This is a genomic window from Microcoleus sp. AT8-A3 (assembly GCF_036705675.1).
Lineage (GTDB): Bacteria > Cyanobacteriota > Cyanobacteriia > Cyanobacteriales > Microcoleaceae > Microcoleus.
The window spans coordinates 1-57671 of the sequence record NZ_JAUBVD010000043.1 but is presented as its reverse complement, the minus strand read 5'-3'; the positions used below and the strand labels follow the sequence as shown (position 1 = coordinate 57671).

55 protein-coding genes (1 of these 55 running past the window's edge) are annotated in these 57671 nt (G+C 45.2%); 34 read left to right on the top strand and 21 right to left on the bottom strand.

Annotated features, from left to right (window positions below; all coding sequences use genetic code 11):
* Nucleotides 1-499, top strand: part of the annotated coding region (locus QUB51_RS22020; protein WP_333338883.1) for a CHAT domain-containing tetratricopeptide repeat protein (this coding region is incomplete at its 5' end). Its footprint begins 1654 nt before the window's first position; 499 of its 2153 annotated nt are in view.
* Here the strand turns inward: QUB51_RS22020 and QUB51_RS22015 are convergent.
* The 3 genes from QUB51_RS22015 to QUB51_RS22005 all read right to left on the bottom strand — a co-directional run bounded on the left by QUB51_RS22015 (nucleotide 481) and on the right by QUB51_RS22005 (nucleotide 4482).
* A complete protein-coding gene (locus QUB51_RS22015; protein ID WP_333271505.1) occupies nucleotides 481-747 on the bottom strand; it encodes a hypothetical protein in 267 nt (88 codons plus the stop codon). The genes QUB51_RS22020 and QUB51_RS22015 overlap by 19 nt on opposite strands.
* 766 nt (nucleotides 748-1513) lie before the next feature.
* Complete coding sequence (locus QUB51_RS22010) at nucleotides 1514-2335, bottom strand: SDR family NAD(P)-dependent oxidoreductase (protein WP_333259334.1); 822 nt, start codon at nucleotides 2333-2335, stop codon at nucleotides 1514-1516.
* A gap of 713 nt (nucleotides 2336-3048) precedes the next feature.
* On the bottom strand, nucleotides 3049-4482 hold the full coding sequence (locus QUB51_RS22005) for a carotenoid oxygenase family protein (RefSeq protein WP_333208067.1): 1434 nt from the start codon (nucleotides 4480-4482) through the stop codon (nucleotides 3049-3051).
* A gap of 194 nt (nucleotides 4483-4676) precedes the next feature.
* Here QUB51_RS22005 and QUB51_RS22000 point away from each other — a divergent pair, with 194 nt between their 5' ends.
* From QUB51_RS22000 to QUB51_RS21970, 7 genes are all read left to right on the top strand, one after another.
* Nucleotides 4677-5693: an LD-carboxypeptidase gene (locus tag QUB51_RS22000; protein WP_333259332.1), complete on the top strand. Its 1017-nt coding sequence runs from the start codon at nucleotides 4677-4679 to the stop codon at nucleotides 5691-5693.
* A 97-nt stretch (nucleotides 5694-5790) separates the two neighbouring features.
* Entirely contained in the window at nucleotides 5791-6549 is a 759-nt protein-coding gene (locus QUB51_RS21995; protein WP_333208183.1) for a class I SAM-dependent methyltransferase, read from the top strand.
* Nucleotides 6550-6770: 221 nt separating this feature from the next.
* The gene (locus QUB51_RS21990; RefSeq protein WP_333208071.1) at nucleotides 6771-7772 is read left to right on the top strand and encodes a cytochrome c oxidase subunit II; all 1002 of its coding nucleotides are present in this window, start codon (nucleotides 6771-6773) and stop codon (nucleotides 7770-7772) included.
* A gap of 78 nt (nucleotides 7773-7850) precedes the next feature.
* The gene (ctaD, locus tag QUB51_RS21985) at nucleotides 7851-9656 is read left to right on the top strand and encodes a cytochrome c oxidase subunit I (protein WP_333208072.1); all 1806 of its coding nucleotides are present in this window, start codon (nucleotides 7851-7853) and stop codon (nucleotides 9654-9656) included.
* A 122-nt stretch (nucleotides 9657-9778) separates the two neighbouring features.
* Nucleotides 9779-10402, top strand: coding sequence for a heme-copper oxidase subunit III (locus QUB51_RS21980; RefSeq protein ID WP_333151381.1), 624 nt, complete (start codon nucleotides 9779-9781; stop codon nucleotides 10400-10402).
* Between the two features lie 290 nt (nucleotides 10403-10692).
* A complete protein-coding gene (locus QUB51_RS21975; protein ID WP_333175565.1) occupies nucleotides 10693-10974 on the top strand; it encodes an HNH endonuclease in 282 nt (93 codons plus the stop codon).
* 170 nt (nucleotides 10975-11144) lie between these two features.
* A complete protein-coding gene (locus QUB51_RS21970) occupies nucleotides 11145-12374 on the top strand; it encodes a hypothetical protein (RefSeq protein ID WP_333208074.1) in 1230 nt (409 codons plus the stop codon).
* Nucleotides 12375-12388: 14 nt separating this feature from the next.
* On the opposite strand, the gene QUB51_RS21965 is transcribed toward QUB51_RS21970, so the two are convergent.
* The 4 genes from QUB51_RS21965 to QUB51_RS21950 all read right to left on the bottom strand — a co-directional run bounded on the left by QUB51_RS21965 (nucleotide 12389) and on the right by QUB51_RS21950 (nucleotide 15512).
* Complete coding sequence (locus QUB51_RS21965) at nucleotides 12389-12688, bottom strand: (2Fe-2S) ferredoxin domain-containing protein (RefSeq protein ID WP_333208076.1); 300 nt, start codon at nucleotides 12686-12688, stop codon at nucleotides 12389-12391.
* Nucleotides 12689-12950: 262 nt separating this feature from the next.
* Complete coding sequence (locus QUB51_RS21960; RefSeq protein WP_333055524.1) at nucleotides 12951-13925, bottom strand: cysteine synthase A; 975 nt, start codon at nucleotides 13923-13925, stop codon at nucleotides 12951-12953.
* Between the two features lie 65 nt (nucleotides 13926-13990).
* The gene (locus tag QUB51_RS21955; RefSeq protein WP_333206102.1) at nucleotides 13991-14572 is read right to left on the bottom strand and encodes a Uma2 family endonuclease; all 582 of its coding nucleotides are present in this window, start codon (nucleotides 14570-14572) and stop codon (nucleotides 13991-13993) included.
* A gap of 301 nt (nucleotides 14573-14873) precedes the next feature.
* A complete protein-coding gene (locus QUB51_RS21950; RefSeq protein WP_333055522.1) occupies nucleotides 14874-15512 on the bottom strand; it encodes a peroxiredoxin in 639 nt (212 codons plus the stop codon).
* Nucleotides 15513-15672: 160 nt separating this feature from the next.
* On the opposite strand from QUB51_RS21950, the gene QUB51_RS21945 reads away from it, so the two are divergent.
* The 4 genes from QUB51_RS21945 (at nucleotide 15673) to QUB51_RS21930 (ending at nucleotide 18457) form a co-directional block, all read left to right on the top strand.
* Nucleotides 15673-15948 carry a hypothetical protein gene (locus QUB51_RS21945; RefSeq protein WP_333055589.1) on the top strand — a complete coding sequence of 92 codons (276 nt, stop codon included), beginning with the start codon at nucleotides 15673-15675 and terminating at the stop codon, nucleotides 15946-15948.
* A 95-nt stretch (nucleotides 15949-16043) separates the two neighbouring features.
* Entirely contained in the window at nucleotides 16044-16406 is a 363-nt protein-coding gene (locus QUB51_RS21940) for a cupin domain-containing protein (protein ID WP_333055521.1), read from the top strand.
* Nucleotides 16407-16955: 549 nt separating this feature from the next.
* Nucleotides 16956-17837 (top strand): ChaN family lipoprotein, encoded by an 882-nt coding sequence (locus QUB51_RS21935; RefSeq protein ID WP_333055520.1) that lies wholly within the window; start codon nucleotides 16956-16958, stop codon nucleotides 17835-17837.
* 38 nt (nucleotides 17838-17875) lie between these two features.
* Entirely contained in the window at nucleotides 17876-18457 is a 582-nt protein-coding gene (locus QUB51_RS21930) for an NAD(P)H-dependent oxidoreductase (RefSeq protein ID WP_333055519.1), read from the top strand.
* A gap of 77 nt (nucleotides 18458-18534) precedes the next feature.
* Here QUB51_RS21930 and QUB51_RS21925 read toward each other — a convergent pair whose 3' ends face one another.
* Nucleotides 18535-19158 carry a hypothetical protein gene (locus QUB51_RS21925; protein WP_333055518.1) on the bottom strand — a complete coding sequence of 208 codons (624 nt, stop codon included), beginning with the start codon at nucleotides 19156-19158 and terminating at the stop codon, nucleotides 18535-18537.
* Between the two features lie 90 nt (nucleotides 19159-19248).
* On the opposite strand from QUB51_RS21925, the gene QUB51_RS21920 reads away from it, so the two are divergent.
* Both QUB51_RS21920 and QUB51_RS21915 read left to right on the top strand, forming a co-directional pair.
* A complete protein-coding gene (locus QUB51_RS21920) occupies nucleotides 19249-19719 on the top strand; it encodes an excisionase family DNA-binding protein (RefSeq protein WP_333055517.1) in 471 nt (156 codons plus the stop codon).
* 3 nt (nucleotides 19720-19722) lie between these two features.
* The gene (locus QUB51_RS21915) at nucleotides 19723-20292 is read left to right on the top strand and encodes a PIN domain-containing protein (RefSeq protein ID WP_333055516.1); all 570 of its coding nucleotides are present in this window, start codon (nucleotides 19723-19725) and stop codon (nucleotides 20290-20292) included.
* A 515-nt stretch (nucleotides 20293-20807) separates the two neighbouring features.
* On the opposite strand, the gene QUB51_RS21910 is transcribed toward QUB51_RS21915, so the two are convergent.
* Together QUB51_RS21910 and QUB51_RS21905 are read right to left on the bottom strand one after the other, a co-directional pair.
* Nucleotides 20808-21641, bottom strand: a complete 834-nt coding sequence (locus QUB51_RS21910; protein ID WP_333259327.1) for an inositol monophosphatase family protein — start codon at nucleotides 21639-21641, stop codon at nucleotides 20808-20810.
* Between the two features lie 134 nt (nucleotides 21642-21775).
* Nucleotides 21776-23209, bottom strand: coding sequence for a BCD family MFS transporter (locus QUB51_RS21905; RefSeq protein WP_333208078.1), 1434 nt, complete (start codon nucleotides 23207-23209; stop codon nucleotides 21776-21778).
* Nucleotides 23210-23359: 150 nt separating this feature from the next.
* On the opposite strand from QUB51_RS21905, the gene QUB51_RS21900 reads away from it, so the two are divergent.
* Both QUB51_RS21900 and QUB51_RS21895 read left to right on the top strand, forming a co-directional pair.
* Nucleotides 23360-24304, top strand: coding sequence for an aldo/keto reductase (locus QUB51_RS21900; RefSeq protein WP_333208184.1), 945 nt, complete (start codon nucleotides 23360-23362; stop codon nucleotides 24302-24304).
* 162 nt (nucleotides 24305-24466) lie between these two features.
* Nucleotides 24467-24982, top strand: coding sequence for an isoprenylcysteine carboxylmethyltransferase family protein (locus QUB51_RS21895; RefSeq protein WP_333208080.1), 516 nt, complete (start codon nucleotides 24467-24469; stop codon nucleotides 24980-24982).
* A 239-nt stretch (nucleotides 24983-25221) separates the two neighbouring features.
* Here QUB51_RS21895 and QUB51_RS21890 read toward each other — a convergent pair whose 3' ends face one another.
* Nucleotides 25222-26532 carry an NB-ARC domain-containing protein gene (locus QUB51_RS21890; protein ID WP_333208082.1) on the bottom strand — a complete coding sequence of 437 codons (1311 nt, stop codon included), beginning with the start codon at nucleotides 26530-26532 and terminating at the stop codon, nucleotides 25222-25224.
* A gap of 452 nt (nucleotides 26533-26984) precedes the next feature.
* Between QUB51_RS21890 and QUB51_RS21885 the strand changes: the two genes are divergently transcribed.
* The 5 genes from QUB51_RS21885 to QUB51_RS21865 all read left to right on the top strand — a co-directional run bounded on the left by QUB51_RS21885 (nucleotide 26985) and on the right by QUB51_RS21865 (nucleotide 30269).
* The gene (locus QUB51_RS21885; RefSeq protein ID WP_333208083.1) at nucleotides 26985-27728 is read left to right on the top strand and encodes a hypothetical protein; all 744 of its coding nucleotides are present in this window, start codon (nucleotides 26985-26987) and stop codon (nucleotides 27726-27728) included.
* A gap of 22 nt (nucleotides 27729-27750) precedes the next feature.
* Entirely contained in the window at nucleotides 27751-27951 is a 201-nt protein-coding gene (locus QUB51_RS21880) for a hypothetical protein (RefSeq protein WP_333208084.1), read from the top strand.
* Nucleotides 27952-28025: 74 nt separating this feature from the next.
* Nucleotides 28026-28796, top strand: a complete 771-nt coding sequence (locus tag QUB51_RS21875) for a DUF2272 domain-containing protein (protein ID WP_333208085.1) — start codon at nucleotides 28026-28028, stop codon at nucleotides 28794-28796.
* 21 nt (nucleotides 28797-28817) lie between these two features.
* The gene (locus QUB51_RS21870) at nucleotides 28818-29699 is read left to right on the top strand and encodes an SH3 domain-containing protein (protein WP_333208087.1); all 882 of its coding nucleotides are present in this window, start codon (nucleotides 28818-28820) and stop codon (nucleotides 29697-29699) included.
* A gap of 111 nt (nucleotides 29700-29810) precedes the next feature.
* Nucleotides 29811-30269 carry a hypothetical protein gene (locus QUB51_RS21865; RefSeq protein ID WP_333208088.1) on the top strand — a complete coding sequence of 153 codons (459 nt, stop codon included), beginning with the start codon at nucleotides 29811-29813 and terminating at the stop codon, nucleotides 30267-30269.
* 475 nt (nucleotides 30270-30744) lie between these two features.
* On the opposite strand, the gene QUB51_RS21860 is transcribed toward QUB51_RS21865, so the two are convergent.
* Nucleotides 30745-31359: a pentapeptide repeat-containing protein gene (locus QUB51_RS21860; RefSeq protein WP_333208089.1), complete on the bottom strand. Its 615-nt coding sequence runs from the start codon at nucleotides 31357-31359 to the stop codon at nucleotides 30745-30747.
* A gap of 73 nt (nucleotides 31360-31432) precedes the next feature.
* Between QUB51_RS21860 and QUB51_RS21855 the strand changes: the two genes are divergently transcribed.
* From QUB51_RS21855 to QUB51_RS21830, 6 genes are all read left to right on the top strand, one after another.
* On the top strand, nucleotides 31433-32866 hold the full coding sequence (locus QUB51_RS21855; RefSeq protein WP_333055501.1) for a hypothetical protein: 1434 nt from the start codon (nucleotides 31433-31435) through the stop codon (nucleotides 32864-32866).
* 411 nt (nucleotides 32867-33277) lie between these two features.
* Nucleotides 33278-34861, top strand: a complete 1584-nt coding sequence (locus tag QUB51_RS21850; RefSeq protein ID WP_333259323.1) for a chloride channel protein — start codon at nucleotides 33278-33280, stop codon at nucleotides 34859-34861.
* A 62-nt stretch (nucleotides 34862-34923) separates the two neighbouring features.
* Entirely contained in the window at nucleotides 34924-35787 is an 864-nt protein-coding gene (locus tag QUB51_RS21845) for an Rpn family recombination-promoting nuclease/putative transposase (protein WP_333259471.1), read from the top strand.
* 57 nt (nucleotides 35788-35844) lie between these two features.
* The gene (locus QUB51_RS21840) at nucleotides 35845-36420 is read left to right on the top strand and encodes an HAD family hydrolase (protein WP_333055499.1); all 576 of its coding nucleotides are present in this window, start codon (nucleotides 35845-35847) and stop codon (nucleotides 36418-36420) included.
* 284 nt (nucleotides 36421-36704) lie between these two features.
* On the top strand, nucleotides 36705-37184 hold the full coding sequence (locus QUB51_RS21835) for a J domain-containing protein (protein ID WP_333055498.1): 480 nt from the start codon (nucleotides 36705-36707) through the stop codon (nucleotides 37182-37184).
* 90 nt (nucleotides 37185-37274) lie between these two features.
* Nucleotides 37275-37547 (top strand): DUF3143 domain-containing protein, encoded by a 273-nt coding sequence (locus QUB51_RS21830; protein WP_333039717.1) that lies wholly within the window; start codon nucleotides 37275-37277, stop codon nucleotides 37545-37547.
* A gap of 323 nt (nucleotides 37548-37870) precedes the next feature.
* On the opposite strand, the gene QUB51_RS21825 is transcribed toward QUB51_RS21830, so the two are convergent.
* The 3 genes from QUB51_RS21825 to lysA form a co-directional block, all read right to left on the bottom strand.
* Nucleotides 37871-38617 (bottom strand): isoprenyl transferase, encoded by a 747-nt coding sequence (locus QUB51_RS21825; protein WP_333055497.1) that lies wholly within the window; start codon nucleotides 38615-38617, stop codon nucleotides 37871-37873.
* 20 nt (nucleotides 38618-38637) lie between these two features.
* Nucleotides 38638-39531 (bottom strand): diadenylate cyclase CdaA, encoded by an 894-nt coding sequence (cdaA, locus tag QUB51_RS21820; protein ID WP_333055496.1) that lies wholly within the window; start codon nucleotides 39529-39531, stop codon nucleotides 38638-38640.
* Between the two features lie 230 nt (nucleotides 39532-39761).
* The gene (lysA, locus tag QUB51_RS21815; protein WP_333259468.1) at nucleotides 39762-41180 is read right to left on the bottom strand and encodes a diaminopimelate decarboxylase; all 1419 of its coding nucleotides are present in this window, start codon (nucleotides 41178-41180) and stop codon (nucleotides 39762-39764) included.
* Between the two features lie 180 nt (nucleotides 41181-41360).
* On the opposite strand from lysA, the gene rimI reads away from it, so the two are divergent.
* The 7 genes from rimI to QUB51_RS21780 all read left to right on the top strand — a co-directional run bounded on the left by rimI (nucleotide 41361) and on the right by QUB51_RS21780 (nucleotide 46926).
* Nucleotides 41361-41975 carry a ribosomal protein S18-alanine N-acetyltransferase gene (rimI, locus tag QUB51_RS21810; RefSeq protein WP_333259318.1) on the top strand — a complete coding sequence of 205 codons (615 nt, stop codon included), beginning with the start codon at nucleotides 41361-41363 and terminating at the stop codon, nucleotides 41973-41975.
* Nucleotides 41976-41977: 2 nt separating this feature from the next.
* Nucleotides 41978-42253: a hypothetical protein gene (locus tag QUB51_RS21805; protein ID WP_333259315.1), complete on the top strand. Its 276-nt coding sequence runs from the start codon at nucleotides 41978-41980 to the stop codon at nucleotides 42251-42253.
* A gap of 242 nt (nucleotides 42254-42495) precedes the next feature.
* A complete protein-coding gene (locus tag QUB51_RS21800; RefSeq protein ID WP_333055493.1) occupies nucleotides 42496-43032 on the top strand; it encodes a hypothetical protein in 537 nt (178 codons plus the stop codon).
* 402 nt (nucleotides 43033-43434) lie between these two features.
* Nucleotides 43435-43980 (top strand): hypothetical protein, encoded by a 546-nt coding sequence (locus QUB51_RS21795; protein ID WP_333055492.1) that lies wholly within the window; start codon nucleotides 43435-43437, stop codon nucleotides 43978-43980.
* A 38-nt stretch (nucleotides 43981-44018) separates the two neighbouring features.
* Nucleotides 44019-45098, top strand: a complete 1080-nt coding sequence (locus QUB51_RS21790) for a hypothetical protein (protein WP_333259311.1) — start codon at nucleotides 44019-44021, stop codon at nucleotides 45096-45098.
* Between the two features lie 43 nt (nucleotides 45099-45141).
* A protein-coding gene (locus QUB51_RS21785; protein ID WP_333212875.1) for an ISKra4 family transposase occupies nucleotides 45142-46214 on the top strand; the annotation gives its coding sequence in 2 pieces (ribosomal slippage) (nucleotides 45142-45310 and nucleotides 45310-46214; 1074 coding nt in all).
* 43 nt (nucleotides 46215-46257) lie between these two features.
* On the top strand, nucleotides 46258-46926 hold the full coding sequence (locus tag QUB51_RS21780; RefSeq protein WP_333055956.1) for a calcium-binding protein: 669 nt from the start codon (nucleotides 46258-46260) through the stop codon (nucleotides 46924-46926).
* A 126-nt stretch (nucleotides 46927-47052) separates the two neighbouring features.
* Here QUB51_RS21780 and QUB51_RS21775 read toward each other — a convergent pair whose 3' ends face one another.
* The 6 genes from QUB51_RS21775 to QUB51_RS21750 form a co-directional block, all read right to left on the bottom strand.
* Nucleotides 47053-48531, bottom strand: a complete 1479-nt coding sequence (locus tag QUB51_RS21775; protein WP_333055954.1) for a mechanosensitive ion channel family protein — start codon at nucleotides 48529-48531, stop codon at nucleotides 47053-47055.
* Nucleotides 48524-50671, bottom strand: coding sequence for an adenylate/guanylate cyclase domain-containing protein (locus tag QUB51_RS21770; protein ID WP_333259307.1), 2148 nt, complete (start codon nucleotides 50669-50671; stop codon nucleotides 48524-48526). Before QUB51_RS21770 ends, QUB51_RS21775 begins: the two co-directional genes overlap by 8 nt.
* Nucleotides 50672-50843: 172 nt before the next feature.
* Complete coding sequence (locus QUB51_RS21765; RefSeq protein WP_333055951.1) at nucleotides 50844-52763, bottom strand: globin domain-containing protein; 1920 nt, start codon at nucleotides 52761-52763, stop codon at nucleotides 50844-50846.
* A 129-nt stretch (nucleotides 52764-52892) separates the two neighbouring features.
* Nucleotides 52893-53210: a hypothetical protein gene (locus tag QUB51_RS21760; RefSeq protein WP_333055950.1), complete on the bottom strand. Its 318-nt coding sequence runs from the start codon at nucleotides 53208-53210 to the stop codon at nucleotides 52893-52895.
* 215 nt (nucleotides 53211-53425) lie between these two features.
* The gene (locus QUB51_RS21755; protein WP_333259302.1) at nucleotides 53426-55438 is read right to left on the bottom strand and encodes an EF-hand domain-containing protein; all 2013 of its coding nucleotides are present in this window, start codon (nucleotides 55436-55438) and stop codon (nucleotides 53426-53428) included.
* A 159-nt stretch (nucleotides 55439-55597) separates the two neighbouring features.
* Nucleotides 55598-57628, bottom strand: a complete 2031-nt coding sequence (locus QUB51_RS21750; protein WP_333259299.1) for a histidine phosphatase family protein — start codon at nucleotides 57626-57628, stop codon at nucleotides 55598-55600.
* Between the last annotated feature and the right edge of the window lie 43 nt (nucleotides 57629-57671).

Sequence of the window (57671 nt, the reverse complement as noted above, 5' to 3'; positions counted from 1 at the left end):
TGATTTTGATGCCAGCCGCACTACTGCTACCGACGGCAGTTTAGCTAATTATCAAATCGTTCACTTTGCCACCCACGGCCTTGCCAACAGCCAAAATCCCGAACTGTCAGGAATTGTGATGTCGATGGTAGATGACAAGGGCAATCTTGTCAATGGTTTTTTGCGCCTCACGGATATTTTCAACTTGAAACTGGCGGCAAATTTAGTAGTTTTAAGTGCTTGTCAATCGGGCATGGGACAGAATGTTAGAGGCGAAGGAATGGTGGGATTAACAAGGGGTTTTATGTATGCGGGGGCGCAGCGGGTGGCGGTGAGTTTGTGGAATGTGGATGATGAAGGAACTTCTGTGTTAATGCAAAAGTTTTATCAAAAAATGGTGCAACAAAAGTTAGCGCCGGCGGCAGCTTTGAGGGCGGCGCAGATTGAAATGATGCAGGAGGAAAAATGGAAATCTCCCTATTATTGGGCGGCTTTTACCCTTCAGGGCGAGTGGAAATGATACAGCACTTTTGCTGGTAAGTAAGTACATAGCCCTTGTAGGGACACGGCAATGCCTATTGGTGTCAACAAACACGTTAAATCGGTAGTCCGATAGTCCGACAATCCGACAATCCGACAGTCCGATAGTCCGACAATCCGACAGTCCGACAATCCGACAGTCCGACAATCCGACAGTCCGACAGTCCGACAATCCGATAGTCCGACAATCCGATAGTCCGATAGTCCGACAATCCGATAGTCCGACAATCCGATAGTCCGATAGTCCGACAATCCGACAGGGAATGAATTCCCTGTCTAATAGCTAAAGTCCTCTGAAGAGGACTAATGAGTTTAAAAATTCGGCGTTGCTGGGCGTTGCTAAATACAGGTAGGAATTCAGATTTCCCAATTGCTATAAAACCAGTATGGTCAGTTTTGTAACATCAAGCAAAAAGTTGATTCCTACCGCGAATCAGCAACGTCAAAAATTCTTCTTCCCAGTCCTCATAGCGAGGACTTTCACTATGAGACAGGGGTTTCAACCCCTGGCGGATTGGCGGACTAACGGGTGGGCGGCGTGAATCAGCAACGTCAAAAATTCTTTTTCCCAGTCCTCATAGCGAGGACTTTCGCTATGAGACAGGGGTTTCAACCCCTGGCGGATTGGCGGACTAACGGGTGGGCGGCGTGAATCAGCAACGTCAAAAATTCTTTTTCCCAGTCCTCTTTCAGAGGACTTTCGCTATGAGACAGGGATTTAAATCCCTGGCGGATTAGCGGACTATTGGGTGGGCGGCGTGAATCAGCAACGTCAAAAATTCTTTTTCCCAGTCCTCATAGCGAGGACTTTCGCTATGAGACAGGGATTTCAATCCCTGGCGGACTACCGGGTGGGCGGGCGGACTACCGGCTGGGCGGGCTGACAGCTTAAGTTGACACCAATGGGCCGAAGAGCCCGGAACGGGCAAGATGCCCATTCCACAAAGAATGAGTTTTCTTGTGTGTTGGGCATCTTGCCCGCCCAGAAAAGGGTTTATCGCCCGCTAGCTAAAGCCTCCCGCAATTTGCGGCCCCGCGATTTATTCCGAAGTTCGGGAGTCGCCATCCGCAACACAAAATCCAGCAACCAAGGCGCAATTCGGTGACACCAAACTGCTAGATGACTTTGCCATCCTACCAAGATTTCTGGCGCATCTTTGTGCAATCCCGCGACAAGTGCTAGGGCAACTTTTTCGGGAGTTGTGGGCACTACCCAGCGAAATTGTTCCAAGTCTCGCACCATGTCGGTATCTGTTAGAGATGGCAGCAAAGCTGTGACTCGAACATTGTACTGAGTTAACTCGCTACGCAAAGCTTGGGTGAATCCCAAAATGGCAAATTTGGTAGCAGAATAAGTTGCCATTGTGGGAGCGGCAATTTTGCCCATTAAGCTGGAAACATTGACGATTGTTCCCTCTTTTTGAGTCGCCATTCGCCGAGCTATCAAGCGGGTAATTGTGTAGGTTCCGAGCAAATTTAAGGCGATTTCTTCCTCGATTAACGGGAGTGGCGAACGCAAGAATGATGCTTGGTGGGCGACGCCTGCACAGTTGACTAGCAGGTGAATGGGGCCGCTATCTCGCCAAGCTTGGGCGATCGCAATATTCACCGCTACTGACTGAGTTAAATCCAAAGCTAACGGCACTACTTCTGTGCCCAAAACATCGATTTCCTCTGCCAGTTCAATTAATTGCCGGCGGTTGCGCGCCACAATCAACAAACGTTTGACTCCTTGTCTCGCTAATTCCAGGGCGATCGATCGCCCAATTCCGCGCGAAGCCCCTGTAACAAGAGCTGTTTTTCCTTGAAGTTGCATAGATTAAACCTTTTGGTAGATGCTCACCGCGGCACGGAGTTATGAGTTGTGAGTTGTGAATTATTAGTTATGAGTTGAATGTTTTGGCGGTAACAACTCATAATTCATAATTATTGAAAAGGCTATCTTGTTTCGATAGACCTCATTTACTTGTGGGGTTAACTCAAAACTAAAAACTTTTGAATCGCTAACGTGCGCGTGAGCTGAACTAAACTTTTGGTTTGCCAGAAATCAGTTAATTATCTGGTCTTTTAACCTCATGCCAGCAGACAAAGCTGAGATGGGCAAACCTAGTCGATAATCATGTCAAAGCGGGCTTTATTACCGCTTTTTCTTCAGTCTGCAGAGGCGGACTTCGCCTGTGTAGCCGCGAATTTATTCGCCAGGTATTGGTTTCCTTCAGTCTGCAGAGGCGGACTTTGCCTGTGTAGCCGCGAATTCATTCGCCGGGAATATTCGCCGGGATTAGTTATTCGCCAGGGCTTAATTACCCCTCTTTTTTTAGTCCGCAGAGGCAGACGAAATCCTGTGCAGCGGCGACTTACAATCGCCGGGGATTCGTGCGAATTGGCACAGGATAATTGAGCAATGCAGATTATCAATTCCACACCTCCTAGATATGAGAATTTCCTATCTACACACACCTTAACAACTTGACAGAGAAGCGGCAACAATTTTTAATAAATCTTCCGCAACACTTCTTTACAATTTTCTCAGACTGCCGATTTCCAAGTGCCGTGAAAGCCCAAAGGTATGACACCGGGCAGTTCTAGCTTGCAAACAGGTTCGCGATCAAGCCCTTCGCTGTCAAATATCCAGACTTCGCTGCTGTCAGAATTGCCGTCGTAAACAACTGTTACTATCCAACCTTTCTCCGAGGAAATATCTGGAACGTAGATGGGCTCTGCGGGATAGCGATTTTCGCCACAGTCGGCAATTGTGAGATTGCGGCTTTGCGTGTCGAAACGGGCGATCGCACCGAAACGTTCCGGTACAATATCAACGTCAGGGCGATACATTGCCAGATAAATATATCGTGAGTCTTGCCCTATTTCGGCAGCAGGTACGATCGGAAACTCACAAGGTTTATCCAACAATTCTTCTATTCCTGTCACTTTCGCCGTCAGAGGATTGAGATGCACTCGGCAAAGAGTACCCTCCGCATCCGTGCTAGTTTCACCAGTCGGTACTTCTTTCAGTCGCTGATTAGTTTGAAAGTCAGCGAAGCGCACAAAATCTACAGCCACGGAACCATCTTCCTTGACAAAACCGTTAGCAAAATGCCACTGAAACCAAGGTTCAGTTTCGCCGCGACTAACTAAAGAGAGAGTTTCTGAGTCAAAAATTAATATCTGAGTACCTAACTCCGGTTTCCACTGAAAGGACTCGCTATAACTGCTAATTCCCGTTAACAATGGCAAAAAATTGACTTGCACCGGCGGGATAAAAAATATCAGATATTTACCCGCCAAAACAAAATCGTGGAGCGCGTAAATTCCATCTAAAGCAACTGTTGATTGTTGCACGACTTGGCCAGTAAAATCGCTTTTATACAGATTCAACTTTGTAGTCGCACCGTTGGTAACTCCAAAGTTGAAAATATTGCCAGTAATCGGGTCGCGCTTGCAGTGAGCAGAATAAACAAATTTACTATCTAAACTGCCTAAATCGTCCGTTCCCTGAGTTTCCAGGGTTTGCAAATCGAGGCGGTGAGGCGGGCCACCTTCCCACAATGCCAAAAGGCGATCGGGCAAAGCTAAAACAGAAGTATTGGCAGCATTTTTAACAGTTTTAGTCCACCGCAACCACACAGGGCCCGGTGCTGTCATGCCATAATTACTGTAGAGAAATTTATCAGCTTTTTCTTCAGCTAGATATCCCGCTGTTTTCACGTAGCGATAAACAGCCGTAGCACCGACATCGGTAAAATGTACAGCCAAAATTGCACCGTCGCCATCAAACCAGTGTCCCGCAGCAACACCGCCACGTTCCAAACGTCCGGGCCCGTTGCGGTAGAGAGTGCCGCGCAATCCGTCGGGAATTTTACCAGTTTTAACCGATAGCTGAGTCAGCGGAAACTCCGCAGCAGGACGGGCTAAAGCTTGAGCCCAAGATTTTTTAGCTGAGATTTTAGTGTCTGTTTTCATTGGAAACTCGCAATTTTAAACTGATCTGACAGATATTTTGCTATACAATTATAGCAAAAACCATCTATAACAGTTCTCGCGTGAGCCATTCATCAATGAATTAACAATTGCTCAATCCCCCAATCTAAAATCTAAAATCTAAAATCTAAAATCTCAACCTGTACCTCACTTAATCGAACAAGGGTATAACACTTATGACTCTCCGCCGCCGTGCTCTGATCAGAACTTTTGGGCTGACTGCTATTGGTACTCAGCTTTTGCCACTCGCCCAAACTAGCCTATCTCCCAAAACTGCGATCGCTAATCCGCGCCGCCTGCAAGTCGGCGATACTGTAGCCTTAATCAATCCTGCCGCTTTCAACTACGAAAAAGAAGTGCAGCCATTTTTTAAAGTTCTGGATAACCTGGGTTTAAAAGTTAAATTGGGAGAGCATTTTTACGATCGCTACGGCTATTTAGCCGGCAAGGATGCCGATCGCGCCGCCGATGTCAACGCAGCCTTTGCCGACGACTCAGTGCGAGCTATTTTTACCGGGATGGGCGGCTGGGGCTGCGGTCGGATATTGCCACTCCTAGATTACAATATTATCCGCAACAATCCCAAAATTATTATGGGATTTAGTGATATTACGGCGCTGTTATTGGCGATTTATGCTAAAACTAATATAATTACTTTTCACGGCCCTTTAGGTGTGTCAACTTGGAGCCCCTTTACAGTAAATTACGTCAAAAAAGTTTTGTTTGAGGGCGGCTCTGTGACCATGCAAAACTCCCCAAGCGTGCAAGTTCAAACAATCGGGCGCGGCACAGCTAGGGGAAAACTAATCGGCGGCAATTTATCAGTAATCGCAGCAATGGTGGGTTCTGCATATTTACCGCAGTGGGAAAATAGTATTTTGTTTGTCGAGGAAGTTGGCGAAGAAGTTTATCGCATCGATAGAATGTTGACGCAGCTTAAATTAGCGGGCATTCTCGATAAAATATCAGGTTTTATTTTCGGACAGTGTACCAAGTGCGAAGCTGAAAAACCCCAAGAGTCCCTAACCTTACCTCAAGTCTTGTCCGACCACATTCGGCCTTTGAAGATTCCCGCGTGGTATGGTTCTATGGTGGGACACATCCGGGAGCAGTTCACTTTGCCGATCGGCAAACAAGTCGAAATCGACGCTGACTCTGGTACAATTAAATTGTTAGAATCCGCTGTCAGCTAAATCTTAAATTATTCTCGATATTCGCTCGGCTCTTCCTCCAGTTCTGCATGACCGCGCAGAGCCTGGTAATGAAAAAATTAAACATACAATTAGGACGATCGTGAAAAACCGACAATTCATTAAACCGCTAGCAGCAATTATCTTAGCAATAATGTGCCTGTTGCCGCTCAACGCCTGTGCAGCAGCAAGTAAAACCGCCAACAGCGACTCCATTTATCAGCAGCGAACCGTCCACAATCCCGACGGAATCGGCAAATTTTACATGGGTCGAGAAATTGCCCAAGTCATGGGATATCAAGGCGCTAGTTGGCTAGAAAGACCGTCTCGCGGCATGGAAGAAAAATCAGCTCGATTAGTCAACAATCTCGATTTAAAACCAACCGATATTGTAGCAGACATTGGAGCCGGAACGGGATATTTTAGCTTTCGCATCGCTCCCTTAGTTCCAGAAGGAAAGGTTTTAGCAGTTGACGTGCAGCCGGAAATGATTAATTTTCTGGAATTGAATAAACAAGAAAAAAATATCGCTAACGTTGAGCCAGTTTTGGGCAGTATCGACAATCCGAATTTGCCAGAAAACAGCGTAGATTTAGTTTTGATGGTCGATGCTTATCACGAATTTGCATATCCCAGAGAAATGATGCAAGGAATTGTGAAAGCACTCAAACCGGGAGGCCGCACAGTATCGATCGAGTATCGGGGCGAAAACCCGCTGATTCCCATTAAAGGTTTGCACAAAATGACGCAGAAGCAGGTGAAAAAAGAAATGGCCGCCGTCGGTTTAGTATGGAAAGAGACAAAAGATATGTTACCCCAGCAGCATTTGATGGTGTTTGAGAAAAAATCTCAAATTTAGCAGCCAAATAGAGCGATTCTATACCATTTTTACTGAGTTTTGTCAAGGTACAAAAGACGTATTTTTGAGGCGCGCAGGCGATCGGTCAAAAATTCTAAGCCTTAAGTAACCCTTAAGAGAGACATTTTACTAAAAATACCATTTACAATTAAAAATTGATAACCCAGAGGCGCTTCCTTCATTTTTCAAGCGAAGAAGTGTCGCTATTAAGAAGTACCAGCGTGAACATTCCAAGTTCCATCCTCACCATGCTCGCCGGCATCGGAGTGACTCTGATCAGTCTCTGGTACGGGCAGAATCACGGTTTGATGCCGCTCGCCGCCTCTGACGAAGCATCCCAGATAGACGGACTATTCAATACAATGATGACCATTTCCACTGGACTATTTATCATGGTCCAGGGAATTCTCATCGTTGCTGCAATTAAATATCGCCGCCGTCAAGGAGACAACACAGACGGGCCGCCTTGGCATGACAACTTTCCCTTAGAAATTCTTTGGACAGCCGTGCCAGCGGTGATTATTTTAGGAATCGGAGTCTACAGTTTTGAGATTTACAACTCAATGGGAGGCCTCGATCCGATGGGCAATCATGACCACGGCACCATGCAAGCGCACTCTAAAATGCGGGGAAGTGCGATCGCAGCCACACTCTCAGATACACCCCAAAACGCCCCTCAAATTCCGTCTAGAAAACTTGTTGCTTTAGGCGTAGGCGCTTCCCCAGAAAATGAAGACAAACCAGCAGATTTAGTTGTAAATGTCACTGGTTTGCAGTACGCCTGGATTTTTAGCTATCCAGAAAGCGGCGTTAGTTCCGGCGAACTGCATATGCCAGCCAACCGCGACGTACAGCTAAATATCGCAGCTCAAGACGTGCTGCACGCATTTTGGCTGCCAGAATTTCGCCTCAAACAAGATGCAATTCCTGGGCGGCCGAGCGAACTGAGATTTACACCAACTAAAACCGGCGAATACCGGGTGGTTTGTGCTGAATTGTGCGGCGCTTATCACGGAGCGATGAAAGCTGTAGCAGTCGTTCACACGCCCGAAGAATTCGACAGTTGGCTGCAAGAACAGCAAGTTGCTAGCAGTCAAAACTTAGAGCAAGCAGTTGCAGTCAATCCAGGGGAATTGTCAGACGGTGAATTTTTGGCTCCCTACGTCAGGGAAATAAAAATTAATTCCGAAACCCTAGAACAACTTCACCCAACTCATCACTAAAAATAGTCATTAGTTCCTGGCACTGGGTGTTTGACCCAGAGCTAATAACTAATGACTAATAACTAATGACTAATAACTATGACACAAGCACAGTTCCAAGAAAGTGCAAACACTGAGGCTCGCGGAACAGCGCCCGCCGATAGACATTGGCGCGACTACTTCACTTTTAATACCGACCACAAAGTCATCGGTATTCAATACCTAGTCACAACATTTATTTTCTATCTAATCGGCGGCGTGATGGCAACTTTGGTGCGAACAGAACTCGCCACCCCCGACGCCGATTTTGTCACCCCCGAACTCTATAACAGTTTATTTACTGTTCACGCGACGGTGATGATCTTCCTGTGGATCGTACCCGCCGGAGCCGGATTTGCTAACTTTTTGATCCCCTTAATGATTGGGGCCAAAGACATGGCATTTCCCCGGCTAAATGCCGTTGCCTTTTGGATGATTCCCGTAGGTGGCATTTTGCTGTTGAGCAGTTTTTTGGTAGGAGCTCCACAGGCGGGTTGGACTTCCTATCCGCCTTTGAGCTTAGTTACTGCTCAAGCGGGGGAAGAAATTTGGATTCTCAGCGTTTTGATTCTGGGAACTTCTTCGATTTTGGGGGCGGTGAATTTTGCCGTTACCATCTTTACCATGCGCGTTCCGAGCATGGGTCTCAATGATATGCCTTTGTTTTGCTGGGCGATGATTGCGACTTCAGCGCTGACTTTGATTGCTACTCCAGTCTTAGCCGCAGCTTTGATTTTGCTGTCGTTTGACTTGTTAGCAGGGACGGCATTTTTTAACCCGACAGGCAACGGCGATCCCATCGTCTACCAGCATTTATTCTGGTTTTATTCGCACCCGGCAGTTTACATTATGATTATGCCCTTTTTCGGGGTGATTTCAGAAGTTTTGCCGGTGCATTCGCGCAAGCCAATTTTTGGTTATTTGGCGATCGCCTATTCGAGTCTCGCAATCAGCTTTTTAGGGTTGATCGTGTGGGCGCACCATATGTTTACCAGCGGCACCCCCGGCTGGCTGCGGATGTTTTTTATGATCACCACTATGATCATCGCCGTACCAACTGGGATTAAAATATTTAGCTGGTTGGCAACTATTTGGGGAGGCAAACTCCGGCTTGTCAGCGCGATGCTATTTGGGATGGGTTTTATCTCAACATTTGTCCTCGGCGGCATCACCGGGATCATGGTAGCTTCCGTACCTTTTGACATTCACGTTCACGACACTTATTTTGTCGTCGCTCACCTACACTACGTGCTGTTTGGCGGCTCAGTGTTTGGAATTTACGCTGCTTTTTACCACTGGTTCCCCAAAATGACGGGGCGGATGATTAATGAATTTTGGGGTAGAGTTCACTTTGTTTTAACCTATGTGGGCTTTACTGTAACTTTCCTGCCGATGCACGCTTTGGGGATGCAAGGAATGCCCCGGCGGGTGGCAATGTACGACCCGAAATTTACCACAATTAATGTCATTTGTACTGTCGGTGCTTATATGCTGGCAGTGTCTACAATCCCGTTTATCATTAATGTGATTTGGAGCTGGATGTACGGCCCGAAAGCAGGTGACAATCCTTGGCAAGCTTTGAGTTTGGAATGGATGACGACTTCGCCACCCCCGATCGAAAATTTTGAAGGAGTGCCGGTATTGGCAACGGGCCCTTACGATTACGGCATGGAAAAAATTCAGCATACAGGGGAACGTCTCAGGCTCAAGCTGAGGGAAAATGCTACCCGCAATGCCCAGAAAACAGGTATTCCTATTGCGGAGGCTCAAGCTTCAACTTTCTTTGGCGGTACTGCCACTTTGGTCGCTCCTGAATCAGAGAGAGATGTTGATTCTCCTGCTGATGAAAGTCAAGATGGCGAATAGTTATTAGTCATCAGTCATCATTCATCAGTCATCAGTCATTGGGCATTGTTGACTGTTGACTGTTGACTGATGACTAATGCCCACGGACAACTGACAACTGACTTCTTCATTACCAATTTCTTATGCAAATTCCAGCGATCGATCCGACAAAAACAGCCCTAAATTACCACCACGAGGGCGAAGTAGAAGCACACGGCGTCGAGCATCCCGACCACAGAATGTTAGGCGTAATTGTGTTCCTGTGCGCTGAAGGCATGATATTTTTCGGTATGTTTGCCGCGTATTTGATTTATCGGGCGATGGCTCCCGTGTGGCCTCCTGAAGGTACGCCTGGACGAGAGTTATTGCTGCCGGGAATTAATACGGTGATTTTGATTGCTAGCAGTTTTGTGATTCACAATGCTGATACTGCAATTAAAAAGAATGATGCCACTGGAATGCGGAATTGGTTGCTCGTAACTATTGCTATGGGCGCAGTTTTCTTGGCAGGTCAGGTTTACGAATACACTCATTTAGAGTTTGGCTTGACGACTAATTTGTATGCCAGTTGCTTTTACGTTTTGACTGCTTTTCACGGCTTGCACGTTACGTTTGGAGTGCTGCTGATGGCGGGGGTAGTTTGGCGATCGCGCACCCAAGGTCACTATTCTAGCGAGCACCACTTCGGCATCGAAGCGACTGAAATTTACTGGCACTTTGTCGATGTGATTTGGATTGTTTTGTTTTTGCTGCTGTATATTTTGTGAGCCCAGAGGCTTTTGGGCCTCTGCCACAAGAGATTTGTATGACCCCCAATTGGGGGTTTTTTATTGTTTGGAGAGTGCGATCGCCTTTCATATCAAGTCCGGTCGAGCGACCGCGATTTTCGTAGGGGCGGGTTCGCCAACAATACCTGCCAATAATTGACAATCTCAAAAACCCGCCCCGACCGGGATATTATGGTTAATCGATCGCACATGATATCATTCACCTCCTCAAAGCCGATCGCGCTAAACTAAAAGTAGCAATTCTCCTATCCAGCAGCATTGAGAAAATTATGCAGTGCGAATTGTGCGATCGACAAATGGAAGCATTAACCGCCCATCACCTCATCCCCAAACAAAACACCAAGCGGAAAAACGAAGATCCCAGCCCGACAATCGACATTTGCTCAGCCTGTCACCGCCAGATTCACTCTCTATTTGACAACAAACACCTCGCCCAAGAGCTCAACACCCTGGAAAAGCTCAAAAATGACCCTGAACTCCAGAAATTTGTCTCTTGGATTAAGAAACAAAAAACCGACAAACGCATTCAAGTACGCGGCAAAAAAGCTTGATTGCAGGGCCAGAAATTAGGTATATACTCCTGGACGCAGTTACTGTCTGATGCCCGGTTTCTTCATTAATTTTCGTTTCCTAACCCAAAATTTTATATAGCAACCCGGTTTGTTTGCCTAAATCCTAGTATAGTTATTTACTTATTCGTAACAAGCTGCCAACAATTATCATGAACCTCACCTCCCTCGAACTCGCAAAAGACCGAGCGCGCATCTACAAAAACTACCTCCAAATGGAAATAGATGCCCAAGCTAACATCAACAAACTAGCTTTTTTAGACAGGGGCGTTGAAAAATCCCCTTACCAACAACACATTAAAAACTATCCCGATTATCTCAAACAGAAACCCGACGGCTTAAAAGTAATTAGCTCTATTCCAGGCCCCAATAATCCCCTCAAACCTACTCCGTTTCCCAGCCTGGGAGAACTACCTCAAATTAACTCTCAAGCTTTAAGTTTCCTCCACGCAGACATCAAAGAAGCCTGCGTTTGCATTGGTACTTTTGTAGATGGCAAAATTCAGGCGCAGTGGCTGGGAAAAAACGCACTTACCAAAGCTGAACAGTGGAGTGCTACTAAAATTATCGCACTCCTTAATATCGTTAGTCAAGTAAATACCAAATATCCAGACTGCGACATTGACAACTGCGTTGTTAGAGATGGCAACGGGCTAAGACACGATTTTTACTTTTACGATTTAGCAAAAGATATGATTAGCTATGCCTCAAATATAGCAAGTTCAAACTCCTTAGCTGCGATGTTCAAACGCTTCGATACTCGCATAGGATTAGAGCAATGGCTCAAGAGCGCTACTGGCAATAATGACCTAATTTTTCGCGGCGATTACGGCGAAAATCCTTATCACAACAACCCCAAAATCTTCGATCTCACCAAAAAACAAGTGCTGCTAAGTGCGGCATTAAACAGTACCAAACAAAGTAATACCGTATCTGCTTATGATTTGACCAGGCTAATTTCCATGTTAGGATGGCACTTCCACATCGAACAGCGATCGCGCATGAAAGGATCTCAGTGGAACAGTTTAGAAAGCATTGTCAGAGCAATGGGACATGATAGCGCTCGATATGTGGACGTAGCAATTAAAACTTTGGGGATGGATACCCTTATTACTTCTCCAGTAATTATCTCAAAATTGGGTTACGGACTCAGCTCGATCCGGGGAACCCTAGAAACAGTTTATGTGGCTTTAGTGCGGTTTGTTGACGAGCGACCGAAGGCGGCGGGAAATCCCGCAAAACTCAGAACTTTAGCCATGACTTTGCGGGCTGAAAAACCTGTAGGCGGTTCCAGTGTCGATCGCCTAGCCATCGAACTCGACGCCAGATTTTGCGCCGAAGTCACGGAAATTCTCCGCCGATTGTTTGCGGAAGAATTTTAAAGGCGGGCGATCGACTAATGTGAAAGTCGGTGAAACTTGCGATAAAGCATCCTCTCTACCGGCTTTCCTCCCCGCAAATGTTGCTCAGTTATTGCCGCAACTTCTTCAGGGCAAACCCCATTGTACCAAACCTCTTCTGGTAGTACCAACACCATCGGCCCGTTGCCACACTGTCCCAAACAACCGCTAGCAACAACTTCAACTTCTGAGGGCGACAATTTCTGAAAAGCTGCCAGTACCTTTGCTGAATTTTGCTTGCGACAAGTGCGGTTTTGGCAAACGAGAACTTGCCTAGAAGATTGGATAATTTTCATGTTTTTTCACTTGACAATCTGCTCAATATATGCTATTTTTTTATCATGGGAATATGTGTGGCCATATATGCCCAAATTGTAGGAAAGTCGTTAAAAACTTTGGACGGGCTAGAAGCCCATCCCACAACTCATTAAACTTGAATTGCATTCAATCGCTTTGAATTCCTCAAATTATCGTGGGGAGTAGGGGCCCTAGCGTCCCGCCCGCCCGAAAAATACAATTTAGATGCGGGACAGCTTAAGACTTCAACGCACCCTATAATTAATCTGGTGACAAACCTTTGGAAGCCAACCATTGTCGATCGAACAAACGCGACTGATAACGAGCCCCGCCATCACAGAGTACCGTCACAATCGTATGTCCAGGCCCCATTTGCTTCGCCAAAGCCACCGCCGCCCCCACATTAATCCCCACAGAACCGCCCATAAACAGCCCTTCTTTCCTCAGCAGTTGGTAAATCACCCGGACAGCTTCAGTATCGTGAATTTGGATGGCGTCGTCTACCGGGGCATTCTCCATATTTCCAGTGACGCGACTGGTGCCAATTCCCTCAGTAATCGAACTACCTTCAGTCTTAATTTCCCCAGTTTTGAAATAACTGTAAAGCCCGCTGCCCATCGGGTCTGCCAAGACAATTCTCACAGCAGGATTTTTTTCTTTCAAAAACATTCCTACCCCAGCAAAAGTGCCGCCTGTACCCGTTGCGGCTACCCAAGCATCAATTTTCCCATCAGTTTGTTCCCAAATTTCCGGGCCAGTTGTCTCGTAATGAGCTCGGCGATTGGCTAAATTGTCAAACTGATTTGCCCAGACAGCATTCTCCATTTCTGCCGCCAATCTTCCCGACAATTTGACATAATTGTTCGGGTCTTTGTAAGGAACAGCGGGAACAGTCCGAACTTCCGCGCCCAAGGTTCTTAAAGCATCGATTTTTTCTTGAGATTGGTTATCGGGAATCACAATCAAACATTTGTAACCTTTAGCGTTGCAAATGTGGGCCAAACCGATGCCAGTATTGCCCGCAGTGCCTTCAACAACGGTGCCGCCCGGTTTCAGCAAGCCTTTTTCTTCTGCATCTTTGATGATGTATAAAGCAGCCCTATCTTTAACGGAACCGCCGGGATTGAGAAACTCTGCTTTGCCGAGAATTTCGCAGCCAGTTTCATCGCTGAAGCTGTTTAAGCGAATTAGTGGTGTGTTGCCTATTGTGCCTACAAAGCCGTTTTTAATATCCATATTTTTTTGATTTTTGCATCCTATTATTAATTTTTACAAGAAGTTGATATTTATTGCTACCAGTTCTACCAAATCTTGCTCATATTAAGTACGAATCCCGGCAAAACGGGGTCGCCGCTAACTGTAGCCGGATTCTCCAAACATTCTTCGGGCAAACCGGGACGGTAAATATAAACTCTGCGATTTTTGCGGTCAATTAACCAGCCTAACTGCACTCCTGGTTCTCTCATATATTCTTGCATTTTTTCTTGCAATGGCTTGAGATTGTCAGAAGCCGACCTCAGTTCTACTACAAAATCCGGGCAAATAGGTGGGAATTTATCTTGCTGTTCTGGTGACAAAGTATTCCACCGTTCCAGTTTAATCCACGAGGCATCTGGAGACCTGTCACCCATTGAAAGCTTAAATCCCGTACTGGAGTCAAAACACATACCTGTTCCATCTTGGCGAGCCCAAATATACAACTCTCCAAAGACGCTACCGCTGCGATTTCCTGTTGTTCCACCAGTAGGGGGCATAATTAGCAATTCTCCCGATTTGTTGCGTTCAATGCGTAATTCACTATTGATTTGACAGAACTCGAAAAACTCGTCTTCTGTCATTTGCAATTTTGGCGGTATTCGCAACACAATTGTTGATGACAGCATTTTGCCTTTCCTCCAATCTAAAGTGTTTACACAAGATTGCACAATTTCTTTGTTTGTAGTTAGCACTTGAGTGCTCGAAAATCAGGATTAAGGACTCAATTCCTAACTATAAGCTGGTGTGGGATCAATTCCGGTTGTATCGGAATGATTAAACCACAGAGGGCACAGAGAACACAGAGAAAGAGAAGAGAGAGATGCATAATTCCGATGTCAACGGATTTGATATTACGTGCGAATTATAGAGGTAAGGTGCTCCGTGGGCACCTTACATAATTAGGTTCTGCGTCCAGGAATGTTAAACCTATTTATTCGGCTGAGGAGTCATCCGCAAATAAGGCTTAATCGGCGTATAACCTTTAGGAAATTTCTCTGCCAACTCTTTCGGGTCGGTAATCGAAGGTACGATGACGCAATCGTCGCCGTCTTTCCAATCAACCGGAGTCGCGACGCTGTATTTGTCGGTAAGTTGCAAGGAATCAATTACTCGCAAAATTTCATTAAAATTCCGACCAGTGCTCGCGGGATAAGTAATGCTCAAACGCAATTTCTTTTCCGGGTCAATAACAAAAACTGTGCGGATTGTTAAGTTGTTTAGCGAGTTGGGATGGATCATGTCGTAAATGTCGGAAACTTTACGATCGCCATCTGCTAAAATCGGATAATTGAGGGTGACGTTTTGAGTTTCCTCAATATCTTTAATCCAGCCCATGTGAGAATCCACATCATCGACGCTGAGGGCAATGGTTTTGACTCCCCGCTTTTCAAATTCCGACTTGAGACGGGCCACTGCACCGAGTTCTGTGGTGCACACTGGAGTATAGTCTTTCGGGTGGGAAAACAACACGACCCAGCTATCCCCAGCCCAGTCGTAGAAATTGATTTCGCCTTCAGACGAAGCTTGGGTAAAGTTGGGAACTGTATCGCCTAATCGCAGAGTCATAACTGATTTCCTCTAATTTTATTTAAGGACTGTTCCTTATCATGCCATAATTCCCCGGTTTCTCGATCGAGCTGTAAAGGATTCTAAACTTTTTGGTCGATCGATCGGCAATTCCACTACTGTAATGTATGTGTGGCTTATACCGCTAAATTTGATTGCTATGCTTTACTTTTTGCTCAAGGCAATACAGCCTGTTTTAGTCCCGCTGTGTTTTGTCTCCGCCTGGGGTTTAGTTTTTTTGATATTTTCGAGTATCGGGCGTACTGTCGCCGACTCCCTGCGCCGAGCTCAGCGGATGCACCAAATCCCTTGTGCTAACTGCGTATTTTTCACCGGCGATTACCACCTCAAGTGTCCCGTTCAGCCTACCATAGCTTTATCTGAAGATGCGATCGACTGTCCTGATTATCGAGGGCATTCGGGAATTTACGGTTGAAAAATCCGGCCGCCACTTTACATATTTCTTAACATCTCTGGCTCTTTCAATTAAACTTAAGTTGTGGTAAAGAGATTTTCAGGAGTGTCGAAAGAATGCTAATTCAAAAGCTAAATGCCTGCGACGAGTTTATTGCTGGCGACGGTACTCAACTGCGAGAATTGCTGCATCCAGACAAACAAGCTGTGGATTTGCGTTACAGTTTAGCCCACGCCACTTTGCCACCGGGACAAACTTCTGCGCTGCACTCCCTGACAACTTCTGAAGTTTACTACATTCTCAGTGGCGTTGGAGAAATGCACATCGACGAGGAAAATCAATTCGTGGAAGCCGGAGATGCAGTTTACATTCCGCCAAACGCCAAGCAGTTTATTTACAACTGTGGCACAAAGCCGCTAATATTTATTTGTATCGTCGATCCCGCGTGGCGAAAGGAAGACGAGACAATTTTCGAGTAATTTTCTAGTTTTTCTCCTGGTCTGCTCGTTACCAGGTTCTGCCCGGTAACGCATATCTAGAGGCTCTGCCTTGACTGAAAAAAACATCACAAACCAAAAATCTATTTTAACAACAACAGCACCCAGCCATATGTACCGAGTGATTTCCTCTTTTTTCAACTTCGATGTGGAGTTGCAATAATCCTCGGATTCAGTTGCATTGCTCCCCTCTCATTAGTTGAGGAAGTATCAGCTTTGTTGGTGGGTGCTGCTATTGGTTTTTAATGAGACAGATGTGAGATTAAACAGCGTTTTTACTCCTTAGATTCTATTGTGAACTTCGCTGTGCTATCTAGATGTGGTATCTGTCAGAGAAGCTTTTTGTTCGCTTCATATTATTAATTTAGCACCTTATTCTAGAAGCGCAAGTACCTGCAACTAAACTTTACATTTTTAGAAGTAACGGCGGAAAATGATGAAGTTAAATTAAGCATTGAGCTTTCTAGCTGCTCAGGTAAAATAGTAGAGTTCGGCTGTGCTTGCGGCTGCGAGAAACGGCATAATATTTGTATGAAAACAACCAAACTCATCAAACTGTGCGCCTTGTCGCTGAGTATCTTTCTGCTGTGCAGCAGTGCAGTGACAGCCCAAACGACGGCGAACCCTCAACCTGGGCAGACTTACACTAACCAAGAGATTCTGCAACAGTTGGTGAAGGCAAAAGTCGTGTATCTGGGAGAAACCCACGATAGTGCGGAAGACCACCAAGCTCAACTGAAGATTATCCGAGAAATGCAGCGGCAAAATCGGAAAATTGCGATCGCGATGGAAATGTTTCAGCGTCCCTTTCAAAGTGCGATCGACAACTACTTAGCAGGTAAACTGACTGAACAGCAATTAGTCGAGCAAACAGAGTACGATCGCAGATGGCGCTTTCCCTGGGAATCTTACGCCCCCATTTTGCGGTTTGCCAAAGAAAATCAACTACCTGTCCTCGCCTTAAATACACCATCCGAAGTAACGAGAAAAGTTGCCACTCAAGGTTTAGAAAGCCTCACAGCGGAGGAAAAAAAGCACATTCCGCCAATATCGGAAATTCGCACCGACAACGCGGAATATCGGCAACTGCTGCTAGAAGTTTACCAGCAACACCAAAAGGCAGGACAGGGAAATAGTACGGCTTTTGAAAGATTCTTGCAAGCTCAAGTTTTGTGGGATGAAACTATGGCGGAAAAAATAGCCCAATTTGTCAAAGCAAACCCCGACTATCAAGTTGTGGTGTTGGCGGGGAAAGGACACATTATTTACGGTTACGGCATTCCCAGTCGCGTCGAAAGGCGTTTGGGTGTCGGGAATGTAAAAATGCGATCGGTTTTACTCAATTCCAATGACAATCCTGTTTTGTCGGCAGATAGACCCATTGCTGACTTTGTTTGGAATCACTCGGAATAGTACAATTATACGCGGAAGCAATAATTAGGAAAAAATCCATGACAAACAGACCAAAAATTCTCGCATTTGCCGGAAGTACCCGCGAAGGATCATATAACAAACTGCTGGTAAAAGTTGCGGCGGCTGGGGCTACTGCGGCGGGTGCAGAAGTTACTTATGTAGATTTGCGCGATTTGCCGCTGCCGCTATTTGACGAAGATTTGGAAGCAAAAGAGGGAATGCCAGAAAATGCCCGTAAATTGAAGGAATTAATGGTAGCGCATGACGGCTTTTTGATAGCTTCCCCTGAGTATAACAGTTCAATTACGCCTGTGTTGAAAAATGCGATCGATTGGGTATCGCGCCCAGCACCGGGTGAACCGGGATTGGTGGCATTTACTGGCAAAGTAGCGGTAATTATGAGTGCTTCTCCAGGCGGAATGGGCGGTTTGCGGGGATTGGTTCATTTGCGATCGATCCTGGGGAATATTAACGTATTGGTACTCCCGGATCAGAAAGCAGTTCCCCAAGCTTTTGAAGCATTTAATGCTGACGGTACGATGAAAGATCCCAAACAGCAGGACGCTGTTGAGAATCTAGGTGCTAAGTTGTCTAATGTGCTGTCGAAATTAATCGCCTGAAGCAATAAATTCATTTTGCAGTAGGGACACAGCAATGTTGTGTCCCTATCTTAGTATCTGTTATTTTGCTGGCTGCATCAAGTGCGATTCATAGAATAAAAGCCTTGAAACGGCATTGTTAAAATGCCCAAAATCCGACTAATTTCATTAACAAAAAAGTCTCGCTTGTCAATGAAAATTGTGCTGTTACTCAATTTAAGAAACTTCCAATCAGTACCCGTAGTAACAGCCCCATAAATGCTTTCAATTTGCTCTCCGCTGCGCTGATTAAATAATTGGGCGGCTACCATTTCTGCAATACACTGGCCTAAACCGGATTTAATACTTTCATTCTTAGCCTCTGTGAGAGTAATTACGGGGGCGCGAATTTCATAGGAATCCTTCGATGCAGTGAGAATATAATCGCAATACCCGTTTAAGCCCGCTTCTATATCTACATTGAATTCTGAACCAGAGAAAAAACCAACTTGAAAATTAAATTGCCGCCTGACTTCCAATAATATTGGAGCAATAATTAATTCAGCGCGAGCCTTTTCTGTATTAATTGCAGTAGCTAAAGACAGGTTTTCAGTTAAAGTAGTTTGCAAATAGGAACTTGGCTGTACCTCTGGGATATCACTAAACAAATCTAAAGGTTCTTCTACGGTTAAATTAAAAGATTCTCTAACTTTCGCTAAAGTTGTAAAGTCGCTGTATGCCACAGGTTAACCTCCTTGCTCGATTTTGGCGATCGCATTCTCAAATTGCTACAATTATAATTGATTGCCTGTTATACTCAACCCCAAATTAACATGACATTCACCGGAGATCCCGACTCAGCACCTGCTTTACCGACAGCAGCAGAAGCAGCGGTTGCCAAAACCAGCAGCCGCGCTTTAGAATCGCACTTGCAAAATCATCCGTCTGGCGAATCCCTCAAATTGATATTAAACGAAAAAGAGGGAAAGACAATTGACATACCTGCCGCAGCATTGCCACTGCTATTAGCGATTTTGCAACAGACAAGCAGCGGCAATACTGTCAAGCTGATTCCAATTACTGAGGAACTCGATATCTGGCAGGTTGAGGCCATACTCAATGTCTCCCGCGAGTATGTGTGGCAGTTACTAGATTCTGGCGAAATTCCTTACAAAATGGTAAGTACCTGTCGCCGGATACGTTATGAAGATGTAATGAAATATAAAAAGCAGGATTATGACAAAAGAAGTAAAATACTTGACGAACTTGTCGCAGAATCAGAAGCACTCGGTTTGTACGACTAACTCATGGAAATTGTAAAAGTTGTCTGCGATGCTAATGTTTTGTATTCAGCCGCACTCCGCGATTTTTTGATGGAATTAGCAGTTGGTGATGTGTTTGAGCCGAGGTGGACAGAAGAGATTCACGGCGAGTGGATGAGAAACGTGCTTCAGAACAATCCAAATCTCACATTAGAACAGCTTGCCAGAACCAAAAATCTGATGAATGCAAGCATTAAAAATTGTGTGGTGACTGGCTACGAGCCAATTATACCAGAGTTGGAACTTCCAGATCCGGGCGATCGGCACGTTCTAGCAGCAGCAATTCATTCTCGCGCGGATTTTATCGTTACTTTCAATCTCAGGGATTTTCCTACTGAGAATCTCAAACAATATAACATTGAACCGCTGCACCCAGATGACTTTATCCTGCGCTTTCTCAACTTAAAGTTTGAAGGTGTATGCAAAGCAGCCGAGAAACAAAGAATCAGGCTCAAAAATCCGCCAAAAACGCCTGACGAGTATTTGGGAACGCTGGTAGAATTGGGACTGCCGCTGTCAGCAAATCGGATGCGAGAATTGTGCTATGGAGATTAGTGCGATCGCCAACCGCAGACTTTTCCGAGTTTCTTCCCAGGTTTATTCTTGTATCTTCTCACAGGCTAACTCTTCGGCATAGCCAAGATACCACTCATCTACTTTTTCCCACACCGCAGTAAATCTATTTACCCTTGTGCCTCTACTTGAAAAGGGGTATAATTTTATTTGCCAGAGATAATAGGTCGTCAAAACATTACCACAAATTATACCAAGACTGCATCACCCGATCGACGTAAAACAAAACCACCCGATCGCAGATTGGCAGAAATAGACAAGAGTAGGCATACTTGAACCATCGGTCATCGGTCGGTATATTTCTTCCAAACAGCACGGCAGGCGTGGGAGACTCCTCCGTTACGCCTGCCTTGCAGTTTTATTTGATAATTGAGCGATTTGTGCGATCGCCAATGATACCAGTTCGCAAAAAGAATGAAACTGTAGATTATATTCAAACCCTTTGGGAATTAGTAATTCCTTAATCGAAAATCTAAAATCGAAAATCTCAAATAGTATCACCCCATTTTTTTCTTCTTCCAAGCCTCCACAAACGGCAAAAACACCGACACCAACTCCTGCCGATTCATCACCAAAGTCGGATAAGAAATCCTGCCGTAATTCTTCCCCACTTCCAGCGGAAAAATAGCCGGGGATTCCAGCGGCAACCAAACCGCACCAGCAGCCTTCACAATTACCCAACTCCCGGCAATATCCCAAATTTTCGGAGTCGCTTCCACCCCTCCCATAGCCACACCCGAAGCCACAGTCAAAAAATTGTAACTAGCCATACCCAACATCCGAATTTTACTCGGAAGATGAGGCCCGATACCCACACTTCTGGAACACAAATTAAAAATATGATTCCCGCTCATCTTATCAGCAGTGGGACAAATCGGCCGATTGTTCAAAAACGCACCTTGAGGCATATTTGCCAATACATTGTCGCCCGCCAAATCCCCTGCATAAAAACCGTGAAAAAACTGATTCACCGGCGGCAAATGCACGCAGCCAAAAACCGGAGTTCCGCGATACAATAAACCCAAAGAAATCCCCCAAATCGGAATTCCCCTAGCAAAATTAGTCGTAGCATCCAGAGGATCGACAACCCAACACCATTCATTATCTGGGAAAACGTGTTCTCCTTCCTCGCTCAAAATTCCGTGAGTGGGAAAAGCAGATGAGATCGCACTTCTAATTTCTGCATCCGCCCAATTATCAGACTGCGTAACCAAACTCCCATCATCCTTCTCATCTGCTTGTGCAGAACCAAAATCTTTCAAAAACTGCTGGCCGACTGTCTTGACAGTAGTCTGAGAAAAACTTAAAATTGAATCCCAAAAATTAGTCATTAGTTATTCGTTATTAGTTATTGGTTATTGGTTATTCGTTGTTGGTTATTCGTTATTACAATAACAACTAACAACGGCCAACTGCCAACTGACAACTGCCAACTGACAACTGCCAACTGACAACTGACAAAACCTTAGTCTAATTCATTTTCAAGAATAGTGGCGATCGCACTTTTAGCATTATCCTGAAACTCCCGAACATCCACCCTACCCAACAGCCAAACAGCCAGAATCATACCCACCGCCGGCACAGCAAAAACCAACCCGTAAGCCAACATCGGCACCCCAAACAAACTTCTGCCCAAATCCAAAATAGCACCGCCAGTAATCGTCGCCACACCCCGCGCCATCGCCTGCGACAAACCCCAAGCACCAATAAAAGTCCCAGCAGTTTCTGCAGCCGTCAAATCCAACATCAAACTCAGCGCACCCGTCGTAGTAATACCCGAAGCAAAACCAAAAAACATTAAAGCCGACTTAAACACAATTGGATTACCTGTGAATCCCGATAAAATAATTAAAACAAAACAAGCCGCCACCGACAAACAGCCCAACCTAATCGTATTTTCCTTGCCAATGCGCGGCACAATTAAAAAACCAGTTGCACTCAAACCGATCAGAGTACCAGTACCATAAATAGCATTCAACTGCGTAGTTTCCGAAATCGACATCTTAAAAATTTCCCCGCCGTAAGGTTCCAAAACCGCATCCTGCATAAACAAGCAAATTGTCATAATCAGCAGGAAAGTAAAAAACAAACCGGTTTGGCGGCTAGCAGTCAAAATCCGCAGCGCACTTCCCAGAGTAATTTTATCTTCTCGATTCACTGCGGACGATCGCATCTTGTACCGCGAATACTTTTTCTCAACGCCAAAAGTTGCAATCCCCACCAACAGCAAAACCAGCGCCGGCACCTTCACAAACAAACCATTAATCGAAGCCTGCAACACTTCCCGCGGCACATCCCCATCAATTTGCTTCAGCAAACCGCTGCTAACAATCGCCCCGATAATAATACCAACCATCAGCATCGACCACACCACACCCACTAACTTCGATCGATCCTCCTCATCCGAAACATCCACCAACAAAGCAGCAAAAGGAGTCGAACTCGAACAAATAGCAATACCATAAAGCGCAAAAATCAAACCCAACAAACCCACCCAACCGTAAGTAGGAGTAGTCCACCCCACAGCCTCCAAACTGCTGCCCAAGCGCCACATCACCTGCACCGCCAAAAAAGCAGAAATCACAAACAAAACCCCGCCCATCCACACATAACCCGTGCGGTGATGGCCAAACAAAGGCTTAGCATCAGACATTTGCCCGAACCACACCCTAGCCGGGGCGACAAACTGGTGCATAGCCAGCGTACCCGCCACCACAGTAGCCGGAATCGCCAACTCCTTAATCATGACGCGATTGAGTACCCCCAGGGTCAAAATCGACATCATGCCCAATCCCATCTGAAACAAACCCAACCGGAACATAGTCAGCAGGGTAACTCTCTTTTGGGCAGGAGTCGCGGAATCTGTTAATCTTGAATCTGGTAAACGGTCGATCGACATAACTACTCAAATAAACACATCATTTGCACTTATAGTAACTGAGATATCGCCACCAGCCGCCATTCCTCCCCCGGCTAGAAGCTCGATCGGGATTATTCGTATAAATTCATATAAAAATAAAGAGAATCAATAACTGTGGATTTACCAACCGTGACAACCATTACCCTAGGACAAAACGGCCCCGCCGTCATTCCCCTGTGCGTCGGAACTTGGGCTTGGGGCGACAAACTATTTTGGAACTACGGCAGCAACTACGGCGCCGCCGAAGTCGAAGCAGCATTCAAAACATCCCTTGACAACGGAGTCAACTTTTTTGACACAGCCGAAGTCTACGGTAACGGCTTGTCAGAAGAATTACTGGGGCAGTTTCTCAAAAAAACCAGCCAACCCGTGCAAATAGCCACCAAATTCGGCCCCGTACCTTGGCGGATTACAGGAAAATCAGTTTCCGACGCTTTGAGTGCCAGCTTAAAACGCTTGCAAGTAGAACAAATAGCCCTCTACCAAGTGCACTGGCCATTCACTTTTTTACTCAGTCAAGAAACCCTGATGAACGCCTTAGCCGATGAAGTAAAACAAGGCAGAATTCAAGCAGTAGGAGTCAGCAACTATTCAGTAGAACAGATGCGCCAAGCCCATAAAATCCTAGCAGCCAGAGGCGTTCCCCTAGCAACAAATCAAGTCCGTTACTCCTTGCTGTCGCGGCAAGTAGAAAAACAAGGAATTGTGGGTGCAGCCCGCGAATTGGGAGTCACAATTTTAGCATACAGCCCCTTAGCCCAAGGATTGCTCACCGGCAAATACACAGCCCAAGAACCACCTACAGGAGCCCGCAAAATGGACTCCCGCTTCAGCAAAAGCGGCATCGAAAAAATTGAATTAGTCATGTCTACCCTGCGGAAAATGGGCCGAAAGCGCGATCGAACTCCCGCCCAAGTTGCCCTAAACTGGTTGATATGCCAAAACGGAGTCATCCCCATTCCCGGCGCCAAGACTGCCAAACAAGCCCAAGAAAATGCAGGCGCATTAGGCTGGAATTTGAGCCAAGATGAAGTCAATCAATTAGAATTAATGACTCGTCCTTGGCGAGAATAAATTTGTTAATTGTTGACTGTTGACTGTTGACTGTAGGTTGTTTTTACTTCGGTCTACCCAACCTACAGTTCACTTCCTTCTTCCGATTCTTCACCTTCGATAATTAATCCGTGTATCCGTGTCAAAATCAGTGTCGTGCCTTCCCTCTTCCTTCCTCTTACTATGAAAATCTTAACTGACTGGGGCTTCACGCGCGAAGGCTGGCGCAATAACAGCCGCGGCGAATATTTAGTTTTGCTTCAAGGAGGATTGCTCACAGCATTTACAATCTTGCCAGTTTATCAACCGCCGGGATTCAAAATTCAATCAACCCACTTACTTTATATTATCTGGTTTATGGCCAGTATTCTCGGCTTAACCGGATTAATTTTCATCATCAAAGGATTGATAGACTTAGGAAAAAACCTCACACCTTTACCATATCCCAGAGAAGACGGAGAATTAGTCCAAACAGGCATTTACGGAATAGTGCGGCATCCATTATACAGCGGCTTAATTTTAGCAGCCCTCGGCTGGACACTTTTTCAACTTAGCTTGTCTCACTTAGCAGCCACGGTAATTTTACTCATATTTTTCGAGATCAAATCCAGCCGCGAAGAAACTTGGCTGCTACAGAAATATCCCGACTATTCAGAATACCGCCAGCGAGTAAAAAAACTAATTCCCGGAATTTATTAAAAGTTCGATCGCCCTCAGATGTTGCACCATTGTCAAGAACGGGCAAGAGGCCCGTTCCACAAAGAGTAAGTTTTCTTGTGGAACAGGCATCTTGCCTGTTCCTAAACAAGTATTGAGAATGGTGCAAGATGTGAGAGCCCCCGTAGTTGGCGATCGCCAATGAATCAGTTGAGATTTCGGTATTGTTTTTACCTCAGTCTAGAACCCCCTAAATTTCCCTTAAAAAGACCCACTTAGAGCTACTTTTCGAGCCATCGTTCTCTAACATACTCGGCGATCGCAGGTTGTAGCATTAAACTGGTTGATGCGGTATAATTGATAGATCGCTCATCGAAAATGAGCGATCGCTCCGCTAGGGATTCCAATGCTTCCATCAGTCGTCGGCCCGAAACTTTGGGTAAAATTTCTGCTTTTAAATTCGCAGGAGTCGCTCTTTCTTGATTAATTGCAATCCCATACATAATTTGTTGCTGCACAGGAGACAAGCGATCGAACTGGCGATCGAGCAAATCCCACAAATCGCTAAAAACAGTATTTCCTTGCGCTAAAAATGCGTCAATGTCACCGCTAAAAATATTTTTAATCGTAGTTGCAGCAAGTTTGATCGCGAGGGGATTACCGCCAAAGTAGTTGACAATATTTTGACACTGCAATAGCGTTGCCTTTAATCCTTTATCGGCGAGTATTTTCTGGCATACGGGCGGTGAAACTCCGAAGAGTTGGAGCGATCGCACGGGTGAATTTTCGCCCGATCGCACAGCCAACCCGCCCGGTTGTTCTCGGCCGGTTAAAATCAGACAACTTCGGTGGGGTTCGTCAGCTATGCGGGCAAATAACTGTCGGTAATCTTCATATCCTTGTTGGTATTGTCCGCTGCGATTTCCCCCTTGTAAAATCGACTCCAGATTGTCGAAAATTAACAAACAGCGTTTTTGTCGCAACTGTTCCATGAGAGCAGAAATAGAGTTATTTGTTGTCGCTTCTGAACCAGTTAAAATCGGTAAAATATTGCTGAGGATAGCATCTAAGGTTGGTGCTTGCTGCAAACTCCGCCAAATCACGAATTCAAATTGAGATTGAAGTTGTTGGGCGATTTTGATAGACAGAGAAGTTTTGCCGATCCCACCAAGTCCAAAAATACCGAGCGCACGGGTAGTATTGCTACTAATCCAAGTTTCTAATGTTTCTAATTCTTGCAGGCGGTTGTAAAAATAGGAAACATCGATCGCTTCTCCCCAATCTTGGATGCAGTTATCTCCTTCGCTAGCGGGCTGGATGGGGGAATTGCTGCGGTGGTAGCGCCGTAAGACTGCTTGAAGATTTTGTTTTGAAACTTTTTCGCCGGTGATTTGAGATAGATTTCGCCACAAAAGCGAACCGACTTTTTTAGTATAATCGTGTTCGTATTGGTGGCGATCGGCTATTTCTTGATAAGAATGTCCTTCCCAAGTTTCTAGAAAGACGAGGGATTGAATGTCATTGAGTTTGTGCTTTTTGTTAGCGGATTGTAACAGATTATCGATGAGGGCGATCGCCTCTTGTCCCGTCATAGCCATTTTGACCTATTAAGTAAATTTACTTATGTTTCATGACGGCGACTTCCTTTTCAGGAAAGAAAACAAATTGACTGAATTAACCCGAAGGTAATCCCTTTTATCCTTGTCGGTTGAAACCGATACTACACAAGCTTTTGTTCCCCCTTCCGAGACTGAGCAATAAGGGGGATATTTAACCCGGATTGGGGATGAGGTTAATTGCACAATCTCAAATCTCAAATCGATTGAGGATTTACGCAAGTTTACAAAAGATGGTCACTTTTTCTCACCGGCAGGGCGATCGGAGTTGGTTATTCTTTGAGTTAAGGCAGAGCACAAGCTGTTCAGACTGTTCAGAGTTAAACCGCAGATGTGCGAGATAAGCCGATCGGAAAGAGTCTTGTACTACAACTACGGGACAATTAATAGTTCGACTGCTTATTTATTCAAGGTAGGAGTGAAAATCTATGCCATCACTTTCAGTAAGTTTGAATCTCAATGGTAGTGTAGGAAAAGATGGAAAAAATCAAGCTCAAGATGTTCTTGCTGTCAAAAATCGATTAGCCGATTTAGGTTATCCAGTAACGCGAGACTCGATAGTATACCCTGAAACAATTGCCATCATTAAACTTTTTCAATCAATTATCAAAGGAGAGACCGTTATTGTTGGAGACGGTCGGATTGACTTAAATGGTCCCACTCTTAAATTCCTAGAAGCAGCAAATGCACCTCAATGGTTAGAAATGCCAAAAGGTTCTGCTGCTGAAGGCTTTATCAATCATGACCAGCGGCAACCCGATAATCATGATTTTGGCACAAGCTGGATGATTGAAACGATTCAAACCGCTGCCCAACTTTACCTAAATACTCATCTTTCTAGCCATCCAAACGCTGCATTGATTGAAACGAATGACCTGAGTAAGCCCAGAGGAGGTATTACACCTGTTCACGCAACCCATCAAACTGGACTATCTTGCGATATCCGCTTACCCCGTAAAGACGGTGAGTCAGGAAGGATTGTATCTACAGATTCTCAATTCGATCGAGACGCAATGCGCGCAATGCTCAAAGCAATCCGAAATCAGAGCAAGTATGCAATAAAGCGCATTTTTTTCAATGACTTGACCCTGATTACAGAAGGTCTTTGCGTCCCTGCACCAGGGCATGATAATCATGCACACATTGATATTATTCCACCTCCACCGCAATAGAAATTCGCAAGCTCCAGCTTGAATGAATGTTACTAATCTTACTGCGTTTGTCCAATTCATCGATCGACACGAGCCATCTAGCGATCCAAAACTCAGGTCTTTTGCTTTAACATTGCGTGCTGCTAAGAGATCGAGTACCAATGCCGAAGCAATTCGAGTAGACTCTAGTATTGCCCTAGCTGTGACAGAAATTATTCGTCAAATTGTAACAGAAGCGTTTTGACCATTGTTGCGAGAGTCTAGTTTAGAAGAGCCTCAACTTTATTGCAATCAAAATCAGACTTAGGAGGAAATAGCATGGTAGTCATGAAAGTTAAACCGGATAGCCTAAACTTACGTCGCTCTCCAGAGATTAAAGATGGAAACATTATCACCACTTTAGTGTTAGCTCAAGAGGTTGAAGTTATCAAAGGAAACCCTACAGATCGGTTTTGGGAAGTTAAAACTGTTGTCAATGGTTCGACACTTCAAGGTTTCGCGAGTGCTGCTTTCTTACGGCAACCTGTCAGTGCAGCTAAAGAAGCATTAATCAGTGCGGCTGTTAAGGAATGGCTTCGATTTGACCGAGGAAATAAATTAGAGTATGAAGATCCTCACTATAAATATGTTGGGGAATATTGGTCAAAAATTGACTTAAATCTCGACGGTCGAGACCGAGATCAACCTTGGTCAGCAGCATTTATTTCCTTTGTCACTCGTGCTGCTGGTTATCGTGATTTTAAATTTGCATCTGCTCACTCAACCTATGTTTATGATGCGGTAGATAAACGTAAGGCAAATGTTACTACAGCACCTTTTTGGGGATTTGAAGTTAATGAACATAAGCCTCAACTTGGTGATTTAGTTTGCCGTACACGAGATGGGGTTCATATCACTTCAATGGCTTCTTTGCCAAGGGGAGGCTTTAAGAGTCACTGCGATATTGTTGTCGAAGTTAAGGATTCTGAAGTGCGAACTCTTGGCGGGAATGTGAATCAATCCGTATCAATTACTTCCTACCCATTGGATAATGATGGCTTTTTGAGAAAAGTCAATAGTGTCTACGGTGTTCTAAAAAACAATCTCTAAACAATATTTTGGGAGTTTAAAATGGCAGACCTCTACATTGTCAACGCAACCAGTCTAAATATTCGTTCATCAGCTCAGGTTGAGGAAAATAATCAAATTACATCAATACCTAAAGGTCATGTGATTTCCAAGATAGGTGTAGCCGCAGATGAATCATGGTGGAAAGTTTTAACTATTAAAGATGGACAGCGTTTAGAAGGATTTGTGGCGAGTCGATTTTTAGAGGTTGCCCCTAAGAGGATTCAAGGGATCGGCTGGTTTAAAGAGCAGTTTAAAAGTAAGATTGAAGCTGCGATTGTGGGAACTCCCTTTAGTTTGGATATGCTAACTGCGATCGCTTTGCAAGAAACTTACTATATTTGGGGAAACCTTTATAAGAAATTACCTGTCGATGAGGTTTTGAAACTTTGCGTTGGTGATACTCTGGATACCCCTAACCGCTCTGCATTTCCAAAGAACAAAGCTGCTTTGTTGAGTGTAACTAAGGGGGATGAAATGTTTAAGATTGCCCGCAAAGCTTTAGTCGATTTGGGTGTTCATGTCGAAGATTATAAAAAAGTAGCAGATTCTTATCCTAATAAGTTTTGTCATGGCTTTGGTATCTTTCAGCTTGACTTACAGTTTTTCAAGAAAGACCCTGACTATTTTCTGCAAAAGCGTTGGTATAGCTTCGATAATTGTTTAAGCAAGTGTACTAAAGAACTCAATGAGGCCCTTAAACGTGCCTATAGTTCGGGAAAAACTGCTTTAACAGATACTGAAAAAGTATATGTTGCTATTGCTTATAATCGTGGAAGTGTGGATTTTCCAAGGGGTTTCAAACAGGGATTTCGAGATGGTACTGGGAAATACTACGGTGAATATATTTGGGAATACTTGCAGCTTGCTAAATCAGTTCCTTGATCGCCATTATTTGCTCCATCAGTTCGATCGCTAGCGGTACGCCAAGCTGCTGGCTATTAGGATGACGATCGCACCTCGTCACTTCTTCATCTCCTCATCAAATAACAAGAAATGAAGGTTGCAAGTGCGATCGCTCTTTGCTCTCGATCGACAACAATTGAATTAATAGTTAAGTGTATGACACAAGAAATGCTTGAAAAAATGGAGACTCAAACCAATAGATGGCATCGATCGGCCGTAATATTGCACTCTATTTCTGTAATTTTAGGAGTAACTTCGGTACTCTCATCAATAATTGTTGCTACCTTTACCGACGAACTAGGAAGTTTCAGGACAAAAATTTTTGCTGGACTAAGCGCATCTTCGGTAGCTATCCTTGAGACGACAGGTGTTGGACGAAAAGGTAATGGATTCCGTCAAGCCCAAAGACACTTAAAAGCCGAAACAATTAGATTTCGTGAAGGTGAAAGTTCTGTTAAGGATTTAATTCAAGCTTTTACAGACGCCGAACTGATGATAGGAGATTTAGTAATTAAAATGCCATATACATCCGATGCAGAACCAAAATGACACTTACAAGTAAAACTCTAAATTTGAGCGATCGCAGCGGCTTTTCTCACCGGCAGGGCGATCGAGTTGGTTGATTCTTTGAATTAAGAAGGTTGCAAGTACGTGAAGCGAAGCTATCCTGAACGCGCGTGCCTTCGCTGAAGGGTAGGGAATCGCCCTTCTAATTCAAGCTGCTCTAATTGATCGTGCTGCTGAAATTGAATACCCGATCGCAGCCGTTATTGAGATGGCGATCGCTAGTTTTATCGACACAGAGGCATTAGGTTTCGTAGATTGCAAACCAGGACACGGGCAGTAAAATTGTAATATCTTTTAGGATGCCGATCGCACCTCTTCACTCCTTCATCTCCTCACCAAATAACAGGAAATGAAGGTTGCAGGTGCGATCGCCCTCTGCTCTGATTAATGACAACTGACAACTGACAACTGACAACTATCAACTGACAACTATCAACTGCCAACTGTCCACTGACTTTCATTCGTGCGGCGTACCATCAGGCATCACCGCACCCTTTAAATTCGCCCCTGCCAAATTAGTATCCAACAGCAAAGCATTTCTCAGATTAGCACCCTTCAAATTAGCACTTTCCAGATTAGCCATCCACAGATTAGCACCCTCCAAACTCGCCCCTTCCAAATCAGCGTTAACGAGAAAAATACCTTTCATAAAAGCACCTCTTAAGTTAGCATTTCTCAAATTACTCCCTCCCAAATAAGCATCCTCTAAAAACGCCTTTTCTAGATTGCTTCCCTCCAAATTTGCCCCAGCCAAATTGCTGCTTATCAGGTAAACCCCAGCCAAATTTGCCTGTTTCAAGTTAGCGTTTACCAAATGCGCGCTCCACAAATTGGCATCTTTCAGCTTGGCTTTTTCTAAATTGACCCCTTCCAGAAAAACTTCGCTCAAATTTGCCCCGGAAAGATTGCAACCTTTACATTCCCTCGCTGTCAGCAATTGCCGGACTTGATGCTTGACTGACGAACGGTTCGCTGCGAAAATTATTAAACCTGTAGTTGCTAAGGCAATAATACTAAAAGTTGCCAGCCCGATCGCACTTACAATCTTACTTTGCCCCGCGCCTCTAAACATCCGCTTGCAGCCCCTAAAAATATTTCGATAATTGTTCGTATTTATAACCTAGTTCCTTCCTTCCCGTGCCCCTATGAAAAAACAGTTAAAATTTAAATTACTCGCGATCGCCCTTATTGTAAGCTTAGCAACAATCGGTGTCGGATGCGATCGCCTTTTCAAAAAACCCTTTCAACTTCCCGCCTCAGCCAAACAAGAACCCTGGCCAATTCAAACAGGCCTCCGAACCGCCATCCTCCGATCAAACATACCAACAGTCAACCGCGTAGTTTTAGTACCCGACGAAGCCACATTTTTAGCAGCCATCCAAAAATGGAATCTCAAAGGAAACTGGCCGATTCTCATCGAAGATAAAAAATATGCGCCCATGTTTTTGCAGCGCTTTCAACCCGAAGAAATAGTCCGTTTGCCAAGCATCAAACAGCAATTGCCCACCAATCAAAAACTCCAGCAATTAATGCTGAACGCCACAGCAGCAGCCTGGAATGCCACGGATACTCAAACCTTAAAAGCAAAATGGACGCAACTCGGCTGGGAACCCCCAGGAGTAGTAATCACATCAGAAAACGACCCCGCACGCTCAGCAGCAGTTGCCTTAGCAGCCGCTCACGGCCAACCTTTAGTATTTCTAGAAGGCAACTTCGGAAAACCCAATGATACCCTCAATAACACACAGTGGAAAAATCTGCAACTAGCCGTTACAAAAGCTGTCGAATCAACCGGATTTTTTTATTCTCAACTCGCAGACCCGATCGACACAATAACCATTGTACGCCAACAAGCAGTCAAATATCAATCTCCTGAAAAACCAGACGAACAACTAGCCGTTACCGATGGTTTGGGAAGGCACCCCAACGACGAACGCTGGGCTGCTGTCGGCTGGATTTACGGTTCCGAGGTACGATCGATCTATCAAGCCATGTGTGCCATATTTCTAGACAGCCAAACAGCCATGCTTTATGACAGTTACCCCAAGGAAGGAAATTGGGCAAAATATGAAATGGAGGAAGCAGCTAGCGAACTAAAAACCATAGGTTTAAATGTCGAATTAGTGCAGAAACCCGAATCGAGCCTAGAAAAGTGGCGGAGTTTAGCCTCAAAACCGTGGACATTTGACTTAATATTAATTAATTCCAAAGGCTATCCAAAATCATTCCAAGTGGGCAACGGCGACGCTTTAGTTGAAGACATACCAAAACTACAATTTCCCGCAGCAATCCACATGATCCACAGTTGGTCAGCAGCAGCGCCAGATGACACAAACACCGTTGCCGGAAGGTGGCTAGAGAATGGTGCTTACGCATATATTGGCAGCGTCAACGAACCTTTTTTATCGGCATTTATTCCACCTAAAATAATCGTCGATCGCCTAAAGCGAGGAGCACCCTTTTTAATCGCAGCACGTCAGCTCGAATCCCCACCCTGGAAAGTCGCCACCATCGGCGATCCGCTAATGTCGATCGCCAAACCCAGACCAAGAATCCCGCCCAATCAACAACCGATATGATAGTATGCGCGAGCGAGGATTTTAAAATTAGAGATTTGAGATTTGTGGTTTGAGATTTGTGGTTATCAGGGAAAATCTCCCATCGACAATTCTTTAATTTGAAAGTTGTTTTTTACTGAGTTATATGATATTGCTAGTTCACTGATGCGATCGGCATAGCCACCCACAAGGTAAATATAGTTGATTACCATTATAGCCAGAGTATATCTAAGTTTGAATGTAACTGAGCATACAATCACGCCAAATCCGTCGCTCCTCATAATCAGTCATTCCACCTCAGCGGCTAGCCCCAAAAAATTACCCGAAAATACGCCTTAATTAAGTTGTCAATTCCCCTAAAATCACTCAAAATGAAAATAAGAAATAAATTGTAATAATTATATAACTTCTCACCGAAGAATTAACCGCTAAATGAGAGCCATCCCTCCTGTGGATCTGCCGCCACCCGGGCCAACCGCAGCAACTCCCCAAGCCTCCCGACTAAGCCCGCTATTCAACCGCCTGCACCCCAGCCCAGAAACCCTCCTGCTCATCCTCTCCCTAGTCATAGGGGGAGTTACGGGCGCAGGCGTCGTCACCTTTCACTACCTCATCCACTTCATCCACAGCCTGATGCTGGAAGACTTCATGGGGGCGATCGCCTCGAAAGGCTCTTGGACGCTAGCCTGCATTCCCACCATCGGCGGAGTCATCATCGGGCTGATGCGGTGGCGGTTTCGGGACTTTGGCCCGAATATGTCTTCCTTAATTGCAGCCACCCGTGGCCTGCAAGAACTCTCCCCCCTCAAACCCATCACCAAAATGGTGGCAGCCTCAGTTTCCCTCGGCACCGGCGCCTCCCTCGGCCCGGAAGCCCCCAGCGTCGAAATCGGCGCCAACTTCGGAATGCTGCTGGCTCAAATTTTACAGCTCTCCCCAGAACGGCAGCGCTTGCTCCTGGGCGCGGGAGCTGCTGCAGGTTTATCCGCCGGGTTTAACTCTCCCATCGCCGGAGTCTTCTTTGCCTTAGAAGTCGTGCTCGGCAGCACCTTCGCCACTTCGTCAGTCAGCGTTGTCTTGCTCTCCGCCGTAGTTTCGGCGCTCATCGCTCAAATCTGCTTGGGAGCTCAGCCGGCCTTTTCTTTGCCGATATACGATGTCCGCAGCCCCCTAGAACTGCCTCTGTACATGGGATTGGGACTTTTAGCGAGCGGAGTGTCTCTAGCCTACACAGAAGCAATTCAATTAGCCGAGGGCTGTTTTCAAGGAAAAGTCCGAGGATTTGCTTGGCTCGGACGACTGCCCCGGCCGCTTCACCCGATCGTCGGCGGGGCCGCAGTCGGCTTAGTCGCCCTGCAATTGCCTCAAATTTTGGGTGTTGGCTACGAAACAGTCCAAGCCATGCTCCAAGATGTTAAATTTTCCTTGCCTTTGCTGTTGCTGCTGCTGTTTGTCAAACTGGCGATGACCGCAATCAGCCTCGGCAGTGGTTTAGTGGGCGGTATATTCGCTCCGGCGATGTTTTTGGGAGCTTCCCTGGGTTCGGCTTACGGCCTCTTTTTGGAAATGCTGCCGGCAATGAGCGATCGAGTCGCTGGCCCTGCCGCCTACGCAATGGTGGGAATGGCCGCCGTCCTCGCCGGCAGCGCCAGAGCACCGCTGACAGCCATCCTATTGATGTTTGAATTAACCCGCGATTACCGGATTGTCTTGCCTTTGATGGCAGCAGTCGGATTGAGCGTTTGGCTGGTGGAGTGTGTCAACCGCCGATCGACAGCCCACAGCCTCAACCTTCAGCAAATGGGCGTAGACGTGGCTGTCAATACACCGATCAAAGCCAGAGAACAGTTGCAGGATTGGGAAGATGTTCTGGGCGATCGCATCGTCACAGAACTGATTTCTTGCCAACTCCCCACCGACGGCGAACACAGTATCGAGGAGCCAGTGCTGGCGATCGCCAATGCACATTTGCCGGAAAATGTCAAACCATTACCTGAAACAAAATCAGCAGTTTGACGGATCTCAAATCCGGTTATTTCGTCACCAAACCGATCGCCTTAAAGCTAAATCTGACAACCATGATATTTATCAACCCGAAAACCGATTACGCCTTCAAAAAAATCTTCGGTTCCTCAGAAAGCAAAGAGATTCTAATTAGCTTTCTCAACGCCTTAATTTATGAAGGAAATCCCACCATCCAAGACTTAGAAATTATCAACCAGAATCTGCCGATCCAAGTAGAAAATTTAAAAGATACTTACCTTGATGTCACAGCCAAACTAGACGATGGCACCTTAGTCATTATTAAAAATCTAGTTCTCAACGTTCAATATTCTGGCAATCGGGTGTTGTACAATGCAGCCACAACCTACGCATTTCAATTGCAAAGAGGAGAAGGCTATCGAATGCTCAAGCCATTAATAGCTTTAACCATTACAGATTTTGAAATGTTTCGCAACAGCCCTAACTTAATTTCGAGATTTGTGTATAAAGAAGTTAAAAGCAATTTAAACTATCCCGAAGATGCCATGAATTTAGTGTTTATAGAATTACCTAAATCCCATAAAGAAGCAAGTCAACTAGAAACTTTGACAGATAAATGGATATATTTCATGAAATATGCCAGAATTCTCTCAGAAGTTCCCGAAACAATCGATAGCGTACCGGAAATCCACAAAGCATTCGATCTTGCCAATCAAGCCCGGTTAAGTCGGGAAGAAGTAGAAGTTTTGGAACGCAGGGAACAGTTTATTCACGATCAACAGGGGGTAATTATTAAAGCTGTTGAAGAAGCAAGACAGGCAGCAAGACAGGAAAGAATACGAAAAGAAACGCTAGCGATCGCCCGACAATTACTTTCACAGCTAGATAATGCCACGATCGCCCAAGATACGGGGCTTAGCGTTGAGGATGTGCAGAATTTGCGACCGGGCGATTCATAGTTTAAAGTAATTGGGTACAGGAGTGGAGCTATACATAGTGATCAACGATTTTTGATTATGGATTATAGAAAAAAACTATTGATCCTCGATCTTGATGAAACTTTAATTTATGCTGCCGAAGCATCTCTCCCTCGGCAAGCTGATTTTTTAGTGGAGCCATATCACATTTACAAACGACCGTTTCTAGATGTCTTTTTGAAAAATTGCCTGGACTGGTTTGATGTGGCAGTTTGGACATCTTCTTCGCCGTCTTATGCGAGCGCAATTGTCTCAGCCCTCTTTGAAAATCCTAAAACTTTATCGTTTGTGTGGGCAAGCGATCGCTGCACAGTTGCTTACGATATGGAATGGTTGGAATATTACAATCGCAAAAATCTCAAAAAGGTCAAGCGCAAAGGGTATCGTCTAGAGTCAATCATTGCAGTGGATGATACACCTCAAAAGTGGGAGCGCAGCTATGGCAATCTGGTGCGAGTAAACCCCTTTGAGGGGGAGGAGACGGATGATGAATTGAAGTATTTGCTGCTTTACTTGGATCAACTCAGATATGAAGAAAATATCCGCAGTGTCGAGAAAAGGTTCTGGCGAAATCGGCTTATCCGATCCATCGGTGAGTCATATCAAATCCGTTGACATCGGAATTATTATCTCTCTCTTCTCTTTCTCTGTGTCCTCTGTGCCCTCTGTGGTTTAATCATTCCGATATAATCGGAATTGATATCAGATATCTCAAACACTTCGTCAAGTCGCATAACAAATCGATGAAGCCGAAGGCATGAATATCTTGGTGCTGAGTTTGATGTTACTTGCCGTCGCCTTACGCCCACCCTCAACCCCTCGACATCGCAGACAGTGGCGCTACCCTCAAATCTGCTCTAAAATAATCAAAAATTATAAACAAGCCCAGAGGCGCTGAGGTGACTCCTAACGAGGGAACGGCAAACAGCAAAAGTCAGAAAATACCCGGCAAAACCCCCTTGGGTTCTAGTTACTACGGCTTGTTAGGGCTGCATCCTTCCGCATCGCCGATCGAAATTCGGCGATCGTACCGGGAACTGAGCAAACTCTACCATCCCGATACCACCGAGCTGCCACCCGCAGTCGCCACCGCCAAATTTCAGCAGCTAAACAACGCCTACGCCACCCTCAGCAACCCAGAACGTCGCCTCGCCTACGACCTCAAAATAGGCTATTCTCGCCAGAACGTGATTGGGCCACCCCCAGGCTTCAATACTCCGGTTTCGGCATCGGGCAAAAAAACTTCCAACTCCGCTTACCTAGATCCCACGGATCGACCTCTTTCCCCCGGAGAAATGTTCGCCCTGTTTATCATGGGAGCTAGCTTAATCGGATGTTTGGTACTGGCGATCGCGATCGGCTTAATTCGCGGCAATTAAACCCTCAAATCCCAAATCTCCAATCTAAAATCGGCAATCCTCAATCCTCAATCCCAAATCTAAAATCTAAAATCTAAAATCTAAAATCCCATGACTCTTCCTTCCGCCGACACTCCTTTGTACAACCATCCACTCCCAGAAATCGAGCAGTGGCTAAAAAGCCGCGGCTGCCAGCAAGATCGGCGAGAACTCCACTGCTGGCAGATCGAGCAACTTACATGGAAAGCAGAACTTTCCCTCGATATTGACCAACTTACCGTCCGCTACATCGATGCTGGAGCCGACGGCCAAGACATTCAGCGAGCATTCAAATACTCCCTCTCACGTCAGGACATTGAAGCGGCCGTTTTCTCCGGCCCCTAATTTGATTTTAGATTTTAGATTTTAGATTTTAGATTTGTCCTCCAATCTCACATCTAAAATCGTTATGTTGAGCAGGAACTGAGTGAAATTGGTATGAGATTTTAGATGGGGAATCCAGGTAAAAAGCCTCAACCCTGCAAGCATTTACATGGGATTGCGATCGTCCCGGTCGCTCTATTTTGCTGTGCAGGACGCTCGCAGGTGGCGTAAAAACGTTTTTTACTTTTATGGAGATGCTCCCTCAGAATCCACACCTACTTGGAAACTGAAAAATCAACCAAAAAATCTAAAATCTAAAATCCAAAATCCAAAATCCAAAATCGTTAGACTTTGCCAAATCGGCGGCTGCGCTTCTGATAATCAGACAAAGCGCGGTGAAACTCCGATCGATCAAAATCCGGCCACAGCGTCTCAGTAATGTAAATTTCCGAATAAGCCATTTGCCATAGTAGAAAATTGCTCAACCGCATTTCCCCGCTCGTCCGGATCAGCAAATCCGGGTCACAAATATCAGCAGTATACAAATAGCGTTTAAATAAAACCTCATCAATCTCCTCCGGCTGCAACTTGCCCTCTTTCACCTGAGTGGCGATCGCCCGACAAGCTTGTACAATCTCCTGACGCCCCCCGTAATTCGTCGCCACCGTAAACAAAATCCCCTGATTATGCTGAGTGGCCGTCACAGAACGCTCGATTTGGGCCTGCAAAGACTTCGGCAAAGCCTGCAAATTCCCCATAAATTGAATTTGCACGTCCTCGTCCACCATCTCCCGCAATTCTTGTCGCAACTTTCCCTCAAATAAACTCATTAAAAAATCCACTTCCCCGGCAGGCCGCCCCCAATTCTCCGTCGAAAAAGCATAGGCCGTTAAAGCTGGAATCCCCCAATCTTTGCAGCAGCGCAGCAGTTCCTTCAGAGTGCTAGCTCCTCGGCGGTGCCCCGCAATCCGCGGCAAGCCCTTCTTCTTAGCCCAGCGCCCGTTCCCGTCCATAATCACTGCTATGTGCTTAGGCAGTAGTTCCTGTTGCAGATCCTCCGGCAACTTTTCCAAGCAAATTCCTTGACTCATGGTTTCTCCCGATTACCCGACTAACGGCGCAGTATCCGTTTTAATAGCGTCACTCCCTTCAATCCTATCTGGCGTCCGAGATTGCCGATCGGAATTGGAGCCACAACTCTTTCTCCCTCGGACGGAAACAGCTTTGCTTCCAGCAATTCCTTAAGTTTGTTGCTAGTCAAAGGTCGATTTAAAAGTCCCATCTGGGCTAAAGAAATAGAACCCGTTTCCTCGGACACCACCACGCACACGCAAGCTTGCACCCGTTCCGTAATCCCCATCGCCGCCCGGTGGCGCGTTCCCAACTGCCGCGACGCAGTGCGATCAGACAAAGGCAAAATTACCCCCGCCGACACGATCCGCGAACCTCGAATCAAAACAGCTCCGTCGTGCAGCAAAGTTTGCGGCTGAAAGATAGTCTGCAACAATTCTTTAGAAACTTCAGCATTTAGCTTTAATCCCGGCACAGAAAAATCTCGATCGTCGATCGGAGAATCTGTTTCTATAATTAGTAAAGCGCCCGTGCGGTTTTGCGAAAGTTCTTTTACTGCGTCCACAATTTCATCTATTACGCTGTCCGGTTCGGGAGTTGGCCGGCGATCGCGTCCAAACAATTGCCGAAATTCCCCCCGACCCAATTGTTCCAGAAATCGGCGAAACTCCGACTGCAATATTACCGCCATTGCCACAGCCGAACCAGTCACCAAGCTATTTAGCGCAACGTGCAACAGCCTCAATCCAGCCCAGTTGCTCACCGCCGCCGCCAGCATCAAAATGATAAATCCCCGTACCATCCACAGCGTTCTGCGCTCGCCAACAATGACGAGCACCAAATACGCAAGGGCAAAAACCAGTCCAATATCGATCCCTTGAATCAATAAGGACTGAACCAGGGCCAAGTCAAAGCCAGATTGTTGATTGTTCATGGTTCATCGAACGCTACCGCCTGTGAACCGCGAACCGTGATGCACTCGAACCCGTGAACCATGAACAGTTGTTATAAGGAATACTCTGAAAATCCCCGTGTTTTTAGACCGGGGAGTGTCAATCCAATCGCGTGACTGAACAAGGCAAAAGTTAAAAGTGAAAAGGCAATCGTCACTAAGTAAACATGGATTGTCTTTCTTTTAACTTTTAACTTTTAACTTCTAAGTTTTTACTTTTGAGCTCCGAGTCGTTCAGGAAGGCGGTCAAGCCTCAGCAAATCCTGGTAAGTTTCCCGCTGTATAATCGTGTTAACTTCCCCATTTCTCACTAAAACCGCTGCCGGTCGGGGTACTCGGTTATAGTTAGAAGCCATACTGTAATTGTATGCCCCTGTGGCCGTAACCGCGAGGACATCTCCGGTCTGACACTCGGGCAATTTGGCATCTTTAATCAGAACATCGCCTGATTCGCAGTGTTTCCCAGCAATTGTCACTGTTTCCGTTAAGGCAGCAGACATTTTACCGGCTGCGAGGACTCGATAAACTGATTGATAGGTAATAGGACGCGGATTGTCCGACATCCCTCCATCCACAGCTAGATACGTCCGCATTCCCGGAATGACTTTTTGAGAGCCAACGGTATAAGCAGTGACGCAGGCTGTACCGACGAGCGATCGACCCGGTTCGCAAAGCAATTTTGGTAATGGCAATTGCTGCCGCTCGCAAGCTGCTACCACTGCGGAGCAAATTGTACGAGCCCAATCTTCAATGCTGGGAGGATCGTCCGCTTCAGTATAGCGAATGCCCAACCCACCGCCAATATTAATTTCTGTTGCTGGCAAACCATAACTCTGTGCTTTTGTCAAGGCCTGAATTATGACTTCGGCTAAATCGTCATGGGGTTGCAGTTCAAAAATCTGAGAGCCGATGTGAGCGTGTACTCCCACGCAAAATAAGGACGGCTGTTGGCTGATGAAAGTAAATACTCGATCGAGCGAGTTGGGATCAAAGCCAAATTTACTGTCGATTTGACCCGTCTGAATGTACTCGTGGGTGTGACACTCAATTCCTGGAGTAAACCGCACCATAACTCGTGTCGGCCCACCTGTGAGGCTGCTGACACCCAATTGTCCCAACTCTGCTAGAGTCTCTAAATCCCGCCAATTGTCGGCTACGGTAATGCAGCCGCTTTCGACAGCTAGCCGCAGTTCCTCGCGGGACTTGTTGTTACCGTGGAAGTAGATTTTGTCGGGACTGACTCCGGCTTGCAGTGCAGTGTAGATTTCTCCGGCGGATACGACATCTATGCCTAAACCTTCGTCCGCTGCGATCGCGCAAACTGCCAAACAACTCCAAGCTTTAGAAGCATAGAGCACTTGAGATTCGCCCGGATAGTAACGCCCGAAAGCATCCCGGTACTGGGTACAAGCCGCCCGCAACGTTTCTTCGTCTAAAATATACAACGGCGAGCCAAATTGCTCCACCAAAGCTGTCACCTCGCAGCCTCCGATTTCCAACCGATCGCTGCTGTTAACACTGGCTGTCAGCGGTAACAGTTCTTGATTGGGCGATCGAGTTTGCAGAGCTTGTTGAGACTCAGACAGATACTTAAGTCCCGATTCCACCCCGAAAGATTGAGTTGATACCATCGCGCAATAACTATCCTTACGGTCTTTCCCAGTGTACAATTGACGGCAAGCAATTGGGTCAGTTGCCCCCAGATTCATTCCGCAAGCAGGCTGACTGACTGAGACTCGATCGAACTGGAGCATCCTTGCAGTGAGTAATGATCAAATCTCAAATCTCAAATCTCAAATTTAAAATCGACTGTGCGTTTTCTACAAATTAAACATCTCGCTGCAGAAGACCTCAACAGTGCAGTCGAACTCGATCGACTTTGTTTTGGGGGACTTTGGGCGATCGAAGGTTACAGGCGCGAGTTAGACAGTCCTAACAGCGATTTATTAGGTCTTTGGACATGGGAAACTGACGACTGTGAATCAGCTCAAAACCGGGCGGGCACGGAGACACCGCCCCTACAGATTCCGCCAACTCTCATTGGTATCGGTTGTTTGTGGGCGATTTTAGAAGAAGCTCACATTATCATGCTGGCAATTCATCCTCAGTTTCAAGGTCAGGGTTTGGGACAAGCTCTGCTTTTGGCTTTGCTAAAATCGGCTTGTGAAAGACAATTAGAACGGGCAACCTTAGAAGTGCGGGAATCGAATTTAGCCGCAGTTTACCTGTACAAAAAGTTTGGTTTTAAAGAGGCTGGACGGCGCAAGCGATACTACGAAGACACCGGAGAAGATGCTCTGGTAATGTGGCGCAGCGGTCTGGAAAAACCGGAATTTCAGCAATATTTGACGGTTGAGAAACGGGAGATGTGCGATCGGCTGCATCAGAAAAACTGGCATTTGGCGATCGACATTTTTGAGTTGTGAGCATGAGGCTCCAGAAACCGGGTTTTTTACGACCATACTTCATTGCCACCCGCAAACTCGATAAAAAACCGGTTTCTTTTGTCGGTATTCAAGCACCCATGAGGCTTCAGAAACCGGGTTTTTTACGACCATACTTCATTGCCGCCCATAAACTCGATAAAAACCCGGTTTTTTTGGTCGGTATTCAAGCACCCATGAGGCTTCAGAAACCGGGTTTTTTACAACAATACTTGATTGCCGCCCGCAAACTCGATAAAAACCCGGTTTCTTTTGACTGAGATTTTCACAATATCTCCTAATTTTGGCTAAAAACTCTAGTAAATTTACGGTATCAAATACGGCAAAAAAGCTTTAATGTCTATCCCAATATGTTGTTTTCGTTAATTGCTGCTACAAACGAAAACAAACTCGCTGCTGTGGGTCAAGCCTTTCAAAACAGGAATATCTAATGAACATAAAATATGGACTGACCGCTATCCTGGGAACATATTTAATATCCACATTAGCAGGAGCGACCGCTATGGCAGCCACAATAGGAGGCACAATCAAAGTCAACGTCACTGGTGGCGACTTCGCGGGGGTCTACACGGGTGACTTTGCCTACGACGATACACATCTGACCAAAGTCGGCACAGAATTAATGACCATAAATGGTGGTGGTGGAAATGGAATTATACCGGGACTGTTATCTATGAACTTTAGATTTCTGGACTTTGCTACTGGCTTAAATCCTGTCACCTACACAGCCGATGATGTTGATGAATTTCCAGACTATCCACTTTTGTATTTAGAGAACGGAATTCCCACTCAATTTGCCTTCCAATTTTTTTCTACATCTGGAAATGACGGACTTATGTTCGGAGATCCCAGGTCATTTAATTTCGCCTTGCGAAATGGAACTATTGGAGGTGATGGGATTGTGAGCTTAGAAATTACTGAACCTACTACTGAACCTACTCCTGTACCGGAGAACTCCTCCCCCGTCGCCTCATTGTTGGCCTTTTTGGGCTTGGGTGCAGTTCACTTCTGGAGAAAGTGGAGAAAGGGAAACAATTAATCATCTTTACTAACTTAACTTGAAGCATGGCGTAGATATAATTACTGAGATTTTCACAATATATCCTAATTTCGTATCCGCTCAATAATCCGGGGTAAATCGCTCAACGATGCACATCAAAAGACGCAAAATCGTTCCTGAGTGGGTAGTCCGCCCCGAATTATTGAGCGGATACCTAATTTCGCCTCGGAAACTCTAGTAAATTTACGGGTTTACAATACCGCGAGTCGGCTTTAATGTGTATCTCAAGATGTTGTTTTCGTTAATTGCTGCTACAGACGAAAACAAACTCGCTCTTGTGGGTGAAGCCTTTCAAATCAGGAATATCTAATGAACATAAAATATGGACTGACCGCTATCCTGGGAACATATTTAATATCCACATTTCCAGGAGCGACCGCTATGGCAGCTACAATCACAGGCACAATCAAAGTCAACGTCGTGAACGTCAACGATCCCGACTTCGCGGGTCGTGTCTACACCGGTGACTTTGCCTACGACGATACACATCTAACTAAAGTCGGCGAGGAGGTCATGACCATCAATGATCGAATTATACCAGGACTGCTATCCCTGAACTTTAGATTTCTGGACTTTGCTGATGGCTTAACTCCTGTCACCTATACGGCCAGTGATGATTTAAACTTCCCAGACGCTCCCGTTTTGGCTTTTGAGAACGGAATTCCCTCTCAATTTGGCTTCCAAGTTGCTCCGGGAAATGATGGCGGAGTTTGGGGTGGAAATAACGGATTTATGTTTGTAGATCCTGGGACATTTTTTTTCGTCTTGCGAAATGGAACTGTTTCAGGTAATGGGGGTGTGACCTTAGAAATTAACGAATCTCCTCCTACTGCTGTACCAGAGAACGCCTCCCCCTTCGCCTCATTGTTGGCTTTTTTGGGCTTGGGTGGAGTTCACTTGTGGAGAAAGTCTAAAAAGGCAAACTAATAATCATCTTTACCAACCTAACTTGAGAGGAATAGACAATGACATCGATAAATACTCCGTTTTTGGTAACAGGTGGCGAAACTAACAGACCACCTACGAATGCTTTTAGTCCAAGTCAGCGTCAAATAAATATCCGTGCGCCCTTCTCCGTTCCCTCTGCCGAACAATGGACTGGTGAAAAAGTATGGCTGCTGATTCCTGGTTTCACAGCGCCCAGCGATTCTTTTGATGCCACTCTAGCCAGAGCCATCAATAATGCTAACCCAAACGATATAGTTTTAGCTCTTGACTGGACTCAAGTGAGCGGCACCCCAACAAACAATGCAGGAGCAGGGATCGCTCTAGGAGACCTTTACAGGTCTGGTTCCTGGATTACTCCAGTGGCAAACGCAGTCCGAGACAAACTTGTGGAGTGGGGAATGCCAGCCGCAGCACTCAATATTGTTGGTCATAGTCTTGGTGCTCACCTTGCCAGCGAACTTGCCGCCAGTTTCAATACCCTAGGTGGTCAAGTTGGTTCGGTTACAGCCCTTGACTCAGCATCAAATACTGCAAGATTCGTGAGTCCATACGATACAACTAATGGCTTCGATACTGACCTATCAAATGGATACGTATTAGATAAAAAGGGAGGAATTGCAGACCCCATCAAACGCTTAGACCTTGGTGCTGCGGCTTCAAGAAGAAGTTTTAATGGCATCAGTAGTGTAGCGGGAAATGAAGCTCAAGCTGGAACTGCCAGGGAATCTTTCCTTTTTGACTTCGGTACCACTGCGAACGATCAACACAGCCGTGTCGTGACCGCCTACACAAATTTGGTGACAACTAATGCAGCCGGTAATTCTCGTTTAGCCACCAATATTCTGGGTCTGGATGACACGCAGGCCGATCATCAATTTCGACCAAACTTCTATAGAGGGGATTCTTTTAACTCTCTTCAAGTGCATGAAGGAGTGATTCCGGTTGATGCTCAAGATAATCCTTTGTTTCTGGTTGCTGCTAAAGCTGCTGGCGAAATTAACGATCGCTTCATCTATGGGACTAACAGAAACGACGTATGGGAGCATCCCACTTTTGCAGTCAGTATAAATACTCAGACAATTGTCTGGCTAAGCTGATGGCATAATATAAAGCAGATAAATTACCATAATCCAAGTTCGCATGACCCCAGAAGAACAGCAGAAGATCAAAATAAATCTCCAAGAAATAGCAGAGATCCTTTATAAGAATACCCCAGTAGACAATCTACAAAGCTTTGAATCCGTAGAACTGAGTGTGAGGGAACATTTAATTGAGACAGTAGCACCAGAAATTAGCGGTTTTTTTTTCACTCGGCGGGGGGAAAAGGTTCTGGTAGAAAAAGAACCATAAAAAGTTGTGTAGGAGAAATAACTATATCGAGTAAACAAGCCCAAAGGCTGGGAGTAAAGAAGGGAAGTCGTCTGAGTCCTAATTTGGAAAAATGTTGTTTATTATTAGTGGGAAATGAATCTTTTGCCAATGCAGAGAGAGACCTCAAAATGTTGACAGGAATTTATGTACCGCACAGTACACAACATCGACTATTAGAGCGTTACGAATTCTCCTCGCCTCAAGCTACGGAGCAAGTAGAAGCATTGAGTATAGATGGAGGAAATGTCAGACTGAGAACTCATGAAGGAGAAGAAAGTATTTGGAGGAACTATAAGGCGGTTAAGGTACATAGTCAAGTAGGAGCAGCCTTCTTCCAAAATAATCCAGAGTTAGTAGCATGGGTAAATAGCCAACCTCAAAGTGAAGCGATAACCTGCTTGGGGGATGGTCATGATGGGGTGTGGAATCTGTTTAAGCAAATTGGGACTATTGAGAAAAGAAGAGAGGTACTCGATTGGTATCATTTGATAGAAAATCTACATAGAGTAGGAGGTTCGCTCAAACGACTGAGGAGAGCGAAGAACCAACTGTGGCAAGGAGCAACAGTTGAAGCTATAGCTGAGTTTATAGGAGTTAGAGCTAAAGAAAGTAAAAATTTCCAGAATTATCTCCGAAAACATCAGTCAAGAATCCCAGATTACCAGAATTATCAACAGCAGGGTATTGATATTGGTTCGGGAGCTGTAGAGTCTTTAATTAAACAGATTGGATCAAGAATTAAGATTGTAGGTGCACAGTGGAACGAAAAAAATGTGCCTCAAATTTTAAGACTGAGATGTGCATATTTAAACAACGACATCAAGCTCGGTATTTCTGCTTAGTTAAAAAGCGGGATGCTCCCACGACGTATTAACAGGGACTGGGATTTTTGGGAAATATTACAACAACAACGGCAACCATACTTATTATTTTGGGGATGGGGACGATATTGTCTCTGCGGGCACTGGCAATGATATCATCTTCGGCGGGAATGGAGTTGACGCCCTTGGTGGCGGAGATGGAAATAATCTGATCTTTGGTGAGGCGGGTGGTGATTTTATCACTGCTGGCACAGGGAATGACACCATTAATGGCGGGGCTGGAAATGACAACATCAATGGCGGAAATGGTAGGAATACCATTCGCGGTGATGAGGGTAATGATTATCTCACTGGTGGAAACGGCATCAATATCTTGTTTGGTGGTTTGGGGAACGACACTCTCGCAGGTGGTACCGGTCAGAACATATTAAGAGGTTCAGAAAACAACAGTTTGTCTAGTGCTGAGGTAGATACTTTAATTGGCAACAGCGGTCAATCTCTTAACACATTTTATATTGGCGATAATACAAGAAATTGGTACTCAGTTGCTGGCGGAAATGATTATGCCAAGATTGTTAACTTTAATGCAGACACTGACGTAATTTTGGGTGGCGTGAATATTGAGGCGCAAAACCTCATCACTCAAACTTTTCTCTGGGCGGGAAGTGAATTGATTGCAAAGATTGACGGTCTCTGGGCTTCGCAAATGCAGTTCCCTGTAAGGATATTTTAGGCTTGACCTTTCTCCGGTATTGCAGAGGCGGCTGTGATTCGTTATACTTTGCACCGTCATAGACCGTGCTTTTTCACCAGCCCCAAGAATTGTAAAATTGCCACAATATGAACACTTTCATCATCCTCATAGGGAATCAACCTTAGCATTTGACGAAACATCTGCCTGCGCGGCCATACTTACCGCTTTGCTTCGCGCTTCGATAATTTGACCGATCTCGCGCCCCAAGCTTGGTTGACGTTCAATCATCGTATTTACAGCATCTGAGTAGACGACAAGAACTTGCAAATCGTCAACGGCGACAACCGATACCGGACTCGGTTCCCCACTAAACAGCGCCATCTCGCCAAAAAACTCACCACTCAAGATAGTCATAACCTCCAACTCCATGCCCAACTTGTTCGTGACTGTTACCTTAGCCTGACCCGCAATGATAATGTACAAAGCATTACCAGGCTCGCCCTGCCGGATGACTTTCTCTCCCGCACCAAACTTCTGTAAAATAGTTCCCTTAGTTAAGTCATCCAAATTTTTTGCCTCTCTAGCTAAAGGCATAAATCCGGGAATTGAATGCAAGCTTTGGGCTAACTTACTGGAAGCGCTATCTGCCTTATCAGCAACTTCCACAGCATAGGAGTATCGGTAGCGATATAGCGTCAGGTTGTTTCGCTGCGCTGCGTACCAGATTCGTGTCATAAATCGATCGAGTATCTGCTCCATATCTTCAAAGTTTTCGATAAAAAACTCCACCTCATAGATAATTGCAGTCTCATCATAGGATGTAGTTTTGCTCTCAGGTTCGGGTTCGGCTAATATCCCCTGTGTAGCCAAAGCTGTACTTAGCAGTACCTGCTTCACCAGGTTAGGGGGGCTATCGTAAGAAAAGCCAATATTGATACGTTGGTTGTAAATGCGTTCTGGTTGGCTGTAATTATGAATTATTTCTTTTCCAACAAATTGATGGGGAACGATAATCACCTGCCGCTGGAGATTTAGCAGGCGAACAGAGCGCCAATTGATATCAATTACCTGCCCTTCGATATCTCCAATTCGCAACCAATCACCCACACTGAAGGGGCGTTCTAGAAGCAGCGCAATGCCAGACATGATGCTGCCTAGTGTGTCCTGAAGCGCCAAACCGATCACGATCGAACTCACGCCCAATCCCGTAGCAAGACCAGCCAAATCTGCACCCCACACCACCGCCAGCACGATCGCGCTTCCCACAAGCACCAAAAACAACCTAGAAAGGTCGATCAGCAGTTTGGGCATCCGTGCCCGCCATGTATTTGCCTCAGCTTCTTCAAACAAAATTACATTAAACAGCGAAAGAGAAGCGTAGATAACAGATATCCAAAACAGCGTTGCGACGAGCTTTGCAAAATTCCCGTCAACGTCAAGCCTCACGACATTCCTGATTAAAACCATCAGCATTAAGACTGGCAGTACGAGGTTTTTTACAACCTGCAGCGTAGCCGCCAGCGGTCTACCGCGCCTTTCTAGATGATAAATAACCTCTCCTAGTAAAACGACCAGGAGTGGGAACCCTAATCCGACAATTACCGCCCAGGTTTGCCAGTCATTTGAAAAGCTTAAATTACTCATAAACTTCTTCCTCTCGAACACTTACGGTCAGCTTAGAAGTTTTGACTTGCCAAGCCACTAGCTTTTCTTTTCCAGGTTCTTGAATTTCACCAACCAGCTCAAAATCGTAGAGATCGTGGAGCCGCGAGCAGAGGTCTTGAGAAACTAAGATTGTTCCTGGCGGACAAGCCGACTTCAATCTATTGGCAATATTTACACTATCGCCCCAAACGTCGTATAGCAATTTATTTTTACCAATCACGCCTGCAACCACATCTCCTGAATTGATACCGATCCGCAGGTCTAGATGTAAGTCTTTTTCATAACTAAATCGGCGGACAAACGACAGCATTTCCAAAGCAAAATCTAGCGTGCGTTTGTCATGATCCAGACGCGGCATACCAAGCCCGCATACAGCCATGTAACCGTCACCAATAGTTTTAATCTTCTCTAGACCGTATTTATCTGTCATTTCATCAAAGCCTGTTACCAGTTCATTCAGCAAGCGAACAACCTCTTGAGGCGACATTGATTGAGTCAGTTTGGTGAATTGGTGGAGGTCGGAAAACAAGATCGAGACGTTAGAAATTTGCTCGGCAATTTCTCGATCGCCCTGTTTGAGGCGTTTGGCGATTGCCGGACTAAATATACTTAAGACTAATGCTTCATTTTCGCGATTTTCGCGATCGATTAGTTGAGTTTCGGCGCGAAGGCTGCCTATCGTTTGGTTAAATGACTTAGCTAAGTCTCCAAATTCATCTTGCGAACCCGATTTGACCACGGCATCAAATTCTCCAGCCCCCACCAGGCGGGCGCTTTTGATTAAAGTATTGATGGGTCTGACAAAGATTGAGGTCAGCCACATGGCAACAAGGGTGATTAACGCGATGATTAAAGTAGCGCCAATCAAAACTTTTTTTTCAAACGAGTGAATTGAGGCATAGGCTTCAGAAACATCCATCTCCGCCAAGATCACCCACTTCAATCCATTAATCTCTAGTGGAGCATAAGAACTCAAAACTGGAATATTACGATAATCGTCGATCGCCTCCGTGCCCTGTTTCCCAAAAAAAGCTTCCTTCACTGCTTTGGTTTGCACTTCCTGTAGGAGGATTGTAGTATTGAACTCTTTGATTTTCTTGACAGTCTTTTCATCAGTGCCGATCGAGCGTAGAGTTTTTGCATGACCTTCTGGGTCTTCAATCTGGAAACGAGACGCAGAGCGCATTAAATAATCCGACCCAACCAGATAAGTTTCTCCTGAATCGCCCAGACCATTTTTTTTCCAATTTTTGTTGCCAGTCATCACATTGTTAATTTTGTCAACGGGAAGCTGGAACGCCAAAACACCAATGAATTGGGAGTCGTTAAAGATTGGGGTAGCGATAAAAGCCGCAGGCGAACCGTAGGAAGGGCTGTAGGGTTTGAAATCTACTATTTTCACATAGCCCTTTCCATTTGCTTGTCGTGCCGCGGCGATCGCGGATGCTAGGTTACTCTCGTTGTAGGGGCCGTTGGTGAAGTTTGTGGTAAAGTCAGCTTCTTTAAAAACCGTGTAGACAACAGTTCCTTCGGGATCGATCAAAAACATATCGTAGTAACCGTATTTTTCCACTATATTGCGAAAAATACGGTGGTAGCGGGCGTGAGCGCGGCTGTAAGCGCTGGCGTCGCCTGGATTGTCAAGGAGAAGTTTTTTGCCAACGGGGTTGGGGTTAGCAGCGATGTAGTGGTACTGCAAGTAACGGGCAGCAGTTGTTTTTGGCGTGTAGGATGCCAGAACGGGGGAACCCTCGTTAGTTCGCGTTAGTTTAGTTAAAAATTCTGTCCGGTAGAAGGTATCAATTTTTGCGTCAAAATCCGCTGGTACTGTTGATTGTTCAAGTTGGCGGTAGGCTGTCTTGAACTCCTGCATGGCACCGACGACTGTTAGGTCTTCGCTTAAGGTTTGGCTATGGTGGTAAAGGCTTTGAAAATAATCTTGGATTTGATCAGTTTTGGCCGCCCGAAGGCTGGTTAATTGGTTGAAGACTTTTTCGGTCAGAGTAGCTTTCCCACTGCTAGAGCATATATAGGTGGTGGCGACCATAGCGCAAACGCTGACTACCAGCAACATAACTATGAGTTTTGTCTTTATACTTAATTGCTTAAATAATTGCATTTGATTTTTCCTAATCTTCTTTGCCTAATTTATTTTATGTTTAATAAATTCAAGAGTAATTTCTCACCATTAGTAGCGATCGCATTTCAGTAAGCCAAAGCTTTTCTACTCACGGTGTCGTCACCTTGAGTAGAAAAGCAGACATGAAGGTCAAAAACAAGCTGGGATCAATTTATTTGTTTGTGGCCTCATCTTCCAGAGACTTATACTTCGATCCATCAGGCATAACAGCACCTTCGAGCAAAGCACCACTCAGGTCAGAAATGCTAACTTTAGCACCTTTGAGATTTGCACCAGTTAGGTAGGCACTCTTCAAGTTTGCACCACTCAAACTAGCATCTCTCAAATCGGCACCACTCAGGTTCGCATGACTTAAATCTGCACAAATTAAACTAGCATTACTAAGATTCGCACTACTAAGATTAGCCTGAGTCAAGCTAGCAAAACTCAGTTTTGCATGACTTAAATTTGCACCACTAAGTTTAACCTGACTGATATTAGCATTATCTAAATTGGCATAAGTCAAATTAGCATTACTCAAGTCGCTTTCCATCAAATTGGCTTTACTAAGATTGGCATGAGGAAGATTAATATCTACTAACTCCGCACCAATAGCATCCAAACCTCTAAGAGAAACACCATCCTCATTCAAATCTTGGAGTGCCAGAATTCTGGCATAGCTAACTTTTACGCCGTGTGCTGCATCAACTATACTCCAAGCTTGGTAATGAAATTGCTTTCGGCGATCGGGTGCTTCCTTAATGAATAAAATTAAAGCAACGACAAGACTGAGAGAATCAACACTCTCCAAAACTTCTCCGATTAGAGAATTATCATCCGCCCACACATAAATTATGATGAACAGAATGGCTGAAACACTAGCCACTAACCAGGCTGGTTGCGTCCAAAAATTATCAATGAATTTTTCTAAAATTCCTTTGAGAACTTCACCCAATCGCTGAACGAATGATTGACCTTGAAATTGCTGATAACTCTCAGTTATTTTCGAGATCATTTTGGGGATAATTTTACCATCCAACTGAATTAATCCTAAAGGCTTTTTCTGTTCCTCGGTTGGCGGCGCGATCGGCTTAGATTCGTTCAGTAATTGTGTCTTTGATTCTTTTGGCTGATGGTGGGTGACATCTTTTTCATCTGGGACAACATTGGGTGTAGAAACAACAACTGCGCCTTTTAGCATCAAACCAGTAATTGTTCTGTAGGCATCTGTCCATGCCAGGTTTACTTCGGGAGTCCAATCTTCTTGGAGATACTGCTCAAAAGTCATCAGCAGTGCGTCTCCAACTGGCCCATAATATTTGGGGATTACCCCATAGCCGATGTGTCTGCCTCCCAAGGCATTGAGAACAGGCCCTAAAGCTTCTGGAGAGCGGAGATTTTCTACTACCAATACCAAAGCATTAAGGAGCTTCTTCTGTTGTATTTTTATATCGATATGGGCAAACAATGGTTTATATTCTGGGTGAGCGATGAAGAGGTTTTCGTAGAAGCTAGCGGCAAATTCATCAGCACGAGGTTTGATTTTATCAAAACTGCTTTCCAGTACCTCTACGGCTAATTTGGGCTCTTTTTCTGGGACTGATTCTAGTTGGTGATTAACTCCTATAGTCACCGGTTCGTCTGGAATTATCTCTGTTTCTAATTGAACTTCTTCAGGTGTCGTTTCTACCCCAGCGCCTTTTAACATCAAAGCAGTAATTGCTCTGTAGGCATTTGTCCACGCCAGCTTTACTTCGGGAGTCCAATCTTGCTGGAGAGACTGCTCAAAAGCACTCAGTAGTGCTTCTCCAACTGGGCCGTAATATTTGGGAATTACTCCATAACCGATGTGTCTGCCTCCCAAGGCCTTGAGAACTGGCTCCAAAGCTTCTGGAGAGCGGAGATTTTCTACTACTAAAACCAGAGCACTTATCAGCTTTTTTTGTTGCTTGGCCATATCAGTTGTGGCAAACAGCGGTTTCAACTCTGGGTGAGTTGTAAACAATTTTTCGTAGAAGCTAGCGGCAAAATCATCAGCACGAGGTTTGATTTTATCGAAACTTTGCTCTAAAACTTCAACATTTAAAGACATATTTTTGTTTCTCTTTTGAAAGGTGATGCTCCCTTGTCTAAAGACCGGTTTTTTTAACTATCCGGCTCTGATGAATGCTTTTAATAGAGTGTTGGAAGAGAGTTTCTGTGTTCACGCCAGGGCAAAATATTACAAATTCAAATTTTCCAATTCTTGAGACACCATAGCCATAAACTCACCTGCATCGTTGATGCCCATTTCTCCTAAAGCTTTCCACTCTTCACTGCTGTAATCTAAATCGAGTCCCATCACCTCTTGAGTCCAATAGGGCAAATTAGATGGGTTTTCCATTAGCTCACAGGTGATCCTTAAGATTTCTGTTCCGCTCATCTTTTTTCTAACCTTTGTGGCTAAGCAAAAGGAGAACAATTTCGCCAAATTACTTTCTGGTGGAATGGCTATTAGAAATGCCATATTTTGTGCTAGTACAAACTTGTCTAACTTCATTGGATATTTTCCTCGTTTTTCGATATTCAAGTAAGCTTTTTTGGGAGATGACGGAGAGCAAGTTCAGGAATTACGCAAAAGTTCACATAAACCGGGTTTTTCCACTTGGATAAATAGCCCAAAAGCCGAATTTACGTCAAAGAACCCCGGTTTATGTGTAAGTCCTAAACTTATGACTCTCGCTGAAGATCATAAATCAATTGCCAGAAGTTTTGCTAGAAATTTTCTTTCCTATAGCCAAACCCGTATTTATGGCAGAGATTTCTCAATTGTACCGAGAGTCCAGGAGGGCCGCAGAAATATACGTCAACTTTATTGGGCGCGTGTTGCTGCGCTATATCTTGAAAAATCTCCTCCCAGTCTGGACGACCCGTTTGTGTACGGCTCTTTAAACCTGTAATCAAATCAACCTGCGTTTGGGAATGCATCAAATCCATTGCCACAAATAGGGTGCTGGATTTCATATCTGACTTTTGTTGGGCACCTGTCAAATACAAATTAATGTCAAATAGGTTGTTAGTGTCTTGGGCTTCGATTCTGGATAAGAGTTCAACAAACCATTCAAATGCTTTTTGCTCTCGGTTGAGCCAGTAAAAATGTACCTTTTGCAAACGCATTCCTGAAGAACCGTGTTGGCTTCGGTACAGCATACTTTTGAGAATAGAGGCAAATGGAGTTACGCCAATACCCGCACCGATGAGAATAGCGTACTTAGATTCAAAGATATGGGTACTTGGTGTCCCATAGGGCCCATCTAAATGGACAAGCACTCCAGGCTCGTATTTAGAGTTACCTGACCGTATCCATTGCTCGTGCTGTTCTCGGAAAAGTTGATATAATTTTCCAGTCCAACTGCCCGCAGAGCGTATGTGTACAGATAAGACATCCTGCATTTCGGGGGCGCTACTAATTGTGAATGGATGCCATTCATATTTGGAGAGACTGGGACATTTAACAAACACGTAGTCCCCTGGTTGATAGTGGAAAGATTTAGGACGTGCAATTTCCAAACCTAGAACTTTGGAGGGGAGTAAAGAGGCATTAACTACATAGGCAGGCTCTTTTGTATTCTGGCGGCGAATAACCAGTTCGATCGCAAATCCCACAACAGGTAACAACACCCACTGCCAAAAAACTGGCCCGTGAACTAACGCCAGGGCAAACCACACGACGTACAACATATGAGCTGTATAGAAAAGCGCAAATTTTCCGCCTTTGCGGATTGGAGCTTGCGCTGTCACCCACATAACTGCGAAAACTAGCAGTAATAAAAATCCTGACAAGCCAGCCTTCGTTGCAAAAAGACTTTGTGCAAAGGGAACCGGCAATGTGGTGTAATTGAGAAAATGCGCGATCGTATGGACGATCGCAAAGGCAAACATGAATTGACCTACGAGCTTGTGAAACTCGATGCCCTCATCTATCGGCAGATAGTTGTTGATCCTCGTTTTGCGAAGCCAAGTCATAAAATGCCGCAGCATGGGAATTAGGATCAATGCCCCGTTGAAGTTGAGCGCTGCGCCACATCCCCGCGCAATTTGAACGTACACATTTGCGCCTAGACTTGCATATCGATCGACAGCCCCAAAGAAAAGAACCAGATTGGCAATAAGATAGAGGGACAAAAAAGCGATCTTGACCCAGTTGTTTTGAATATAATGCTTGATGTACGCCTTTGGCGACCTTTTCTCTTTGGGCGCAACTGCTATGGCGTCGTCGTCTGGCTGGCGAGGTTTTAACCAGCTAACGGGGCTAACTGCCATCGCCTCAAGCAGATCGGGATGCTTTCCGATTAAACCTTTGAACTCTTCAAAAGAAATTTCGCCACTTTTATCGGTATCAGCTTCTAAAAACAAAATGTCAACCAGACCGATAACTTGTTCCGGCGGAAAGGTTAAATTGTTTTCCTTTAAGCTAGCAGCAATCAAGTGAGAAACTTCGTCTTTTTCGATTGAGCCATCCCCGTTAATGTCGTGCAATTGATAAGCAAATTTTAGTTTGTCTTCTTCGGTTGCAAAGACAAGTTCCTCTACTGTTTTCAGAAATTCATCGAGGTCTATAACGCCACTTTTATCGTTATCAAACATCGAAAACATTCGCTCGGCAAAATATTCATCTTTCAGCCCCATAGCTTTCTTAAACTCCGAGCGATCGATTTGTTGGTCTTTTCCACCAATCTTGGTAAAGACTTGTCGCAATTCCTCTAAAATTTTTCTCGGAGTATCCATCGTGAGATTAACCTCGGTTTTTTTTGTTTTCCAATTTTTCGCCAGTTATGGAGCCAGCTAAAACTATCATTCTTGCATTACTGTATACAGCAGTCGGACAAATAAGCATGACATCATTTTTCAAATTTGAATATGATGTCATGCTTATTGATCCAAAGTTTAGATTTGAGCAACGTTAAGGTTAGCAACCAACCCATACGTTGATATGTACTCTTCTAACTCCGCTAAATCAACACTGCCATTTTTATCGGAGTCAAGAGTATTAAAAAGATAATCAGTGATGTAGCTTCTGACTTCTTCAGAGCTACGTTCGCCTGTTGTCATATCTTCGATTAGCCCTAACAACTCCATAATCTCAGTTCGTTCTAGTGCCTTACTTCCATCCGTATCCAATTGCAGGAAAAGCTTTTTGATATCTGCTGTTGCCACTCTCGAAGAACGCAGTGTTTCTCTCAGTATGTCATTGCCAAATGAATTCATGAACAATATCTGTTCGATGAGTGGTATGCAGAAGAACCCCAGCGCTGCCCAAAAAATTGCATATCTTACGGCTTCTGGATTTGCAGTTGTACTAACTCCGATGAAAAGAGCCGCCCAAAGGAAAAAGTTTGGATTCACAAGCAGGATGTAAGCATCACGAGCTTCTGCCTTGCTAAGCTTGCCCTTTGTAAATGCTGAGGTTAATACAGCCAAAACCCGCATTGAGACAAAGACCAAAGTTGCCAATGCTAGTTGTTGCAGACAAGCGAGCGAGCGATTCGGATCGGTTGAAGAAAATAGATCCGAAATGAAGGTTGATGGAGTAAACTGAAAGCCTGTTGCCAAGGCCATGAATGCGACAGCAAGCACTCCGATGAATTTCCAGTTTTTACTGTGGTGGTTTGATTCAACCGGGGATTTGTCGCGCCAAAACTGGGCGATCGCACCCGGTATTGCCAGACCTAAAATTAGAATAATGCCGAAAAAGATCAGGCTGTCAACGTTAATGGGTAAATTGGCAACCTTCAATGTAGCCAGAAGCGCCAGTGGAGCAACGATTGATAGCGTTCTTGACAAAAGAGCCGACGGATAAAGATTACCGCCCCAAAGCACGGATAAAACTGGGGAAGTAAGGGCTGGCGGAACCATCCAAAACAGCACCCACAAAACTTTGTACAAATCCGCTTCAGTCTGATACAAAAATCCAGAAAATATTAAAAATAGCCCAACTGCCCATCGCACTGCCATCCACCCGTAAACGAGATACTTCACAGTTGAAGTTACTTTGCGTTTACTCGCTGCAAAGTCAATGTCTAGGTAGGTATAAAACGTTGAGGCGGCAAGACACGCAACGATTATTGCTCGAAATAGGACTGACGGAATCCCTGCTTCTGAGGTGATGATTGCCCTTGCCAAGCTTCCCAGCAAGAAGGCGGTGGCATAGATCAAAATCGCCCACATAATTGAAAGATCGTTGATCTCTTTACGCAGGGAAGCAGCACCGCCGGATTCCTTGTCGCGAAACTTGACGAGATCCACACCGCTGAGAGCTTTACCATTGGGGAGTTTTAGGTGTTTATAAGCTGTCGGCGGTAGACCGCTTAAATAAAGTGCTAGAGGCTCCAATACATATTGGTGGCACACTACTAGAACTGTTTCACCGCGTTCCAAGTGCGGTACTATTTTGTCTTCGTAGAAACGGGCAGCGCGAGAATAAACTTGGGCAATCTTTTCGCCAGCCGGGGGTGCTTCGTTGTGCGAGTGCAACATTTCCTCAAACCCTTCGTAGCCCAGTGCTAGACGCAGCAAATTTAGGTTGCGACCCGCAAAAATGCCAAAGGATTTTTCGCTAATTCGATGGTCGATCTCAACCGGGGTATTTGGCGACTTTACTGCTTGACTTTCAGCAAGGGCGATTTCACAGGTTTGCCGTGCGCGTCTCATGTGGGAGACATATACTGCGTCAAACTTTGTACCTTTTTTCTTGAGGTCAACACCTGCACGGCGTGCCTGCAATCGGCCAAAGGATGTGAGGTCAACATCCAGAACTCCTGCAAAAATATTGCGTTCGTTACTGGTACTTTCACCGTGCCGAATAAAGTAGACACGTCCTAGGTGTTCTGGATTGAATTCTTTTGGTGAAGCTGCAGAGGTTGTTGTAGCTGCATCGTGGAATTTACAGCGGTTTTCGCTGTTATGAGGTACAATCAATAATAATGAAATATCATTATGTAATCAAAGCTAATGAAAGCAT

Excerpts from the sequence above, each read along its gene's own strand:
- QUB51_RS22010 (WP_333259334.1), bottom strand. The coding sequence starts at position 2,335 with ATGCAACTTCAAGGAAAAACAGCTCTTGTTACAGGGGCTTCGCGCGGA.
- QUB51_RS22005 (WP_333208067.1), bottom strand. The coding sequence starts at position 4,482 with ATGAAAACAGACACTAAAATCTCAGCTAAAAAATCTTGGGCTCAAGCT.
- QUB51_RS22000 (WP_333259332.1), top strand. The coding sequence starts at position 4,677 with ATGACTCTCCGCCGCCGTGCTCTGATCAGAACTTTTGGGCTGACTGCT.
- ctaD (WP_333208072.1), top strand. The coding sequence starts at position 7,851 with ATGACACAAGCACAGTTCCAAGAAAGTGCAAACACTGAGGCTCGCGGA.
- QUB51_RS21980 (WP_333151381.1), top strand. The coding sequence starts at position 9,779 with ATGCAAATTCCAGCGATCGATCCGACAAAAACAGCCCTAAATTACCAC.
- QUB51_RS21975 (WP_333175565.1), top strand. The coding sequence starts at position 10,693 with ATGCAGTGCGAATTGTGCGATCGACAAATGGAAGCATTAACCGCCCAT.
- QUB51_RS21970 (WP_333208074.1), top strand. The coding sequence starts at position 11,145 with ATGAACCTCACCTCCCTCGAACTCGCAAAAGACCGAGCGCGCATCTAC.
- QUB51_RS21965 (WP_333208076.1), bottom strand. The coding sequence starts at position 12,688 with ATGAAAATTATCCAATCTTCTAGGCAAGTTCTCGTTTGCCAAAACCGC.
- QUB51_RS21960 (WP_333055524.1), bottom strand. The coding sequence starts at position 13,925 with ATGGATATTAAAAACGGCTTTGTAGGCACAATAGGCAACACACCACTA.
- QUB51_RS21955 (WP_333206102.1), bottom strand. The coding sequence starts at position 14,572 with ATGCTGTCATCAACAATTGTGTTGCGAATACCGCCAAAATTGCAAATG.
- QUB51_RS21950 (WP_333055522.1), bottom strand. The coding sequence starts at position 15,512 with ATGACTCTGCGATTAGGCGATACAGTTCCCAACTTTACCCAAGCTTCG.
- QUB51_RS21945 (WP_333055589.1), top strand. The coding sequence starts at position 15,673 with ATGCTTTACTTTTTGCTCAAGGCAATACAGCCTGTTTTAGTCCCGCTG.
- QUB51_RS21940 (WP_333055521.1), top strand. The coding sequence starts at position 16,044 with ATGCTAATTCAAAAGCTAAATGCCTGCGACGAGTTTATTGCTGGCGAC.
- QUB51_RS21935 (WP_333055520.1), top strand. The coding sequence starts at position 16,956 with ATGAAAACAACCAAACTCATCAAACTGTGCGCCTTGTCGCTGAGTATC.
- QUB51_RS21930 (WP_333055519.1), top strand. The coding sequence starts at position 17,876 with ATGACAAACAGACCAAAAATTCTCGCATTTGCCGGAAGTACCCGCGAA.
- QUB51_RS21920 (WP_333055517.1), top strand. The coding sequence starts at position 19,249 with ATGACATTCACCGGAGATCCCGACTCAGCACCTGCTTTACCGACAGCA.
- QUB51_RS21915 (WP_333055516.1), top strand. The coding sequence starts at position 19,723 with ATGGAAATTGTAAAAGTTGTCTGCGATGCTAATGTTTTGTATTCAGCC.
- QUB51_RS21910 (WP_333259327.1), bottom strand. The coding sequence starts at position 21,641 with ATGACTAATTTTTGGGATTCAATTTTAAGTTTTTCTCAGACTACTGTC.
- QUB51_RS21905 (WP_333208078.1), bottom strand. The coding sequence starts at position 23,209 with ATGTCGATCGACCGTTTACCAGATTCAAGATTAACAGATTCCGCGACT.
- QUB51_RS21895 (WP_333208080.1), top strand. The coding sequence starts at position 24,467 with ATGAAAATCTTAACTGACTGGGGCTTCACGCGCGAAGGCTGGCGCAAT.
- QUB51_RS21890 (WP_333208082.1), bottom strand. The coding sequence starts at position 26,532 with ATGACGGGACAAGAGGCGATCGCCCTCATCGATAATCTGTTACAATCC.
- QUB51_RS21885 (WP_333208083.1), top strand. The coding sequence starts at position 26,985 with ATGCCATCACTTTCAGTAAGTTTGAATCTCAATGGTAGTGTAGGAAAA.
- QUB51_RS21880 (WP_333208084.1), top strand. The coding sequence starts at position 27,751 with ATGAATGTTACTAATCTTACTGCGTTTGTCCAATTCATCGATCGACAC.
- QUB51_RS21875 (WP_333208085.1), top strand. The coding sequence starts at position 28,026 with ATGGTAGTCATGAAAGTTAAACCGGATAGCCTAAACTTACGTCGCTCT.
- QUB51_RS21870 (WP_333208087.1), top strand. The coding sequence starts at position 28,818 with ATGGCAGACCTCTACATTGTCAACGCAACCAGTCTAAATATTCGTTCA.
- QUB51_RS21865 (WP_333208088.1), top strand. The coding sequence starts at position 29,811 with ATGAAGGTTGCAAGTGCGATCGCTCTTTGCTCTCGATCGACAACAATT.
- QUB51_RS21860 (WP_333208089.1), bottom strand. The coding sequence starts at position 31,359 with ATGTTTAGAGGCGCGGGGCAAAGTAAGATTGTAAGTGCGATCGGGCTG.
- QUB51_RS21855 (WP_333055501.1), top strand. The coding sequence starts at position 31,433 with ATGAAAAAACAGTTAAAATTTAAATTACTCGCGATCGCCCTTATTGTA.
- QUB51_RS21850 (WP_333259323.1), top strand. The coding sequence starts at position 33,278 with ATGAGAGCCATCCCTCCTGTGGATCTGCCGCCACCCGGGCCAACCGCA.
- QUB51_RS21845 (WP_333259471.1), top strand. The coding sequence starts at position 34,924 with ATGATATTTATCAACCCGAAAACCGATTACGCCTTCAAAAAAATCTTC.
- QUB51_RS21840 (WP_333055499.1), top strand. The coding sequence starts at position 35,845 with ATGGATTATAGAAAAAAACTATTGATCCTCGATCTTGATGAAACTTTA.
- QUB51_RS21830 (WP_333039717.1), top strand. The coding sequence starts at position 37,275 with ATGACTCTTCCTTCCGCCGACACTCCTTTGTACAACCATCCACTCCCA.
- QUB51_RS21825 (WP_333055497.1), bottom strand. The coding sequence starts at position 38,617 with ATGAGTCAAGGAATTTGCTTGGAAAAGTTGCCGGAGGATCTGCAACAG.
- cdaA (WP_333055496.1), bottom strand. The coding sequence starts at position 39,531 with ATGAACAATCAACAATCTGGCTTTGACTTGGCCCTGGTTCAGTCCTTA.
- lysA (WP_333259468.1), bottom strand. The coding sequence starts at position 41,180 with ATGGTATCAACTCAATCTTTCGGGGTGGAATCGGGACTTAAGTATCTG.
- QUB51_RS21805 (WP_333259315.1), top strand. The coding sequence starts at position 41,978 with ATGAGGCTCCAGAAACCGGGTTTTTTACGACCATACTTCATTGCCACC.
- QUB51_RS21800 (WP_333055493.1), top strand. The coding sequence starts at position 42,496 with ATGGCAGCCACAATAGGAGGCACAATCAAAGTCAACGTCACTGGTGGC.
- QUB51_RS21795 (WP_333055492.1), top strand. The coding sequence starts at position 43,435 with ATGGCAGCTACAATCACAGGCACAATCAAAGTCAACGTCGTGAACGTC.
- QUB51_RS21790 (WP_333259311.1), top strand. The coding sequence starts at position 44,019 with ATGACATCGATAAATACTCCGTTTTTGGTAACAGGTGGCGAAACTAAC.
- QUB51_RS21775 (WP_333055954.1), bottom strand. The coding sequence starts at position 48,531 with ATGAGTAATTTAAGCTTTTCAAATGACTGGCAAACCTGGGCGGTAATT.
- QUB51_RS21770 (WP_333259307.1), bottom strand. The coding sequence starts at position 50,671 with ATGCAATTATTTAAGCAATTAAGTATAAAGACAAAACTCATAGTTATG.
- QUB51_RS21765 (WP_333055951.1), bottom strand. The coding sequence starts at position 52,763 with ATGTCTTTAAATGTTGAAGTTTTAGAGCAAAGTTTCGATAAAATCAAA.
- QUB51_RS21760 (WP_333055950.1), bottom strand. The coding sequence starts at position 53,210 with ATGAAGTTAGACAAGTTTGTACTAGCACAAAATATGGCATTTCTAATA.
- QUB51_RS21755 (WP_333259302.1), bottom strand. The coding sequence starts at position 55,438 with ATGGATACTCCGAGAAAAATTTTAGAGGAATTGCGACAAGTCTTTACC.